We start from the raw sequence: 57,671 nt of genomic DNA, 5'->3' as shown, positions 1-57,671 counted from the left end.
TAAACCCATATCGACCAGGTTAACCAGTAATTCACGGGCAATATGCAAACCCGCTTCCATATCGAATGAGTTATCCATGTAAGGATCGTTGATTAACCCTTTCCAGCCAACGGTGGTGCGGGGTTTCTCAAAGTAGACGCGCATAACAAGATACAGGCGATCTTTTACCTGTTCAGAGAGGCTTTGCAGACGACGGGCATAATCCAGAGCAGCTTCCGTATCGTGAATTGAGCAGGGGCCACAGACCACTAACAGGCGCGGATCACGGCCTGCAATGATATCGGCAATCGTCTGGCGCGAAGCGGCGATTTGCGCCTGCTGCGCATTGCTCAAGGGGAATTTGTTTTTTAGCTCTTCCGGAGTAATCAACACTTGCTCATTGGCGATATGAACATTGTTTAACGCGTCTTTTTGCATCGTCCTGTCCTTTACTCTCATTTATACGGTCAAGGGGTCCTCATGGAGGAGGTGCTTAACTGTATCATAAGTGGTACATCTGGCAATCCTTTGTGTACACTTTATTTACCACGTTAAAAACACACCGCCAATAATATTAATTAAATTATAAATAACAGCAACTTAATTAATACCACAAAAAGCCCCAGCTATTTTTTAGTGTAAATTAAAATGTACACTCAATTTATTCCCCGGTGCAAAATCGCCTGTTAACATACAGGGGGAAACGTACAAGGATGAGAGCATGACCCCGATGATTTCGACACTTCGCCTGCGCCCTTTCGATTTACATGATATTGAGGCTTTCACGGAAGCCGTTAACGACTCTCTGGACACATTGTTGCCCTGGATGAGTTGGGCACATCAGGATTATCAGCCGCATGAAGCCGAAAGCTGGATTCGCTTTACACACTTACAACGCGCACTTAAAGAAGCGGAAGAATTTGCCATCGTGGATGCCGAGAACCGCCTGTTAGGTGGTGCAGGCTTTCGCTTTGCTAAAAAACCGGGAGAGTTTTGCGCTTTGGGGTACTGGGTTCGACGTGACGCGCAATGTCAGGGCGTTGCCACGCAGGCGGTAAAGTTGTTGCTGGATTTTGGCTTCGCGCGTCCGGATGTGCAAACCATTGAACTGCTGGCGGTTGAGAACAACTATGCCAGCAGACGCGTCGCGGAAAAAAGTGGAGGCCGCTTTATTGATTATCGCTATGGCGTGATTATCTTAGACAGCGGCCCGGTTAACGCGGCAATCTATCACTTTCAACGGCCATGATCCTGGATATCAACGTGCCGTCCCTGCTGCCAACTGGCCGCATTTACAGGCTATAAGCCTCAGCGTAGGCAATAAACCAGCTATTAACGTCCATAGTTTTTCCTACATTGCGCAGTGTGATGCTGCCGTATTCGATGCGTGCCAGTTCGAATGCGCGCATCTCTCTGTGGAAATGGCAATAGCCCTTAATAAACACGCCATCACAGGATTCAACGTCCACACGTCGGTAAGCGACCCTGCCCTCAAAATCAAAATAACTGAAGCCGATCTCTTTCAGATCTAACCAGGGCATATCAACCTCGACAACCGGAACTTGCTCCGCAACAGCTGTAGCTTTTCTGTTCTTGCGCGCCAGCTCCTTTCTGTGCTCGCGTCCTGCCCAGACAATAATCACGTTAGCCGCCACAAAGATAAGGGCCGGACCATACAATCCCAGCGCAAGAAAAAGGGGAAACAACACCAATCCCATACTTACCCAGACTGCCGTCAGGCAGCGGCAAAGCCACTTATGCTTGTTGCCTTCCAGTGCATATCGGGCTGAATAAAATGAGGCTAGCGAAAGCATTAAACCGGAAACTAAAAAAACGACGTCCTTCAAAACCTGTCCTTATGGCAATGAGAATGAATCAGGTAACGATCATATCAGTTCAGCCTCAGCCCTACGCTATGCGACTGATATGCCAGTTAATGTCGAGTGTCGTAGCAAGACGATGGCGACCTCGCAGCACCGGCACCGGCCGGGATCTTGACATACATCCACGGTAACAGCGTGACGTTTCCACTCCGCCCTATGTTATTTTCAACAAGACAGAACGTATTATCCTGGCCTGTCTCTTTTAGCCTGAAGACGACGGCAAAAAAATCGTTATAGGCACTGGCATAAAAAAAGGGGCTGGCACATTGCCAACCCCTTGTTTGCTATTAACTTTTAGATGTCGCGTTAGCGATACCTTAGTTAAGACGCTCTTTGATACGAGCAGACTTACCAGTACGCTCACGCAGGTAGTACAGTTTGGCTTTACGCACAGCGCCACGACGTTTAACAGCGATGCTGTCAATTACCGGAGAGTGAGTCTGGAAGACACGCTCAACGCCTTCGCCGTTAGAAATTTTGCGAACAGTGAATGCAGAGTGCAGACCGCGGTTACGGATAGCGATAACCACGCCCTCGAATGCCTGCAGACGTTTTTTAGAACCTTCAACGACCCATACTTTCACTTCCACGGTATCACCCGGACGGAAGGAAGGTACGTCCTGTTTCATCTGCTCTTGTTCAATTTGCTTAATAATGTTGCTCATAATTAAATCTCTTATCCTGGGTAAACTGATAGTCAGGGAAGATCACTCTCCCGCATCATCGTTTTGTCGCTGGTGTTCCTGTTGGAACGCCTTAAGCAACCTTGCTTGCTCTTCAGTCAGAGCCAGGTTTTCCAGAAGTTCAGGTCTTCTCAGCCAGGTACGGCCTAGCGACTGTTTCAGACGCCACTGGCGAATATCGGCATGGTTGCCCGACAGTAAAACTGGCGGAACCTCCATCCCGTCTAACACTTCAGGTCGGGTATAGTGCGGACAATCCAGCAATCCCTCCGAGAACGAATCCTCATCGGCTGACGCCTGCTTGCCGAGGACTCCCGGGATAAACCGGGCGACTGCGTCAATCATCGTCATCGCTGGCAGTTCCCCGCCGCTGAGAACGTAATCACCAATTGACCATTCTTCATCAATTTCGGTCTGGATTACGCGCTCATCAATCCCTTCATAGCGACCACAGACAAGGATGAGCTTGTCACGTGACGCCAGTTCGCAAACGCCCTGTTGGTCCAGTTTGCGCCCCTGAGGTGAAAGATATATCACCCTGGCACCCTCTCCCGCCGCTGCTTTCGCTGCGGAGATGGCATCCCGTAAAGGTTGTACCATCATCAGCATTCCCGGTCCGCCACCATAAGGACGTTCGTCCACAGTACGGTGCCGGTCGTGCGTGAAGTCACGAGGACTCCAGCTTTGAACGCTGAGCAGGCCATTTTTTACTGCCCGGCCAGTTACCCCGTAATCGGTAATAGCGCGAAACATCTCTGGAAACAGGCTAATTACACCAATCCACATCGTCTTCGCCGTTACGTTACCGTTTGATTCGGAGATCAAAAACCAGGATCCCAATCTACTTCAATAAGGCCAGTAGAGAGATCGACTTTCTTGATAACCTGTTCATCAAGAAACGGAATTAACCGCTCCTGTACACCAAACGCATCTTTCAGGTTTGCCTTGACGACGAGAACGTCGTTCGAACCGGTTTCCATCATATCGATGACTTTACCCAGCTCGTAGCCTTCAACGTTGACTACCTTGCAACCCATCAGGTCTTTCCAGTAATAATCACCGTTTTCCAGCGCAGGCAGTTGCGTCGAGTCGACCTGGATTTCGCAATTGGTCAACTGTGCCGCCGCATCCCGATCGTCAATGCCTTTGACTTTGATGATCAGGTCCTGATTGTGGTGCTTCCAACCATCCAGTTCTACCTGCTGCCATTTACCGGCGCGCTGGATAAACCAGGGTTGATAGTCAAAGATGCTTTCAGCGTCTTCAGTGGAGGAAAACACTTTGAGCCAGCCGCGAATGCCGTATGCCGCACCCATTTTACCCAGAACAATCGGGTTAACAGGTGCCTGTGCGGCAAGTTGTCTGCTCATGCTCACCACCGTGACAGATTAAGCTGCTTTCTTTGCTTCTTTGATCAGCGCGTTAACGCGATCAGAAAGCGTTGCGCCCTGGCCAACCCAGTGCTCGATACGATCCAGATCCAGACGCAGACCTTCTGCCTGACCAGATGCGATCGGGTTGAAGAAACCTACGCGCTCGATGAAGCGACCGTTGCGTGCATTGCGGCTGTCAGTGACGACGACCTGATAGAACGGACGCTTTTTAGCGCCGTGACGTGCCAAACGAATTGTTACCATAACATCCTCTTCAGTTAATAAAACACCCGGCCCCCATCGAGGAACGGGGTCCGGGTGCTGTATAAAAAGCCCGAAAATTTTACTCATTTTGGCGCAAAAAGCAACCTAAACCGAGCAATCCCAGGCTTTTTTGTGGAACCCATTAGCGTCCTGGGAAACCTGGCGGCATCATACCTTTCATGCCGCGCATCATTTTCGCCATTCCGCCCTTCTTCATTTTCTTCATCATGCGTTGCATGTCGTCGAACTGCTTCAATAAGCGGTTAACGTCCTGCACCTGCATTCCTGAACCTGTGGCAATGCGGCGTTTGCGCGAGCCTTTAATAATTTCAGGTTTCTCACGTTCTTTACGCGTCATCGAATTGATGATGGCTTCCATGCGCACCAGCACTTTGTCATCCATTTGCGATTTTACGTTGTCTGGCAGTTGTCCCATGCCTGGCAGCTTGCCCATCAGGCTCGCCATGCCGCCCATGTTACGCATCTGCTTTAACTGCTCAAGGAAGTCATTGAGATCAAAACCGTCGCCGGTTTTCAGTTTCTTCGCCAGTTTTTCTGCTTGTGCGCGGTCAACTTTGCTTTCGATATCTTCGATAAGCGACAGCACGTCGCCCATCCCGAGAATGCGCGAGGCAATGCGGTCTGGATAGAACGCTTCCAACGCATCGGTCTTCTCGCCCATCCCCATAAATTTGATCGGCTTGCCGGTGATATGACGAATCGACAGGGCAGCACCGCCGCGAGCGTCACCATCCACCTTTGTCAGAATAACCCCAGTCAGCGGCAGCGCTTCATTAAAGGCTTTAGCGGTATTCGCCGCATCCTGACCGGTCATGGCATCCACGACAAACAGCGTTTCAACCGGATTAATCGCGGCATGAACCTGTTTGATTTCGTCCATCATCGCTTCGTCTACGTGCAGACGACCCGCGGTATCCACCAGCAATACATCATAAAACTTGAGTTTGGCTTCACGCAGCGCGTTATTAACGATATCAACGGGCTTCTGGCTCACATCCGATGGGCAGAAATCCACACCGACCTGCTGCGCCAGCGTTTCGAGCTGTTTAATCGCCGCCGGGCGATAAACGTCCGCAGACACGACCAGCACTTTTTTCTTGTGCTTTTCACGCAGGAATTTACCCAGCTTACCTACACTGGTGGTTTTACCCGCACCCTGCAGACCGGCCATCAGCACAACGGCCGGCGGCTGTGCGGCAAGATCCAGCGCGTTGTTTTCAGCACCCATTGCCGTAACCAGTTCGTTACGGACGATTTTGATAAATTCCTGGCCCGGCGTCAGGCTTTTGTTGACGTCGTGGCCTACCGCGCTCTCTTTGACGCGATTAATGAAGTCACGCACCACCGGCAGCGCAACGTCAGCTTCCAGCAGCGCCATGCGAACTTCGCGCAGCGTGTCTTTAATGTTGTCTTCAGTCAGCCTTCCGCGGCCGCTGATATTGCGCAGGGTTTGCGACAAACGATCGGTTAAATTGTCAAACATTGTCTCTCACTTAAAAAAAATCGCGAGGCGCCATATCGGCAGAATGCGGCGGATTATAACACGAAGCAGTGGCGATCTCTTCAATTCCACCTCAGATCGTTTGGAGCCTGCTCCTGCTGGCGCTATACTGCCCTTTTCCTTTATCTGACTGATGCCTGAAAGGAACTATGTCCGTTTTCGCGATTGTGGCGCTGTTCGCCTACTCCCTGAGTCTTGCACTCATTATCCCCAGCCTGTTGAAACGTCAAAGCGGCTGGCGCAGATTAGCTGTGCTGTCGGCCTGTGTGGCGTTAGTGACACATGCTGTCGCCCTGCAGCAACGTATTTTTGCTGTCGATGGCGGACAAAATCTCAGCCTGCTCAATATTGGCTCCCTTGTCAGCCTGCTGATCTGTTCGATCATGACCATTGTTGCCTCGCGAAATCGTGGCTGGCTGCTGCTGCCGATTGTCTATAGCTTTGCGTTAATCAACCTGGCCTTTGCCACGTTTGTGCCAAATGCGTTTATTACGCATCTTGAAACCACGCCTGGCATCATGATTCACATTGGCCTGTCGCTGTTTGCCTATGCGACACTGATTATTGCGGCGTTGTACGCGTTGCAGCTCGCGTGGATCGATTACCAGTTAAAAAACAAAAAGCTGGCTTTCACCCAGGATATGCCGCCGCTGCTTACCATTGAACGTAAGATGTTCCACATTACGCAGGTTGGTGTTGTATTGCTGACGTTGGTGTTGTGCACCGGCCTGTTCTACATGCACGACCTGTTCAGCGCCGAAAACGTGGATAAGGCCGTGTTGTCAATTATTGCCTGGTTTGTCTACATCGTTTTGCTGTGGGGCCACTATCATGAAGGCTGGCGCGGTCGCCGCGTAGTGTGGTTTAACTGCAGCGGCGCACTGCTGCTCACGATGGCTTACTTTGGCAGTCGCGTACTTCAGCACCTGCTTGTTCACAGTTCTTAATAAAAAGGAAGTTTTGCGGTGGAACATGTTTCGACCACGACCCTGATTGTCACACTCATCATTATGGTGCTGGTTTCAGCCTACTTCTCCGGCTCTGAAACCGGCATGATGACACTCAATCGTTATAAATTGCGCCATCAGGCTAAGCATGGCCATCGCGCAGCCCGCCGCGTCGAAAAATTGTTAAAGCGTCCGGATCGTCTTATCAGTCTGGTCCTGATCGGTAATAACCTGGTCAACATTCTGGCGTCCGCCATTGGGACCATTGTGGGAATGCGTCTGTATGGCGATGCAGGCGTTGCCATCGCGACCGGTATCCTGACATTTGTCGTGCTGGTCTTTGCCGAAGTCCTGCCAAAAACGGTCGCCGCGCTTTATCCAGAAAAAGTCGCTTATCCCAGTAGTTTTCTGCTCGGTCCGCTGCAATACGTCATGCTGCCGCTGGTCTGGTTGCTGAATACCATTACCCGCCTGCTGATGCGCCTGGTGGGCATCCGGGCGGATGGTGCGATTAGTTCTGCCCTCAGCAAAGAAGAACTGCGTACCATTGTCTATGAGTCGCGTACACACATGTCGCGCCGTAATCAGGATATGTTGCTGTCCGTACTCGACCTGGAGAAGGTCAGTGTGGACGACATCATGGTGCCGCGTAATGAAATTGTCGGTATTAACATCAACGATGACTGGAAGTCGGTGATTCGTCAGTTAAGCCATTCACCGCACGGCCGCATTGTCCTGTTCCGTGATTCGCTGGATGACTGTGTCGGAATGCTGCGCGTGCGCGAAGCCTGGCGCATGATGACCGAGAAAAAAGAGTTTACGAAAGAGATGTTGCTACGTGCCGCTGACGAGATCTACTACATTCCCGAAGGCACGCCGCTCAACATACAACTGGTGAAGTTTCAGCGTAACAAGAAAAAAACGGGCCTGGTGGTGGATGAATACGGCGACATTAAGGGCCTGATTTCGATAGAAGATATTCTGGAAGAGATCGTCGGCGATTTCACGACGTCGATGTCCCCTTCACTGGCTGAAGAAGTGATGCCGCAAAACGATGGCTCGGTGCTGATTGAAGGCAGCGCCAATATTCGTGAGATTAATAAAGTCTTTAACTGGCAACTGCCGGAGCAGGAAGCTCGCACCATTAACGGTATGTTGCTGGAAGCGCTGGAAGAGATCCCCACCGTTAACACGCGCGTCCGGGTGAATCACTATGATGTCGATATCCTGGATGTGCAGGATAATATGATTAAGCAGGTTCGCATTACCCCGCGGACACCGCTTAAGCAATCCGTCGGTTCCTGATGCAGAAAAACCGCCTCTAAAGGCGGTTTTTCTTTTCGTCACAACCTGCGCCACTTCATGGCTGGCAACAGTCGCCGTGATGCATGACATCGTTGTTTTAGCTGCGCAATAAAAAACGCCGCTAACAGGCGGCGTTTTACTGTCAGAACAGCCGAAGCCAGACTAGATGTGCAGTTCTTTCAGTTTTTCGGCAGGCAGTTTCAGATCGTCGTTATGGTTCACGCCGATATCCTGCGCCAGCACGTTGCGGGCAATTTGCTGCGCTTCATCCAGTGAGTGCAGCTTATAGCTACCACACTGATATTCATTCAGCTCAGGGATCTGGTTCTGATCTTTCACCTTCAGAACGTCCTCCATCGCGCCTTTCCAGGCTTGTGCCACACGCTGCTCGTCTGGTGTGCCAATCAGGCTCATATAGAAACCTGTACGGCAACCCATAGGCGAAATATCGACAATCTCCACGCCGTTACCGTTGAGATGGTTACGCATAAAGCCTGCAAACAGGTGCTCCAGCGTGTGAATACCGCGTTCCGTCAGGATGTCGATATTCGGGCGACAAAAGCGCAGGTCGAAAACAGTAATCGTATCGCCATGGGGAGTCTTCATGGTTTTTGCAACACGAACCGCAGGCGCGGCCATGATGGTGTGATCAACGGTAAAACTATCCAGTAATGGCATACGTCACCTCTTGGTCTGAAAAATTTTTTTAGGAACGATGAAACTTTTCCGATCGCCCAGCGTCTGAATATATGAAAGACGCGCATTTGTTATCATCCATCCCTGACAACAGAGATGTTAATTTGGCCACATTGATGTGGCCTTTTTCTTTTCTACCCTTCCCGGCCAGCCAGATAGGTTTCAAAATCTAACGTATCATTCGCTTCAAGCTGCTGCTGCGCGGCGACTGATTCCTGCGCCTGACGCGCGAAGTCTTCCGGCTTCAGCACTTCCAGTGGCTCGTTGATAAGCAACTGCCGATACTGTTCTGCCAGGGCAATCCCCGTACCGGTTACGCCGTTTTCTTTCATCGCATGAAGAATACGCGCCGAATAGGTTAGCTCAGGATCGTCAAAGGATGCTACTAGTTCGTCACAGACTTGCTGATATTCTGTAGTCCCCTGATTACTGTCCAATGCTTCTGCAACGCGGCGCAAATCGGCAAACAGGGTTTTCCCCATCTCGACCAGCAAGTACTCTGCTTCACCACAGCCAACGGCGATCTTAAGGTCTGGTTTACGCCCTTCAAGCACCACACGGTTCCAGTTCTGCCGACTGCACTGTAATTCATCAGCGCTCATTTCTGGCGCGTCTGCCAGCGTACACCAAATCAGGAACAGATCGAGGAACCGCACCTGGTTTTCATCCACACCGATGGGTGAGAAGGGATTGATGTCCATTGAACGCACTTCTATGTACTCGATGCCGCCACGAAGCAGAGCATCAGAAGGCGCTTCTCCGGACCGTGTAACGCGCTTTGGTCGAATCGGGGCGTAGAGTTCGTTTTCAATCTGCAGAACGTTGGTGTTCAGCTGTAACCAGTTCCCCGCTGCATCCTGGGTGCCCATCTTCACGAAGTCTTCCGAGGGCGTTTTAATCGCTTTTTTCAGGGCGCTGACATAGCCCTCAAGTGAGTTAAACGTAATACCCAATGAGCTTTGCGACTTATTGGTATAACCCAGGTCGCTCAGGCGCAACGAGGTTGCATAGGGCAGCCACAGCGTACCTTTCTTATCCGTATCAAACGGTAGCGCGCTTTCTTTGCCCTGCAGGAAGCTGGAGCAAATCGCAGGCGATGCACCAAACAGATAAGGAATGATCCAGCCAAAGCGATAATAGTTTCGGATCAGCCGCAGGTAGCCGGCAGAAATGGTGTCTTTCCCGCTCTCGTAATCTTTTACGTCCGCCCATGCCTGCCAGAATGACAGTGGCAGCGAGAAATTATAATGAATCCCGGAGATGGTTTGCATCAGCGCACCATAACGGTTTTTCAGCCCCTGGCGATAAAGGGTTTTCATACGACCAATGTTGGATTTGCCATACTGCGCCAGCGTAATGTTATCCGCATCCTCAATCAGGCAAGGCATGCTGAAAGGCCACATGCGCTCTTCACCGAGCTCGCTGGCAACATGACGATGGACATCACGCAAAAATGCGAGCATATGGTCGATGCTGTGATCAACCGGGGTGATAAACTCCAGCAGCGTTTCAGCAAAGTCGGTGGTAATCCAGTCATGCTTAAGGGCCGAACCCAGCGACTCAGGATGAGCCGTCGTCGCAAGATGACCATCTGGCTGCACACGCAGCGTTTCACGCTCAATGCCACGACCAATGCCTTTCAGTGCATCAGGATGCGCTTCCAGCCAGGACAACGCTTTTGATACGTCGGGGATCACATTAACCTCCCGCTGTGTGAATAATTTATTTTTGTTCAGCATAGTGTTAACCCTAGCCCCGAATCTGTACGAATCAATGCCACCATTCCATGCCCTGTAATGTGGCGGTCGCAATAACGATGTAACGCAGCGTTTTACCGATAGCCAGAAACAGCACCGAAGGTAACCAGGCAAAGCGTAACCAGCCTGCGAGGACGCAGAGCAGATCGCCTATAACCGGTAGCCAACTCAACAACAGCGCTGCCGGCCCCAGCCGTTGCAACCACGTCATTGCTGTCTCATGCCATCGCCCCTGACGTTTTAACGGCAATAAGCGACCCAAAATTATGTTGGTCAAGCCACCCAGGGTATTCCCTAACGATGCGACTAAAATCAACCCGTAAACTGATGCGCTTTTCGCGATCAGTAATGTAACCAACAGCGCCTCAGAGCTACCTGGAAGGAGCGTTGCACTGAGAAAGCTGCTGCTAAATAAAGACACATAAGCCAGCGTTTCGCTCACAGCTGGCGAACATCAACCACGGCCATACCTGCGGCCTTTGCTGCCTGCACGCCAAAATCAGCGTCTTCGAATACCACACAACGTGTGGGTTCAACGCCCAGTAACGCCGCACAGCGCAAGAACGTTTCAGGCTCAGGTTTATGATGTTCGACGTCATCCGCCCCCACCACCGCCGAGAAAAGCGCCCTGACGCCCAGGTGATTAAGAAGTGCATCTGCCATGGCGCGCTGGCTACCGGTTCCGACAGCCATGGGTCGACGGCCATGATAAGCCTTAACGACGTCCATTAGCGGAAGCGGCTGGACGTTATCCAGCAGCATCGCTTTGACCGCTGCCGTTTTTTCCGCGGCGAGCGCATAAGGATCGTGACCTGACTGATTGGTTTCGACAATTAACTGCGCCAGCCGCCATGACGGCGCACCATTGAAATCCATCATGCGCGCTTCATCGAACGCCAGTTCATAACGCGCCAGCACCTGACGCCACGCTTTTCGATGTGTCGGTTCAGTATCAAGAATAGTACCGTCCATATCGAAAATCAGGGCGTCGTATTGATCGTAGATTGTCACAGAGGACCTCCAACAAATGAGCCACTACTTTAGCTGAATGTGCGTAGGTTGTCGCCAGGCGGGATGAACAGCAAATGCTTTGAAAGCATTAGCAATTTTAGTTTTCGGATAAAGGTGAGCGGGTTGGAAAGCCTGTAAGGTCGCGAATTCCCAGTGATTTTGTGAGGTAAGTTGAAGATCAGCGTTGCGCTAAGAAACGCATAAGAGATTAACGGAAGGACGTAGAAAACTTAACACAGCGCTAAATGTTAACCTGCCTGAAAACGGCTATCGCACGGATGAATTTGAACCGGGACAGTTCAGACGGTGTAAAACGGGTCTGTGAAGAGAAAAAGGAAGACTGGCGAAGATATGTCAGTCATGCCGCTAACCGGCGCTGAGGAGCTAAAGAGATAACGATCTGTTTGTCCTGCATGATACGAACTGGGGGAAGGTTGTTTGTTATCCGGCTGGCTGTACGCACATCCGGTCAGGACAGAGAGAGAAGGAGGAGGAGAAGGAGAAGGGTTTCGCTTTAGAAGTGCAGAATATGGTGCATCCGGGAGGATGACTCGGCTGTTGCCTCGCCCTGCGGGCCGTTGCTGAAGCAACGTTATCCTCACTGGTATTTGCTGTAAATACGTCAGGATATGGATAGAGGGATTTTGCTTTAGCTTTAGAAGTACAAACAGGGGAATTTCGCTTTAGAAATGCAGAATATGGTGCATCCGGGAGGATGACTCGGCTGTAGCCTCGCCCTGCGGGCCGTCGCTGAAGCAACGTTATCCTCCCTGGTATTTGCTGTAAATACGTCAGGACAGGACAGAAGGATTTCGCTTTAGAAGTCTAGAATATGGTGCATCCGGGAGGATTCGAACCTCCGACCGCTCGGTTCGTAGCCGAGTACTCTATCCAGCTGAGCTACGGATGCATTGGAAATCTTTTATGGACTGACAGAAATCAACCTGGGGGTAATACGAAGAATGGTGCATCCGGGAGGATTACCAGGCTTGCGCCTTGCCCTGTGGGCCGTTGCTGAAGCAACGTTATCCTCCCTGGTTCTGACTGACAAATCGATGATGTCTTACAGACCAGGAACACACCTCCATACTCTGAAGTATGGTGCATCCGGGAGGATTCGAACCTCCGACCGCTCGGTTCGTAGCCGAGTACTCTATCCAGCTGAGCTACGGATGCATTATGAAATTCTTGTACAACGCAGGGTGCTAACGGCTCACCATGAAGGAATTGCTAGTTCACTTTACAACTCTGTTCCGACGATGTTGTCTGATGGCGCGTCGCCTGACATCAACATATCCAACAATATGGTGCATCCGGGAGGATTATTCGGCTGACGCCTCACCCTATGGGCCGTTGCTAAAGCAACGTTATCTTCCCTTGTTCTGACTGACATATCGACGATGCCTTACAGAACACTCATACACGTCCATATCGAAAAACATGGTGCATCCGGGAGGATTCGAACCTCCGACCGCTCGGTTCGTAGCCGAGTACTCTATCCAGCTGAGCTACGGATGCATCGGAAATGGCGGTGAGGGAGGGATTCGAACCCTCGATACAGCTTTTGACCGTATACTCCCTTAGCAGGGGAGCGCCTTCAGCCTCTCGGCCACCTCACCTTACGCGTTCTTCCGAACTGTGCTTCTGAACTTTGTTTCTGCTCATCGGCACTGCGTGGCGCACATATTACTTTCCCGCACTTATAAGTCAAACAATTTTTCGGAAGGTTTTTTCCGTTTGCACAAATGACAGGCAATTGGGACAAAATGACGGCAAAAAGAGTGAATAATCAACAATGAAAGATGATGAAGTTAACAAAAATGGGAGATGAGGAGTAAAAAGAAAACGAAGAGGCAGAGAAACAAGGGTAGCGTCTCGCACAGGTGCGAGACGCTGAATCTGTCAAACGTTGGTTTGTTGCGTTTTTTCGGCCTGGATGCGCTGATAGATCTCTTCGCGATGCACAGACACTTCTTTTGGTGCGTTAACACCAATGCGGACCTGGTTACCTTTGACACCCAGTACCGTTACAGTCACCTCATCGCCAATCATGAGGGTTTCACCAACTCGACGAGTTAGAATAAGCATTCTTTGCTCCTTGAAAGATTAAAAGAGTCGGGCTTATGAAGCTTCCCGGCGTTATCCATCACTTAACGCTGCACACAGGCTATGAGAAATACACCATTGCACATCAACGCGCCAATACATTCTGCTGATAAATAGTTTAGCCGAAATACGCTACATCAACCCGACTTTGTCACTAGCAAATTTAACATCGTATTAAAAAGCGCCGGAACATCAGTTCTGGCGCTTGCTACGATGAATTATTTTATTTCATTACAGACGGCTCGAAACCCATCCTTCAACGCCTGCCAGCGCACCTTTCAGTGCAGTAGCATCACTGCCACCTGCCTGCGCCATGTCCGGTCGACCACCGCCCTTACCTCCTACTTTAGGTGCAAGTTCGGCAATCAGCTCCCCGGCTTTTACGCGGTCGGTTAAATCTTTCGTTACGCCAGCAATCAGTGACACTTTGCCATCCGCTACCGTAGCCAACACGATAATCGCTGAGCCCAGTTGGTTTTTAAGATCATCCACCATGGTTCTCAACATTTTCGGATCGGTATTGCTCAACTCAGTCACCAGCAGCTTAACGCCTTTGACGTCAACCGCATGATTACCCAGTTGTGCACTTTCCTGCGCTGCCTGCTGATCGCGTAACTGCTGTAACTCTTTCTCCAGCGAACGCAGATGATCAACCAGACCGCGCACTTTTTCATTCAGGTTACTGCTGTTGGCTTTCACCAGGTGGGCAATGTCCTGCAGTTGGCTACTCTGTGCGTACACCTGCGCCAGCGCCGCCTCACCTGTTATCGCCTCTATACGGCGAATCCCTGCGGCTGTACCAGACTCGGCCTGAATGCGGAACAGGCCGATATCACCCGTACGTGCAGCGTGCGTACCGCCACACAGCTCAACCGAGAAATCCCCCATGGTCAGAACGCGTACGCGCTGATCGTATTTTTCACCGAACAGGGCCATCGCGCCCTTGGCTTTTGCCGCTTCAAGATCCATCACATTGGTTTCAACGGGCAAATTGCGACGGATCTGGGCGTTAACAATGTCTTCGACCTGACGAATCTCCTGAGGTTTCATGGCCTCAAAGTGTGAGAAGTCAAAACGCAGGTATTTATCGTTTACCAGGGAGCCTTTCTGAGCAACATGTTCACCCAGAACCTGACGCAGTGCAGCATGCAGCAGGTGAGTGGCGGAGTGGTTCAGACGAATACGCGCACGACGCGCCTCATCAACCACTGCCTCAAGACGGTCACCAATACGTAATTGTCCGCTGCTCAATTTGCCAATATGACCAATAGCCTGACCATATTTTTGCGTGTCCTGTACGCTAAACAGCGCGTTGCTGCCTTTCAGCTCGCCCGTATCGCCGACCTGGCCGCCAGATTCGCCGTAAAAAGGGGTTTCATCCAGTACAACCACTGCATCCTGACCGGCAGTCACGGCGTCAACGGCTTCACCCGCGACGAACAGTGCCTTAACGGTCGCCGACAGGTCGAGTTGGTCATAGCCTTTAAACGATGAGGCGGCATCGATACGAATGACATTGCTGTAATCGGCGCCAAAGCCACTGGCTTCACGTGCGCGCTGACGCTGCTGTTCCATCGCCTGTTCAAAACCGGCTTCATCGATTTTGAGATTGCGCTCACGGCAGACATCGGCCGTCAAATCAGCAGGGAAACCAAAGGTATCGTACAAGCGGAAGACGGTTTCACCATCCAGCGTATCACCCTGCAGTTTCGCCAGTTCGTCGTCCAGAAGCGCCAGACCACGCTCAAGCGTTTTAGCAAACTGCTCTTCTTCACTTTTCAGAACGTTCTCAACCTGAGCCTGTTGCCGCTGTAGCTCTTCCCCTGCTGCTCCCATCACCTCAACCAGTGGCGCAACCAGCTTGTAGAAGAACGCGTCTTTAGCCCCCAGCATATTGCCGTGACGCACCGCGCGACGAATGATACGACGCAGGACATAGCCACGGTTTTCATTCGAAGGGATCACGCCATCAGCGATCAGGAATGCACAGGAGCGAATATGGTCGGCAATCACGCGCAGCGATTTGTTGTTCAGGTCGGTCGCTCCGGTAACCTGTGCGACCGCTTCAATCAACTTCTGGAACAGGTCGATCTCATAGTTCGAATTAACATGTTGCAGCACCGCCGTGATGCGTTCCAGCCCCATCCCGGTATCAACCGATGGCTTAGGTAATGGCAGCATGGTGCCGTCAGCCTGACGGTTAAACTGCATGAAGACGATATTCCAGATCTCAATGTAGCGATCGCCATCCTCTTCAGGGCTGCCTGGCGGTCCGCCCCAGATATGATCGCCGTGATCGTAGAAAATTTCGCTGCAGGGACCGCAAGGGCCGGTATCGCCCATCTGCCAGAAGTTATCCGACGCGTAGGCGCTGCCCTTATTGTCACCGATACGGATAATACGCTCACGGGGAACGCCAATCTCGTTGGCCCAGATATCGTAAGCTTCGTCATCGGTTTCATACACGGTGACCCACAAACGCTCTTTAGGCAGCTTAAACCACTGCTCGCCAGTCAGGAGTTCCCAGGCAAATGCGATAGCTTCCTTTTTGAAGTAGTCGCCAAAGCTGAAGTTGCCCAGCATTTCAAAGAAAGTGTGATGGCGCGCTGTGTAGCCGACGTTTTCAAGGTCATTGTGTTTCCCGCCAGCACGTACGCAACGTTGTGACGTCGTTGCTCGTGTGTAGTCGCGCTTGTCCTGACCGAGAAACACGTCTTTAAACTGGTTCATGCCGGCGTTAGTAAACAGCAACGTCGGATCGTTGTTAGGCACCAGGGAGCTGCTTGCTACAACCTGATGTCCCTTACTATTGAAAAAGTCGAGAAACGCTTGACGGATCTCAGCAGTGCTCTTGCTCATATATATCCTGGAATCACGCTAACGAAAGGTCCTTCTTTATCAGGCGTGCCGCATCGTTACGGCAGCAAGCTTGAGGAACCAAAAGGGGTAAGATAAATATTCTTCGGGGGGAAGTAAAATCACATCGGCTATTCGTCGTCAAAATTTCTGAAAACCTGCTGAATATCTTCACTCAGGAAGCCTTTAGCATGCAGGAAGCGCTGTACTTTCGCTTTTTCTTTCCATTCAGTCGGCAAAGGATGGCCAAACTTCTTTTCTGCAAGTTCAGCCGCACAGGCCGACCAGTCAATCTCGGTCTCTTCCATGGCAAGATCGATCGCCTCGCGGCCGATGCCTTTTTGCGCCAGCTCAAGCCTGATGCGTTGGGAGCCAAATCCCTTACGGCTTCGGCTCTGGATAAACCGCGCGGTAAAACGCTCATCATTTAACCAGCCGTTTTCACTGCACCAGTTCAGCACCTTTTCCAACAGCTCGGGCGTAATGATTTCGGGATCTTTTTGTTTTATCCACGCACTACGCTGAGCAGAAAGCTGGAGTTTCTGTTTAAGTTCTTCGCGGCTGTGGTCACGCTGGCCCAGCAGGCGCATCGCGCGATCCAACAGGCGTGAAAATGAGATGACTTGTGGCTGAGGTTGTTCAGACATACTGCGCACCTTTTACAAACGGAGTGAGAGTATGGCGGGAGATGGGGACAGAGGAAAGGCAAGTAAGGCTTTAATGTCAAACAGGAGCGGATTTTTCCGCTCCTGTCTCAGGCTTTAATAGTCTTCGTTGGCTTCGCTTGCCGCGTTCTCAACTTCATTGGCTGAAGCGCCGGCTGCGATATTTTGATCGCCACCGTTAAGCAGCATCTCGCGCAGTTTCACATCCAGCTCGTCGGCTATCGCCGCGTTTTCTTTCAGGAAATTGCCTGCGTTTGCCTTGCCCTGACCAATCTTATCGCCTTTGTAGCTGTACCATGCACCGGCTTTTTCAATCAGCTTGTGCTTCACGCCAAGATCCACCAGTTCACCGAAGGTGTTGATACCTTCACCGTACATAATCTGGAACTCGGCTTGCTTAAATGGCGCAGCAATTTTGTTCTTAACGACCTTAACGCGTGTTTCGCTACCCACAACGTTATCCCCCTCTTTAATCGCCCCAATGCGGCGAATATCAAGGCGAACAGACGCGTAGAATTTCAGCGCGTTACCACCAGTAGTGGTTTCAGGGTTACCAAACATCACACCGATTTTCATACGAATCTGGTTGATGAAGATCAGCAGCGTATTTGACTGTTTCAGGTTACCTGCCAGCTTACGCATTGCCTGGCTCATCATACGTGCCGCCAGGCCCATATGTGAGTCACCGATTTCACCTTCGATTTCGGCTTTTGGCGTCAGCGCTGCTACGGAGTCAACGATAATCACGTCAACGGCGCCAGAGCGGGCCAGCGCATCACAAATTTCGAGCGCCTGCTCGCCGGTATCCGGCTGCGAACACAACAGGTTGTCGATATCAACGCCCAGCTTCTTGGCATAAATCGGATCCAGTGCGTGCTCGGCATCGATAAAGGCACAGGTTTTGCCTTTACGTTGCGCAGCGGCAATAACCTGAAGCGTCAACGTGGTTTTACCTGAAGCCTCAGGTCCGTAGATCTCAACGATACGGCCCATGGGCAAGCCACCCGCACCTAACGCGATATCCAGTGACAGTGAACCCGTCGAGATGGTTTCCACATCCATTGAGCGGTCTTCACCCAAGCGCATGATGGAGCCTTTACCAAATTGCTTCTCAATCTGGCCGAGCGCGGCAGCTAAAGCCTTCTGTTTGTTTTCATCAATTGCCATTTCTACTCCTAATCATGCCGGGTAAACACGCACGCATGGTGCCTGTGCACTTTCTGTTGCGAGTAATTATACTGTATAGTCATACAGTATCAAGTTTAATTTTTCAGAAATTGACTGGATAACGTTTGTAGCGCCCAGCCAACAGACTGCCGGCGCACGGCATCACGATCGCCGTCAAACTGCTGACGAAAAGCCATGACAACACCACCCGGTGCCGCAAAGCCAAACCAGACCGTCCCTACAGGTTTATCTTCACTGCCGCCATCCGGACCGGCAATGCCGCTGACGGAAATGGCGTAATCAGCACGTGCCCGCTGCTGGGCTCCCTGCGCCATTTCACGCACCACCGCCTCGCTGACGGCACCGTATTCCGTGAGCGACGAGGTACTAACGCCAACCAGCTCCTGCTTGGCGTCATTACTGTAAGTGACAAAGCCCCGCTCAAACCAGGCCGAGCTCCCGCTCACGTCAGTAAACACTTTGGCTATCCAGCCGCCGGTGCAAGATTCTGCACAGGTTACCGTGGCGTTACGCTGCTTAAGCGCTTCACCTATCTGCGCACTCAGCGCCTGCAACTGCTGGTCATTCATTTTTTTGCTCCCTGTCGCCGTTGACTGAACATGGTGCAATCCTCACTCTTTTTCAAGCGCTCAGGGCCAGCCAGTGAAGAAATTGCGGTTTACTGTCCAGTTTTAGCCAGTACGCGTCGCCACCATAAACAGTCGTGGGAAAGCCAGCAGCACCCTGCCGTCCTGGCGCGCTGGATAGGCGGAAATCAGGCACTGGTGATAGGCCGCCAGAAACTGCTCCTGTTCAGATACGTCAAGAGGCGCAAGAAACGGACGCAACCCGGTGGCCTTCAGCCAGTGGATAATTGCCTGCGCATCGTCCATAACGTGGTAATAGGTGGTTCGCCAGATATCCACGGCACATCCCGCCTTCGCCAGCACATCATAATAGTGCTCTGTTGAGGGTAATCTTTTGCGTTCTGCAGCCTGTGCGCTGATCTTCTCGCGCCAGGGCCCGTCTGTCGCCACCTCACGCATTAACTGATGTGAAGGTTCATCCAGATTATCCGGCATCTGAATCGCTAACGCGCCCGACGGTGCCAGTTGGTTAACTAACTGCGGTAACAGTGCGGGATGATCGCCAAGCCACTGCAGAGAAGCATTGGCATAAATCACCTGCTGCGGGATGTCGGTTTTCCAACTGCCTATGTCCGCCTGAATAAACTGGCACTGGGGCAAGCGCTCACGCGCCTGCGCTAACATGGCGGTTGAACTATCAAGGCCGATAACCTGCGCCTGCGGCCAGGCATCGTAAAGCAGTTCGGTGCTGTTTCCGGGGCCACAGCCCAGATCGGTGACAAACCGGACATCTTCAACCTTAATTCTCGCCAGTAATTCATGGGCGGGCCGTGTCCTTTCCGCCTCAAATTTACGATACAACGCCGGATCCCAGTCTTGCATAGTGCGTCTCCTCTTGATGGCTGCCGATTCACAGAAGATGAGACGCGTAAATACCGATAAAGTGCCCAGCCGGACAGCAAAATGCGTGGAAAAACACGGCAGGCCGAAAGAAGAGAGTCAGCGGTTTAAAAGCAGATGAGCCCGAACAGGCTGGCGGGAATAAGATCGGGCGCAGCCTGCGCCCGGCAGAATCAGTTCTTTTTCACAAACTCAGATTTGAGCTTCATCGGGCCAAATCCATCAATCTTGCAATCAATGTTGTGATCGCCTTCGACCAGGCGGATGCTCTTGACGCGGGTACCAATCTTGAGCACAGAAGAGCTGCCTTTGACCTTCAGATCCTTAACCACCGTCACGCTATCGCCATCGGCGAGTAAATTGCCATTGGCATCACGAACGACCCTATCCTGGCCGCTGTCGTCACCGTCAGCCTGCGTCCAGATATGACCGCACGACGGGCAATTAAGATTTTCAGCATCTTGCCAGGTGTAATCAGCATGGCAAACGGGGCAAGCAGGTAACGACATAACGGCTCCAGAAAATAAAGGCGGCACGACATAAAGGGCCGCCATCATATATCCTTACAGTTGCTAAGGGTAGAATTAAAACAGCGATCCCTGGCGCGCCTTGCTGACCGCCTCACCCAGTTGCCACACCGTCATCGCGTAATGTGTGCTGTTGTTGTAACGCGTGATGGCGTAGAAGTTAGGCAGACCGTACCAGTACTGGTAGCTGGTGCCTAAATCCAGTCGGAGCAGACTGACCTCGTCATGCCCATCCAGCGATCCTTGTGGAGAAAGTCCTGATGCAGCCAGCATGCTGACGCTGTAACGGGTTTTAAAACCGTTATCAAGCATGGGCGCCTGTCCACTGGCCGGGACGGCAACATTTTCACCTGGACGCCAGCCGTTCTGCTGGAAATAGTGCGCGACACTGCCTATCGCATCGACGGGATCCCACAAGTTGATATGGCCATCACCGTTAAAATCCACCGCATAGGATTTATAGGACGACGGCATAAACTGACCGTAGCCCATCGCGCCCGCAAAGGAGCCTTTGAGATCGAGCGGATCGTCTTTCTCATCGCGCGCCATCAGCAGGAAGGTTTCCAACTCGCCGCTGAAGTAAGCAGAACGGCGTGGATAATCAAATGAAAGCGTTGCCAGCGCATCCAGAATACGGGTTTTCCCCATGATACGGCCCCAGCGCGTTTCGACGCCGATAATGCCGACAATAATCTCGGGAGGAACACCGTAAACCTGCTGAGCGCGCTGTAGCGCATCCTGATATTGGTTCCAGAAGGCCACGCCATTTTGCACGTTATCCGGCGTAATAAATTTATTGCGATAACGTATCCAGGCACCGTTAGGCCCACTTGGCGGTGTATACGAAGGCGCCTGACGATCCATCAAACGCAAGACGTAGTCCAGTCGCTTTGCCTGGCCAATAATGGCATGCAGTTGCTGGCGATTGAAGCCATGCTTCGCCACCATTTTATCAATGAACTGTTCTGCGACAGGATTACTGGCGAAATCGCCAAACATCGGTTGGACGGCATGGGACGGCTCCAGCAAAAAACCGCCTTTAGGCGCAACCAGCTCAGCGGGCGGCTGCGAAGAGTGTGGCTTACTGCTACAGGCGGCAAGCAGGACAAAAAGCGGAAGGAAAGCAAGCTTAAAACGCATCAGATATCCATATAACAGGCCAGACCAGGGATTCTAATGTTAATCGTTCAGGACGAATACATACAAACGAGATCGTAAAAAAACGCATTTTTAACGATCTGTCCGGCTGTTTTTGTGAAAGGCCTCGATGACGTTAACTCTGGTCAAAAAAAAACATTCAGTCGGCGGCCAGGCTTTGCTAAGTTCAATACCCGCTGCGGTAACCCGGATGATGCAGACGCCGTAAAATGGTAATATTTCTGCATGGTCTGTACAGCACGATAGCGGCTGTATATCTCCCTCGTTAAACCCCAGCGTCAACCGTGACGGGAAAAGGAAGCGTCAACCTTGAGTAAGAATGAGATGAACAAAGCAGCGCACATGGACTTGAGCACCCACACCCCAATGATGCATTGGTGTGTTAACACTGATTAATAACGATTATTCCCAACCAGAGTATAAAAACTATATTTTAACCTACACTTTTGTAAATATCTGATTTTACTTATATTGTTTACTGTCCCCATCCAGCGTTATAATCCCTCTGTTTTTCCATATCTCTAATAACACAGGGCATCTCCATGAGCCGATACCATGTATCCAGCAGTGAAGGCCAGTATGAGAAAGACTCTGGCGAGCAGATTTTAGCTAATAAACTGGGTATCGCAGCTTCCGATGAGATGGATGAAGCAGAACTGGTCCTGTTAGAACAACTCTACCAATCCGTTTTTGAAGACCAGTTCCCGGAAGGACAACTCAGCGTAGCCATGCTAAAAAGCTGGCATCGCCGCTGGCTAGGTAACATCTACGAGTGGGCTGGACACGAAAGAACGGTCAATATCAGTAAGGGCGGTTTTATGTTTGCGCCCTCAGCGCAGTTGCCAAAACTGCTGAACGAATTTGACAGTAAGTACCTGGCTCAATTTACGCCGTGTAGCGGCATGGACGAAGAACAACTCATCACCGCTATCGCCATCACCCATATCGAGCTAATACTTATCCATCCATTCAGAGAGGGAAACGGGCGCCTGTCTCGACTATTAGCCGACGTGATGGCCGTTCAGGGAGGATACAAACCGCTGGATTATCAAAGCTGGGAGCAAAACAAAACCCAGTATATCTCGGCTATCCATGCAGGCATATCAATGGACTACGAGCCGATGAAGCACTGGGTCAATGAGGCATTAAGAAGGGGTTAAACCGCAAGACGTAAATGAGCGAACTTTTTGCGCGTCGCTTCAAGGGAAGCTTCGATCTTCTCGGAGGACTGCCCTGTTTCAACAGCCGTAGATGTGGCTACCGAGCGAACGATGTCAGCGCGAGATGGCTTAGCGTAGCTTGCCTGAGTTGTTGGGGTTTTGCTCATAGTTACTCCCGAAAGCAGAATCTGGGCGGAAAGTCATCGTACAGGCATTATACCAAAATTTCCAAGCGAATTCTCTCACGTCTCTCAAACACCCACTTAATACCTGGTCAATGAGTATAAATGCCTTAGAAAAAGGATGCAAAGGGGTAATGCTGCGGCAAGCGAGGCGCTATTCGGATCTGGAGTGCGCCTCGCAAAACTCGGCGGGGATTATTTGACCGTAACCTGCCCGCTCATCAGTAGAGGAAGGAGCCAGTCGCGGAGTTTTTCCAATTCCGCATTCTCCTTAAGATTTTTGTGTTTTTTCTGGTATAGCGGTACCATAATGTCATGAAAGCTCTTAACGAGATCTTTTTGTGGAATACATACATGATGTTTATCAACAAAAGAATCAAAAAGTAAATTTTTTATACCACTAGTCTTACCTTCCCAACCAAATAATATTCCTTTGGTGTAAATGTCATTCCATGCGTGAGCAAAGTTATAGAAATACAAATTATCCTTGAGGGTAATTGCCTTACAAAAATTAGAACATATAAGTGGGTGAGCGAAACGGTCCAACACTTCCTTCGTAATAAAGGTCATCCGTCCAGTCGATTGTGTAGGACTTCCACCAGAAATTTCAATAACAAAATCGTAAGCGGATAACAATTTTTTTTCGTTTTTTCCAGAGATGTATCTGACTGGCATTGAAATATTACCATACCCATTAAGACCATTAATATCAGCACCTCTGATACAATTTACCTGAAGTGTATAACTTCCTTCTCTATTTTCTTTTCCCCAATCTCCAGTTTTATCATCAGCAATCCAACCCGATAAAGTATCTACACTCCAACCCGCCGGAATTTTATGTTCTAGCATGGCGTTATACTCCATTTTCCCGCCGGAGGTTTTATACGGTTTTCCATTGGCATCAGGGAAATCAAACTGTACAAACCAATAGTCGTACAGCATTTTCGCTTTCGCTTCCAGTTCAGTGTTAATGCGGTTGTTAAGTTCGAGTTTATCCTCAATTACATCCAAAAAATCAACGATCTTCTGTTGATCTTTCACTTCAGGGAGCGGTGCCTTAACATCATAGATTCTTTCTGGAGAGGTATGTTTAACCTTTGAACCAGACGATGTAAGCCTGATTTGTTCTCTAACTGTATTTGTTCTAAAAAGATAATAAACATAGTCTTTCAATAAATATTGCGGGTTTGTTTTTATTAACCCTAATCGTTGATTATGCAGATACAGTCCAGACTCTGGAACTCGGGCACAGCTACCAAGCAAACCAGCGGCTTGTTCCGTCATAGCAACAATCACATCACCTTTGCTATGTATGTACTCTTCTGGAAATTCTCCAGTATAAAACTTTTCTTTGCCCTGCTGTCTTTTGAAGCCGCCAGCATCATAAAAATTCCCCGGAGTAAGCACAATAAATTCTGTTTTTTGCTCTGAAAAGAATTCTCCCTTGAAAGGAAAACCATGTTTTATATTAATTTTCCCTTTCAACTTCTCAATAGGCCAATTACTCATATTTCAGCCCTGCCATCTGTTTTTGAATCTCCGCTTCTAACTCACGTGACTGGCTAAACATATTCTCCAAATTGTCAGTAAACCCTTTCATCATTGCGGCAAACTGTTCTGGCGTCATATCGGTGTATTCAATTTTTACGTCAAAATATTGCCCGGGACTGAAGGAGTAATTTTTCGTAGCGATATCGTCATAGCTGACCACTACCGAGAAATTCTCTTCGCTCCACTTACTGTTGAATACTTCGCAGATACGCTGCTCTTCTTCTTCGGTCAGTACCGTCTTCTTATTTTTGCCGTCTTTGACTTTTTCACCTAGATTCGAGGCGTCGATCAGCACCACTTTTTCTTTGTTGTTGGCGTCAATAAACAGGATCGAGACGTTAGTGCCGGTGGTGGCGAAGATATTCGATGGCATGGAGACTACACCTGCCAGCATCTTATTTTTCACCAGATGTTCACGAATGCCTTTATCAATGCCCGACTGCGCGGTGATAAAGCCAGTCGGTACTACGACCGCCGCCTTGCCGCCTGGCTTCAGCGAGAAAATGATGTGTTGCAGGAACAACTGGTAAATCTCCATTTTGTCCCTAGCTTTGGCTTTTATTTTGGGTATCCCGGCAAAGAAACGTTGCTGGTTTTCCTTGCTATCCAAATCGTCGCGGAAGTCGCTAAAATCCATCTTAAATGGTGGGTTGGAGACGATATAGTCAAAGTGTTTCAGCGAACTTCCGTCCTTGTGGAACGGGTGAAGAATGGTGTTACCCTGAATAACGTTGGGAATGGAATGCACCAGATTGTTGAGGATCAGGTTCAGGCGCAGCAGACTGGAGGATTTCTGCGAGATGTCTTGAGCAAAGATGCTGCAACGATCTTCTCCGATGGCGTGCGCTACATTCATCAACAGCGTACCAGAACCGGCTGACGGGTCGTAACAGCTTACGTCACGTACGATGCCCTGCTGCGCTTTCGGCACCAGAATTTCCGCCATGATGCGCGCCACGGCGTGGGGTGTGTAATATTCAGCGTATTTGCCGCCGGAGTTGCTGTTGTAGTCTTTAATCAGGTATTCAAAGATAGTGGCGTAGAAGTCGAATTTCTGTGTAAAGATACGCTCGAAACTGAAATCGGCCAGTTTGTTGATGATGGCGCGGCAGAAATCGTCACGCTTTGATTCATCGGCGATGTACTGGCTGAGGCGTTCAAATAGCACCACTTTCGCGCCACCGTCAGTTTTCACAGCGAAGACTTCGTTGTTGGCGGCAGCGATGTCCATCAGGGTGTCGTCGAAGGTGGTGGCGAAATTCGCCTCATTTTGACGATTGTATAAGTACTGAATGAAGTGATGCGGTTTCAGACGCGCGGTGTCGGCGCTCATCTTCAGTTGCAATTTATCCCGCTGTTCTTCGCTCATCTGGTTGAGCGAGACTTCCCATTTTTCAGCGCCAGCGACGCTTTTATCCACCTTTTTGGCTTCAAAAGCGAACTTGTCGTTCAGGAATTTGTATAGGAATGCCTGAGTGATGATTTTGAATTCGTTACCATCGTTGCCCAGACCATAGTTCGCACAAATGCTCTTCAGACTATCGATCAAGGTTTTGGTTTTGTCTCTAAATTCCAGTTCTACCACGTACGTGCTCCGGTATTAAATTCGTTCAGGTATTCCGCCACAATCAGGCGGTTGACATCGCCAGCAGCTTTCGCACTTAGGGTGATCTTCTGCTGATTTTCAAAGTGTTCCAGCACGCATGACACGATCTGGCGTTCAAAGTAACTTTCATTGTTTAGTATCTGACTGTTATTCAGCACTTTTCCATCCGCATCCTGCTTGACGCCGAGCAGTGCTTCGAAGATTTTACGCTCTGACTCGCTTAGGCCACCGTGCTCGCGCAGGCGTTTGTGGGTTCGCGTGTATTTCACATCGCCTCGGTATTTCTGACGCAGCAGATTGTTCTGACGGTTCAGCTCTTTAATGCGGTCATGAATTTTATTGAGTGTGCCGATATTCGCAACCATTTCTTCCTGCGAGACTTCGCTGAGTTTCTTTTTCTTGAACAGGCGCTCCAGTTCGTCTTTCAAGCTAACAAACTGCGGGTCCTGCTGGTCGAAGTTGGCAGCCAATGCTTCGCGGGTACGCCGCAGCGTCTCTTTCAGTTCATCGGCCAGTACCAGCTCTTCTTCGCCCACTTTATGGAATTCGAAAATTACTTCTTCCAGCGCCCGGTTCAACAGGCCGGATAGGTCAACACCCTGTTCCAGATCCGCTTTCAGGTTGAGTAGGTCGAGACGGTGGCAGGCTTCGCGGTAGAGGATATTGAGTTTGTTGAAATCCAACGACTGGAGAAATTCAGTGTTGCCCTGGAGGCGGATCAGATTGTAAAGGCTGCGGGCGTCGGCCAGCGCGTTTTTCAGCGCCAGCGCGGTTTCCCGATTGTGAATCTGGTTTATCTGATCAGTGAAGTTTTCCGCGTTTTCCGTATCGAAGCTGAACAAGACATCTTTAATGTGTTCGATTTCTTCGCGGATCTCTTCTGCCGATTTAAACAGTCGGGAGTAGTGCTCCATTTCGTCGCCCAGTTCGGCCTGTAATTCTTCAAAGTAGGCTTTGTTGGTGGCGTCAAATTCCTGGCGGATGTCGGCAAAGTCCACCACGTAGCCGTAGCGGAAGTGATTGTAGGTTCGGTTGACGCGAGTAAGTGCCTGGAGCAGGTTATGCTTTCGAATCACGCGACCAAGATAGAGTTTTTTCAGCCGTTTAGCGTCAAAGCCGGTAAGCAGCATGTTGTAGACGAAGAGCAGGTCAATTTCCCCCGCTTTGAATTGCTCCACCCACTCTTTGCGTTCCTGCTTACTGCCGACGTCGTGCAAGATTAAAGCGGCGCGTTTGATTTTCCGCGTTTCTCTGACGTGCATCTGGTAAGCGGTAGCGGGTTCTGCGGCCTGTAATACAGGCATTTCTTCTATTAATTCATCGGCGACGGTGGGTGATTCGGCGAAGTCAGTGTTGAATAACTCAAACATCTGTTTGGCCTGTTCAGAGCTATCGCAAATCACCATGCCTCCGATGGTGCCATCATTCAGCGCCCCCCGGCTTTTGGCAAAGTCGGTAACGATGTAGTTCAGCATCGGTTTGACGAAGCTGGGATGAGCATAAATGTATTTGCGATCCACATCGCCCATTCTGACCTCCACATCTTTTAGCGCCTGTTGCAGGATCATCCGGTAGTTGGTGGCGATTTCTTCGCGAATCAGGCGCAACGTATAGCCATCAGCAATAGAGGCGTTGTAATAGTATTTGTGGATGTAGCCGCCAAAGAGGTCGCGGGAGTTATAGTCCGTTCCCAGCAAAGGCGTACCTGTCAGGCCAATTTTGATGGCGTTGGTGTCCGACTGGCTTAAGTTTGCCAGGAAGCTCCCTTTGGGATTGTAGCTACGGTGGACCTCATCGAGGAAGTACACACGCTGAATGTTGATGTCGTAGTCTTTGGTAGTGACCACGTCCGGGTCATCGCGGAATTTCTGGATGTTGACGACGGTGATTTCCGCTTTGCCGTGGTGGTTATGCAGCGCCTGTGTGGCTTTGATGTCACGGGTGAAAGCTTCGCGTGAGTCGATAAGGTGAACGATTAAGCCACGGGCGGTAAATTCGCGCTGCGCTTGCTGGAGCAAATCCAGACGATCAACAATAAAGTAGAACTTTGGGATCACCTGCTGATTCTGGAAATAATCCTTCAGGAATCGAACATTGTAATAGGCCAGTGCGGTTTTTCCGCTGCCCTGGGTGTGCCAGATGATGCCTTTTTTCACGCCAGCGTTGAGTTTGCGCTCAATTGCTTTGGTGGCGAAGAGCTGCGGGTAGCGCATGATGTGTTTCTGGAAACCGCCCGGCTCAGCGACGTACACCAGCGCATAGCGCAGGATAAATGCCAGCCGATCCCGGCTCAACAACGCGGTGCAGAGACGGTTAGTTGGTCTGTTGTGATCTTTGTTGGTCTGAAATTCCTGGTTGGTGCGGATTACTTCAAGATTGTTATCTTTCAGAACCGCGATTTCTGTTTCTTCTGACAGCGGTTTTAGTAAATTGGTCAGGTTGAAAAGTTCTTCTTCGCGGAAGTAGTTGAATACCGGGTTACTGTAAGAACTACTAGCGTAGAATGCCCCTTGGATCGGCTCCGGATCGCTGTCGTCATACTCCATGTTGTTGGAGAAGATCATGAACTGGGTGATATTGGCGAAGCGCTTGAATTTGGGGTTCTTAAAGCGCTCGTTGATGCGGTTGCGCTCAGTAAAGATCCCTTCGCGATTGTTGGGCTTTTTCACTTCAATAAAGATTAGCGGCATGCCGTTAATCAGTAGCGTGATGTCCGGGCGGAACTCTTCATCACCGTTTTCACAGGTCAGCTCGGTGACGACATGGAAGATGTTATTGTTGAAGTTGTCGAAGTCAATCAGTTTGATGCCAGAGCGGTCGCTAAGTTTTTCGAAGAAGGCACGGCCCAAGTCGTCGTTATCGAGAAGCAGCGTAAAATCTTTTAACAGGCGTCCGATATCGTCGGGTGCGATCCCGGGGTTTATTCTGCCTATCGCTGTGGTGAAGAGGTCAGGGAAGATGTTGGTTTCTTTATCCCAACGTTGTTCTTTCAGAGACAGGTAGCCGTATCCCAACCGTATCAGGTGGAGGATGACGGGGATTTTTACCCGAGTATCTTCATTGAATTTCATCGTGTTCCCTGCTTTTTGTTTTTATCGCATCTCAGGCCATGCTGCGCTCCACAAACCCAGAACGGCTGGCAACAATGTCTGATTGATCGCGCCTATGTTACACCCTCTCTGTTAGCTGCCCGAGTAAATTTGTTGCGCTTCACTCGCAACGATAATAATCGCGCCATACTCTGATATTTTTTTGGGAGTGACACACACAATTTGTCAGAGCATGCCCGTAATTCCTGATCTTCAAAAAGCAGTCGAGTTGCTCATACATTCCCAGCGATAGCTTCAGGTCAGAATGATGCGGCATGAATCTGGCTGCTGAAAAGATGCATAAAAAGCCCCTAAAACCCTACAGAGCCGCCGGACATCCCTACACGTTTATCGCGATGGATAAAGGCGTTCGTCTGTAGGATAGTTTTGCGAAGTACGCCGCCGCTTTTTTAATATGTTCCGTTTGTCCTTAACCCGCTCAACTCCTTATTAAGCCCTAAGATCTCTTGGAGGCCGTCTAAACGGACTTTGTTAGCAGAGGAATCAGCGCCGAACTTTACACCCAGGCATAAAGACTGTGCGTTGTGATATCAAGGCGAAGGGCAACATCTAAAATGTTAGAGTCGTGGTCAACAACCAATTTAGCCGCTTCAATTTTGAACTATTCAAGATATAGGTAACCCATGAAATCCGAGACGCTAAATGTCCAGCAAATCTTTCAGGATCGCCGTCAATACTGCGTTCCCTTCTACCAACGTGCATACGTATGGACACAACGAAATCAGTGGTCCGCCTTACTGGAGGATATCACCGAAAAAGCACAGGCCCGTTTATCAGGTATAAAACCAACCCCACATTTCCTTGGTGCAGTGGTACTTGAACCACAAACTAAGAGCGGCTTGCTGGGTGTTGATACCCTGCATATCATTGATGGTCAGCAACGATTAACAACCCTTCAATACATTCTTGCGTCTATCCGACTGGCTCTTTGTGCAATTGATCTTTCCGATTTAGAAATGCTTGTATTGCCGTGTCTGAAAAACACAAACGAAGCAACAATGCGAAATAAAGAGGTTGAACGCTTTAAGTTGTGGCCGACATTTCGTGATCAATCTCATTTTATTCAAAGCCTTAACGTTGACCATGTTGATGATCTCCGCAAGGTTTTCCCTGATAGTTTCACGTTACATGGAACACTGCGTAAGCATTTTAACCATCCTCCTTCACTGGAGGCGTTATGGTTCTTTAGTCATGCCTTTATTGAATGGATTAGCGCCGAAGGTCGCTCCTTACAAGAAAATGCTATCGCGCTGATTGAAGCTGTCCTAACAGACCTGAAACTTGTCAGTATATCTCTTGAAGCCGAGGATGACGCTCAAATCATTTTTGAGACATTGAATGGCCGTGGGGCTGAGCTTCATGCGACGGATCTTATCCGTAACTATATTTTTATGCGTGCAGAGCATGATAATGTTGATGCCGCTGCATTGTATGAAAATGATTGGAAACCCTTCGAAAACCCGTACTGGACAGAAAAACAACGCCGTGGTCGCATCAACAAACCTCGTCTGGAGTGGCTAATTCACTCCACGCTACAAGCAGAAAAGCAACGTGAAGTAGACCTGTCCCGCCTTTACAATGAGTATCGGGACTATGTAGGCAAGGAATCGTCGTCACGCCGAGCTGATCAGCAGGTCGAACTTCTCAATCGGTATGCTTTGCAATATAAAGAACTGATTGGTGGAGTGGGTACAACGCCTATTGCATGCTTTGGTCGTCGCATCGCCGCCTATGACATGACCACGATTTATCCACTTGCGTTACTCATCTCAGTCGCTAGCATCCCTGATACTGAAAAAGCCGCCATGTACAACGATCTTGTCTCGTTTGTAGTGAGAAGAGCGGTGTGTGGCCTGACTCCAAAGAACTATAACAACGTGTTTATGAATGTCTTGCGTCACTTAGCTAAAACCAGCATTTCCAGTGCTGAGTTGCGCAGCACCCTTAATAGCCTTAATGGTGAAGCCGCACGTTGGCCCACTGACTCAGAGTTTCTTAATGCCTGTATTACTGCACGACTTTACCCAGGCAGGCTCGATGCACAGAAGATTCGCTCAATGCTGACCGAACTTGAGGGAGAACTTCGTCGTCAGGTGAAGACTGAGGAGCCGGTGGTTCCAAATCTCTCCAGTCTCGATATTGATCATCTAATGCCTCAAAACTGGTTTTCACATTGGCCTCTAAAAGACGGACATACCGTGACAGATTCAGACGCTACTGCAGTAAATCAGATTGTTTTGGCCGGTGCAGAGCTAACATCCGAGCAACAGCGTGTCTGGAAGCGGCAACAAGCGATCGCTACACTGGGAAATCTGACCTTGCTTAACCTCAGCGTAAATCGTTCGGTCCAACACTCTGCATTTCTTAGGAAACGGGATGGTCTCATTACCCATACTAGCCTACGCTTGAACATACCATTGATAATTCTGGATAAATGGGATGAGGATAAGATTTTTTCCCGGGGTGAGTTGTTGGGAAATGCTGCAATGAGGGTGTGGTCGAAAGTCGATTAATCATCGTTTTCTTCCTACGTAACTCTATGTCGGCTCTTAATGTCAAGAACCGACATTCAACTATGCGAGTTGAATGCCCTCATTTCAGTTTGGCAACACTGTTTTAAAGTTGGACTGGATTTAGCTCTTTGCCAGTGAATATTGACGTTTACCCCTCAATAAACGCCGACTTGCCTGATCTCCTAGCTATACACATCATTTTATAGCCAAAGTCTTACTAAGTGACTCCCCTTAATGCTTTTTCTCAATCAAAAGGTATGGGTGGGACCAGTCTGTTACTTCTTCATATGAAACAAACCCATCGTGCTCCAGTGCGCAAACGCCCTTATGGCTGGCTACGTAATCGTATACAGCCCGGCTTTCAAGCCCCTGTAACATGTGCGACAACAGCTTGCGGCGCATAACATCTGACTTCCAACGTTTACCCTTCTTCAGATCTTTATAAGTAATGTTGAAGGGTTGCCCTACCGCATTGGTAACACATTTACCGTAACGGTTGGTTTTCGCTGTACTTTCGTAATGATCTAGCAGTAAAGCCAGATCTCGCCGTAAAGGTTTCAGAAGGCGTTTCCATCGTTTCAGCACTCGTTTAGCTTCTGCCTTACCTAGCTCACGGTTCAACAGGCGTCGGGTACTGGACTTTAGCGATAATGAGACGAACCCGGCATTGAATACGCTGGAAAACCTGAATTGCTTCACCAGCTCCTCCGCAACACGTAATACCCGGCAGATATATTGAGTTTCCAGAACTTCCAGCGACTCGGCCAAAATGCCAATACTCAGCAGCTCATGTCGCAGTATCTCAAGCTGGCATCCCTTAATGTCATAATTAACACCACGCGCCAGACACGCCCACTTCATTTTAGAAGGCAGACTTTGAAAGCCAGTGCCAATCTCAAAGGATCTCCCGCCAATGTACGCAGTCTTATAAGATTGCCTGTAAGAGACCGTCAACGGTGACTCCTTCACCAGATCCACGCCCGAATCAGCCAGTCGTGACAGGAAGTTGAAGATGAATATTTTGTTCTTCTTGGTGGGGTTTTCGTTATAGTAATCCAGCAGTGCATCCAGATTGATTTCAAGCGGCTCAAGATTGTTCCACACTCCCACTACCAACTCCCTGAAGGCAGCGTTAGGGATATCGCGTTTAGACTGCTTATGTTTGGCACGCTGCCCACGATCAATGGCAACGCCGATCAGTTCATCAAATGAGTGACTTTTACGCTTTCTGAAAATGTCCGTCAGATAATGGTAGCGATCCTTACGACTAAGGTATGCCTCTCTGTCGGTGCCAAACAACTTCCGCAGAAAACGCTTAGAAATAGTATATTCCCGGCATGAACTTTTAGCATTGGAATAACCGGTTAGTTTAATGATTCCCGCCTTTTCAAGAGCCTCCATTGCACGCTCATGGGTCGGCCCACTTTTCTTAAATACGCCGGGAAGTTTCTCTCTGCCCAGTTCAAATGGTAATGGCACAGAATAAGACCATTTCTTATTCGCCTTAATCTTTGCTTTTCTCCTGTTCTTACGACTACAGGTAGCGACACAAATAACGTGCTGAAGAAATACTGCTATATTACGATAAAATGGCCGTTTTAGGCTTGGCACACCATTATAAGGAATACTGAAAACGATCGTCTTGAAGTAATCCAACGTTGAATCTGTCACAAGGATATTGTTATGCGTAATGTATGGCTTCATAATTCACCTGTATATCGAGACCAGAGCACAATGCCCTGACCCCATTTATTTACAACTGAATTACTCAAACCTTACGTGAACCCAACAAGGTTCAGATGGTTATTAGATGATAATAATATTGGAGGCTGGTGCCTCATGATAGCTGATACTGGATAATGGCTATAGTATGTAATGACATATATACAATAATATAGAGATAGAGTGTATACAGAGCATGTTACACACTGCTATATATCCTGTAGATGCAAATAACGAATAAATATCAGCTCAGCCAGAATGGGATTAGCGGATACGTAAAACGCTACCGGTTATTAAGCGATGCAACTACATCCCGGTAATATTCAATAGCGGTTGTAGACACATGTTATTTTCTGAATTTAATTCTTTTGAAACCTCAACTTTGATAAAAAACGCAGCTACTTACCAATGTCAGAATCAGGGAAAGCCATCGCCGATTTTGCCCTACCATTGTACGAGGTGCTGATTTCAGGTTAAACCGTACCTGTAGTTAGCCGGTTAGCCACAGCAAAATCCGACAACGTTGGACGGTCAAAAGACGGTCATTTCCCAGATTTAATTTTCTCCTGACCTTTTTAGGCTTGCCGTTGAACAACTCACAGATGAGGATGCAGCATCCCTGCCGCAATGCCATGGCGCTTATTTCCCGCGAGATTTAAGCCATTTTTTACGGATGTCAGGTTGCCAATACTGCGGCTGTCCCAAAATACCCAGCTTCTCGACAACCAGTGGAAGTTTATGCCAGATAGCCTCTGCATCAAACAAGTCCACCAGATACCTTTTCATCACCTTATCTACTCGTTTTTTAGCTGCCTCTTTGCTCGGACTAACAGCCCTGCCATTCAACTCACTGGCCGGACGGAACGTTTTACGAGCACGGGGGACAGTCATACGTTTCAACCGTTTGGCAAAGTCTGGATCCAGCTTGCGATCCCTGATTAGCTTACGGTCATAGAATGCCAAACGTGACACCAAATTCTCCATTTGCGACAGGTTACTCAGCATCAGTTTTTGCTTACCTGGAGACAGACGCAGCTCCAGACGTAAAAAACACTCATGCTGGCTTTCATCCAGTGTTAGCTGAGCTGTTGCCCGACGTTCTTCAAGGCTTAACTCAGGGGCGTTCACTTTTTCGTATATCGAAGCTACGACGGTGGTAGCCCCTAGCCGCATACCCTCCTGCTTGCCATAAGGATCATTGAAATCACCATCATGAACTTTGGCAAGACCAATCAGAAAGTCATGCAGCTTCATCCCCATCACATCCAGCGCGTAATGGATGGTCGTGACCCATGAGTTACGCAACCCCTGGTACAGATATTTACCAATACGGCTTTTGCGCCCCAACCAAATGAATAAGTCGCTTATCTGTTCAGCTAGATAGTGTTGGGGGCTTAATTCCATTCGCACGGCACCGCGTTTCTTGTTTGTTGGTCCAAAGTAGATCATCAGTAGAACTGGGTGATGTTTAGACTTGTTTGCTAGACGGATTTCAATTACCCAGCGGTAGAGACTATCGCACTCATCCTTGCCTGCGGGGCGAAACCTGACCTGATAAGTATCGTCTGATTCAAGCTGAAATAAGCGATCTACCATCACCTGATTTTCCTGCTTGTCGAACAGGTCAGTTACCCAGGCAATTTTGTCGAAATGTCCATAACATTGCTGTCCTACGTTACTGCATTCCAGTGATACGGCGTATCCCAGTGAATCAACACGTTCTCTATTAAATGTTTTCATCATAATCTTTTCCCGGTGGCCAGTAGCCCACCAACAAGAGGAAGTATCATTGATATTGCTATGTCCTCTATAGGGTTCGTTGGGGGCTATGTGAGGGTTACACACATGCGCTTAGAGTTGCGCGTTGATACCGCGTGACTGAATCCACTCCAGTACGTCATTGAGTCCCCAGCCCACTGCGCGTCCACCATCGCCGGTCAATTTTTTCCCTGCCTTAAAATCTCCTTTTTCGATAAGCCTATAGAGCGTGGCTGACGAAATTCCGGTTAAATGAAGAACTTCTTTTTTGCGGAGAATACGGTTGGTGTTCATGCTTTTGCTCCTTTGAGCTGTTTCAGGAGCGCTGCTATTTACAACCACAAAAACCGTATTTTTTCGTACAAACCAGACTTTTTTTCGTGATAATCACGGATGAAGGTCATTTTTGTGTATTGAAGAATCGTGATTATCATGGGATGATTCTATTTATCGTGATAATCACGATATTGCTACCCAGGAGAAGTGTTTGCAGTAATCACTTATGCAAAACACCGATTGTGATACCAGTAGACCGTGATAATCATGGAATCAGCTGGGAATATTTAGCTCGTAAGATCCTTGTTCAATTTCAGGAGATGTACTCATGCCAAATGACGATATGATTTCGCAGCAACCAGCGCAGGAGAAAAAAGAAAGGGAAAAGAACCTCGACAAAATGAGGCAGAAAAAAAGAAGGGAATTAGTAGCAAAAAAGTTTGGAAAGATTGTACCCATCCATATGCTGGAAGAGACCAAAGCGCGACTGGAGATGATTGCTAAAAAAACAGCCATAAGTCGTAAGGAACACAATGCCGCAGAGAAACGAAGCTCGGTCATAGCTGAACTGGTTAACCAGTACTACATAGATAATCTCTTGGCTTACGAACATGAAAACTCTGAGTTGGCATACAATACTTATAACAAGATATGGCAGGCTAACTTTCAAGGAAAGCCTGCTGATGTAATAGCCAGACAGCTCAACAAGGCTGGCACCCGCATACCGTATTTTGATGATAAAAGCGGTAAAATAGTTGTTGAATCAGGAAAGTGGAAAAAAGACGATATTGAAACGTTTTCCGACACAGCTCTTGTTATAAAAATGATTGAATCAAATGAGAAAAACACTAAAAGAAACGCTAAGTAGGTTCAATATATTCAGGCCCAATCACCGATAAACGCCATCATTTTACCAGCACCGCAATCGCTGCGATGCTTTGGCTTTCATGCCATCATCACGATAGTCATAGCGCGTCGTGGTGGATATGTCGCTGTGGCCTGCCAGCTGGCGGACGGTGTTGATATCCACGCCCTGCTCCAGTAAACGTGTGATGAAGGTGCGCCGCATGTCATGTGGGGTGAAACGTGCAATACCTGACGTCTGCTGTAAATCAGCCAGGATGCCCGTTAACCCGGTTGTTGTCAGCGACTGACCGACTATTTTATCGTTACGCTGAATTCGGCTAAACAGCGCATTTTCAGCTTCGTTTGCGCTGACTTTAAGCCATGCGCGGATAGCTTTATCCACTATTTCCGCCACGTGAATTTCACGGTATTTCCGCCCCTTCCCTTGCCTCACCGTCAGGATGCCGTTGCCATAGTCCAGGCGCTCAAGTTTGACCAGTTCCCCGGCCCGCAGGCCAGTTCCACAAAGCGTCAGCACAATAGCGGTATCACGACAACGCCTTACCGGTTGCGGATGCTGTTTTGCAGCCTGAATCAATGCCCGGATTTCCTGCTTGTTTAACGCCCTTCCCTTGCGTTGGACATCACCGCTAACGCGCTTAACTGACCGAATACGTGTCAGTGTTTCGGCATTCATGCAATTCAGGTTAAAAGCAGTCTGCGCTACGCCCCTCAGCGCTGATAATGCCATGTTGACCGACGACACGGCGTAACCGCCATCCAGCAGTGCTGCACGTACTTTAGCAACGGCGGCGAAGTTAAGTTGCTCCCACGGGTAGTGATCTGCATCCGCACCGCGTTTAAGTATGCTGGCGCTGCGGTTTAACAAGCTGGTGATACCCCGTCGTCCCGATGGTGCCAGACCGCTGATATACGCATCGAACACGGTGGTTTGCACCACCGGCACGATCTGACGTAACGCAGCCCCGCTCATGCGTATAACCCGTGATAACGTACATTAAACCAAGTAACTGTTCGCATCAGACCAGACCTCGTTCAGCCATCGATACTGTTTCAGCGCCAGCAACGATAAAGTGATCTAACAACCGCACGTCCAGCATCTCCAGCAGCCCCTTCAGCTTTTTAGTCAGCTGGATATCACAACGGCTGGGTTCAGGCTCGCCGCTTGGGTGGTTGTGTACAAGGATGGCTGCGGCGGCGTTATATTTCAGCACGCGCTTGATAACTTCACGAGGGTGAACGCTGACCGAGTTTAGCGTACCCCTGAACAGGATTTCGCGGTGCAGCAGCTGATTCTGATTATCGAGCAGGATGATGCCAAACTCTTCATGTTCAAGCGGTGCCAGCTCAACCATTACGCACCGTCGCACATCATCAGGGGAACAGAGTTGAACCCCACGCTGATAGTACCGGCTGATAATTTGGCACGCCTGATCAAGGATGCGGCTTTCACGAGTGGTAAACATCGTCATGTCAGAACTCCCGTTCAATAAAATAGATAGCATCTGCAAATAGCTGGCGGCGAGTCAGACCAGTGCGCAGTGAGAAGGCTTTACGTGGCATAGCGGTGCGCCCGTTACTGTCGAAGAACCAGAGAGTTTCCTCGTCCATTTTGACCAGAAGTGACCAGTGAAACTGATCGCTGAGAAGGATGAGGCGCGAATGGTCAGTGACGTCCAGAAACCGCCTCACCTCCCTGAAAAGTCGTCCGTCTGCCAGCCCCTTCTTTCCAGCAAAGGGTTTGGTTATTTCAACCGGGAACTGACGGCTGTAATGGCCTTTCTGCAAAACCTGAGCCATCAGCCAGTCGAGGCGATCTTCCTCAATTCCTTTGGCTAGCCATTCATTTAAAGGCCAACGCTGCTGATAAGCCTGAGTAAGCCGATTCATTAGTGGGCGTCGCTTAACCTTCCCGTCGTATAACCAGCTCAGCATATTAACCAAGCAATAAGCGCCGCAAAGACTGTCCAGTTCTCCCTGTTGAGACGCACGTATCCCTCTGTTTGCAGTCACAGATAATGTCTCCGTTGTATTTAATGATTAATCAGTGTGGTGGGATTAGCTTTCCCAACTGAGGGTGAGAGAGTAGACCTTCAGAAAGTGATAGTGGACAAAGTTACGCTGCCATAGCTCAAAAATGTCGCGCCCTTCTCCTGGATGTAAATCACCAACAAAAGACTGGAATACATAACGCTGGCTCCAGCTAGAATCAATATCTTTTTCAAGCTCAGGGTAGGACTCCATATATTTTAAGTCGGTGATGTAATCGAAATACCATTCATCGTTTCTGGACGTCAGTCTTATCTCTACAGGATGGTAACCACCGTTTTCAGCACTGTAATTGACATCTTTGAATAATAAAGTGACTGCCCGAGCATTGGGACTGACGGGTGGCCTCCTGGATATTTCATAAAATATAACATTAATTAACTCCTGACTTACGGGCAGAGAAAGCCCTTCCTGACGAATAATATTCATGCGTGTTTATTCCGGTAAATACATATTGGGTTAATAACTATATTGCAATCCACTACCCCCCATTTTGAACGCTTAGATGATAAGCGTCCTCCCGACAGAAGGGATATAGAATGAAGTGACACATTAGTTATTAGTTCGGTGTATCAGTGACTGAGTAATATTACACTATCCAGTAATGACATTTTACCAGGAATATACATTAAGAGCAAATAGTTTCACTTGGGAACTAATTTTACTTTGTGAATTCATCAAGGAATAAAATCAAACTTTTCTTTTTATCATGATCGAGTTTCATCCAAACTTGATCGAGTCGTTGCTTTAGTTCCATATCGTGGCCTGTCACATAATTAGGTTGCATGTCATCAAAGTTGAAATCATCCATGCAGTCAATAAAGAACCAACTTATCGGTGTCTTTAAAGCAACCGCAATTGTGATCAAATGAGCAATATTGATCTTATTTGTCCCGCGCTCATAGCGAGAAAGTTGTTGCTGCGAAATATCTATAGACTCCGCCAGCTCAGCTGCGGTTAATCCTACCTCCTTACGTCTTGCCTGGATACGCTGTCCTACCAGCTTATCCGCTGAGTCTGCTACGAGCTTAACCATTACATAATCTCCAGAACTTCCATAAAAGGAAGTCTGGGGCCTTTTTACTCTTGCATGAACATCACTAATGGACATAAAATCACTATAAATCCCATTTATAGACCTGTTACAGAAAGAAAATTGGCTAATCAGGTCTTTAACGCGGCTTGTCACCCCACGTGTTGATAGGTGGCTGGTTAGGGAGAGCATTGTGGCAACCAGCATTAGTGAAATAACAGACTGCTTTGAATACTTTTTCAGCTCCCTTTACCGGCGCGAATTTGTCAAAACATTGCGTCTGAATGAATGTAGCGAGCGTGAACTACTCCCATTAGTACGTTGCTATTTACTGGGCTGGTTTGCGGATAACGTTTCGCCGGAAGTAAAAAGTAAACTACCAGGAGCGGTATCCGGTCATGGTTTCATTGATTTTGTCATTGACAATGTGGCAGTTGAGTTTGCCGTCCGTAAGCCAACAGCAGCTCGTTCCAATGTCTCCGCAACCGTCAATAGCACTGAGGTGAAGAAATTAATGAAGCACGGTGGCAAAGCCCTGCTTGTCCTGTTCGACTTCTCTATCACACCCTACTCGGAAGCTCAGATTGAGGCTTTTCGCGACTGGCCTTCTCTCGGTCGTGGCAATCACAAAAAGTCAGCGTTTAATGTCGCCTATTTTTATGTAGAAAAACGCAGACCGCTGACATTAGGTAAAATCACCAAAAATATTCGTATTAATTGACAAGGAAAAACAATGAAAAGAGTCATTTTAGCCACCCTGCTATTGAGCACATCTACACTGGTTAACGCTGCGGAATACGTTAAAAAGAATGGATATCTTGAAATAACGAATCATAAAGCGTCAGCCGAGTTTTCAATTAACTCATCAACACCGGATGGCTCAGGTGTATGCAACATGGAAGGGAATGCAAGTGCAATTTCAGCTAGCACGGGGCAGAGAAAACGCTGGCTTTGGAACGATTCGTCAAGCCAGTGTGTAGCTGTTATCAGTGAATTATCGACAGGAGGAGCGACAGTTATGACTAAAGGGTGCGAGGATTACTGCGGGAGTTCAGCGACAGGCACTATGGATGGAGTGTATGAACCAAAATGAAAGAAAGCCAGAATATATTCCCTGATACAATTAACATTAATGAAATAATCAAGACCAAAAATGATGCCCCCAACGACCTACTGCATGAACAGACTCTTGAGTTAATTATTAATGAGGGGTTAAAAGTCGTCAAGGTAAGTACTGTACAGCATCATTTTCGAATAGGTTACAATCGGGCCGCAAACATTCTTGATAAAATCAGAAAATCAAATAAAAACTTTGATTAAAAATACAAGAGAAAACCACATGTTAAAAATCTTCATTACTTTAATTATTGCTTTTATTCTCTTTGGGTGCAACGAAGACACACCTAAGTGCAGCAGTACCGATGCAAAGAACTTAGTTATTGATATCTCCCGTAAGGAGATCGAAAAATCACTAAAACTGGATGCGGACGTATCAATTTCCGTCAATAACGTCAGAACACTGAATCACGATTCAAAGTTAGATGTGTATCAGTGTGCGGCTGATCTGACATTCACTAAGCCGTATTTAAAGCAAGATATCCCCATCACTTATCGTATTCAAAAGACTGATGAAGGGAAAGGTCAGTTCTACATTAATGTTTACGGGCTTTAAATTGTAAATCGCTGCTGGAGATATTTAAAAAACGCCCCAGTCAGCGACTCTGACTTTCACCTTAAAAAAGCTAGGTTATTTGACAGACTCCATTCATATATTGCTTTGGGGGTGCGTTATAAATTATCGTCGGTAGTATTTAGGGAAAGCCTGGCCCACAAAGGTAGAGGGAATGGTGTGTCTATAGGCCATGGAACATCCCCAGATATACCTGAATTGCGCTGAAAAATGATCCATTTGTATGTCGTCAAATCTCCCCGTTTAGCACCACTATTTAAATAATTAGGTATTTTTTTTATACGCTCCATGGCCTGCTCAAGTTGGTCAAGATCTTGCCAACTGGCCATTATCGTCATGGCCAACGGTTGTAATTCTACAAACGTATCAATGTGCTGACTGGTCTCCTTTAAACATGCTTCTACCTCACATTGGTTTTCTAGGTTTGACAAGAATGACTTCTCAATAAACCACAAAGAATTAATGTTGTGAGTAAGTGAATAGTAAAAAAGGTGCGTAGTGATGAGAGCTACGTCCTTTGCGCTGAGCTTTTGAGGCAGTCCTTTCAGTCGCTTCACCAGTAGCTGCTCACTAAACATCCCCTGTCGGTGTCTCGCATCCAGTGCAATAATTGCCCCGACATAACGTGGAAGCTGGTCAAATGCGGTAATCAACGGTGTTTTGCACTTTGTGAACCAATTTGCCAATCGATCAAAGGCAAGTGCATAGTCTTCCGCCCGAGTCTTAATTCGCCAGATGCTATGCCAATCACCCGCAGCAATATCTATGATATTGCTTCTGATTCCCTCCATTACACGATCGATTTGCCCCAGTTCAAGTAGGCTCTTTAACAACGCTGTTTCGATGTTAAGGCTGACTTTATTTCCCTTACGCTCAGGACAACATACTCTCTGCATAACGCCAGGAGGATCGATGGTAAGATTTTGTTGGGATTGAGGGATGCTGGTCATAGCAAAGCATGCTCTTACTTGGTGGGTCAGCTCTAACATGACTTCCGCTTTCAAACTCTGCTGATACTCCTGTTTATCAACAGCGTCTGGGTAATCTTCAAAAAACTTAAGAAACTCAAGCCCTGAGCCAACATTCAGACCGGCGCGATACATTAATGCTATATCGCTGCTATCGAACTGCATGAGATGTGGATGATGGTTTAAATTAAGCAAATTCTTCAGCGCTTTGATAGCACAGGCATAATAAAATTCATCATCTAGCGGTTTTATTGCTAACAGTTGTTGAAACAAACCGATGGGATTAGTAAGCGCGATATAAATCGTGAACCAGCTATAGCATGGGAGGTTTCCACCTTCAAATGAGATACCTACTCTTTCCATTATGCGTAGGAGATAGTTACAGTCAGTAGAAAGTGCACTACCATCTTCATTCTCTGCATGTGTTAGCAATTGCTTCACTACGGCCACGCTTCCTTTGCCCTTATCGAGTAGCGTAGTTACCAGTTCCGTGAGTTCCCATGGCGAATTATCTTCTCGGTTGTTAGCGCGCTGCCGGGACAACTCAGAGGCATGCGCAAGCAACGATACCCTGGCAAGTGCGCCCACGTGATGAGGATTGGCCTCCTGACTGTAACAGTGCTGACGACTGTATATGGCTAAAAGCAACACTTGTTCCCAAGCAAGCTTTTGGATGAGTTGGTAATTTTTACGTATTTTTTTGTGATCAATATCAAGTTTGTCAGTTAAAAATGAAAAAAAAATCATATTATCACTAACTATCCTACTCCCCGATTGATCCTCTCTCTTACCCATATACGAAGGCTCCTATTTTACGTTCCCTTTTTACCTACATAACCACATCATATTATAAACTTATTAAATTCACAAAACACTTAAGGGATAACATAAAAACTTATTTCAATAAACTTATCCCCAAAGAAAAGTTCAACTGCAAAATTTTAATAAAAAAATAATAGTTTACTACCTTATTTGAAATGTAATAGTCTGATTTGGCAGACAATATTGTCTGTGATTACGTGTTAGGACACTCTTAATGATCAGAAATATACTGAGCTGCAAAAATACTAAGGCATTGAAAAAGGTAGGTTCACTAGAGGAGATTAAAAAGCATCTTGCTGCCCTTTTACCACCTTCTGCCACTCTAAATGCTGAAACTTATGACGAAATTCTGCCAGACGTCCTTTGGTTTGCAAGTCAACAGGATAAAACATTTACCAACTCCCGCGCAGAGCATATTTACTACCTGCTGGGTCACAGTAACGGTAAAGAACGTAAGGAAAAGCTGCACATTGATGCAGAATTTTACGAGGATAATGGCGCAAAGGTTGCGCGGCTTTGGCGCAACAAAATTGCCCATATCCTACGGGCAGATGTTTACCTTGATGAGGATACACGCCGCGCGTACGACAAACTTAATGAAATGTATAAAGAAATGGTACAGCTAGATGTAGATGAACCTCTACCCTGTGCACCACCTTCCACATCTGGGGAAGAGGAGTAAGACCATGGCTGATAACAAACAAGAGCTCGTTGTCATGCCGTTGCAAAAGGAAGCATTACAGTTTCCTGTACCACCGGAAACCGTTGCACCAACATTCGTCGATAAAATACACCATACGATTGCCACCACTGCTGTGAAAACACCGGAAGGTAAAACCGCGTTATCGACCAAAGGACTAGCCACAATCCTTTGTACCGACAAAGTAGGCGCCAAGGAGTTTTACTCCGACCTAGATGACGCCGATAAGTTTACAGTGAATAACCAACACTATATCCGTACCCCAGCCCTCAAAAAAGAGCTTGATGAGCGCATTGAAAAGCCATACTCCGCCATTAAACGCGAACAACTCAGATATAATTCGGAGTGCCTCTCCGCAGTACGTGACAATCAGGAATCCGAGCGGTTACGAGGGGTAAATGAGGAAAAAATACGTCAACAGCAAAAAACGCTGAAGCATAAGAAAATAGCTAGGGATGGCGACACCCACTGCGCTCATACGGGTGAGCTATTGCAGGCGGACGCCCAAGCTCACCATAAAATACGGCGTGCCGATAATCCAGACAAGGCACTAGATCTCGATAATATAAATGTCGTTAACCCAATGGCCCACCAGGAACACCACAAAAAAGAACAGGAGCAAGCTAAGGATTTTGGTTCGTAAATAGCTATACTTCGCATAAGTATACAGCGCCTTGCAGAAATTTCCGGCGTGAATCTGGATAAGTACATTGCGATATTTAAGAAATAAATATGATTAATAATCATACGCATATAATCCAAACCATACTTCAACATCTGATCTTCTGTTTAACCAAAACTTGTTAAAAAAAGATTCATCTAAAAAAATACGAGTATAAATATAAACACAAAGGGAATTGAAAACGCTAACGACAAGGTATTTACCCTTGTCGTTAAAGCACCCTAAAATTATTAGACCTTCCTTGAGCCTTTATTTCTCGTGACACTTACCCCTGAATTCTTTTTACTAAATGCATCACTCCTCTCCTTTTGAGAGCTATAATAATTAACTTGGCCTTGTAGTTTGTTGGAAAGCGAGAATAATTGACTTAAGGCATCCTCCAAAGCTCTTTCACGCATACTAATTTCGTTTTTCATTTTAGCTTCTTGCTCATTAGCCTGCCCAGGTAGTCTTAAATGAAGCGTTGAACCAGGAATAATTTCAATTGATAATGTCTTTGGAAGCATTTTAGGAAGTTCGTTCAATTTCTCTGTGGATTTGAAAACTTCTAAAAGCCATGAAAATTCATGCCAGTAAATGTCAGCCTGGGAGATGCTATCTAACTCGAATTTGTTTTTTAATAATTTTTCTGCTCCTTTAACCGCACGCAACCAAGTTAAATCCCACGACTTAGGTCCTGTGAAAGAAGCAATTAATCCAAACCATACAAATGCCATTGGTACAAAACGACCTATTTTATTAAGTAAAAATAGGTGCGAAGTGCTTCTGCCGACTAAAAAAGCAGCCGCTGCAATCACAGGTGAATAAAAGTTTAATTCTGAATCAGATTCTAGGTTCATAATCTCCGCAGATAACTTATTGAAACCCATTACTCTGTCTTCAACCGAGTCACTTCTTAAAAGTAAATTTTTAGCTAATAATTCTAAGAGTGTATCATCTGACTTTCTGTTTTCTGGAGTATATTTTGAGGCATAATCTAACATTAGATTAACAGCATCCAATGCCGATTTATCGTCAGAATCATCATTTAATACAACATCCCATACAGGGGATAAATGCTCTGATAGGAGCGTGCGCCGAGAGAATCTGTTGTCATGACTTATTTTATTTAATCTATCGCGACACAGTTTAAATAAATCCAACCCCGAATGATTAATGCTGGATCGTGCAATGGGCAGAGTATAAGTGCTTAAAACCCTTGATAATGCAATGTTATGAAGCTCTATTGAACTTTCAGATTGAGCTAATGTTTCCCCTATCGAAACACATGCCCAACGAGCTAACTTTTCGGTTGCATCAAAAAAAACCAAAGATTCATTAGATAACAAAGAGTATTCACTTAGCGTTAATAACCTTGTGAATTGACTTATAGGAAATATATCATCTGAATAAACTCTCACCCATGAGAGAAAATCATTTATATAACTATCTGGAATAACAATATAGCTTATCTCATATTTGCCATTTCTTGATAATGCTGTTGAACCTACTGCAATCTTACCATTTTTGAGATCTCTTCCGGGAAAAGACCTTTTCTTTGAATAGCTTGAGACATTAGTGTCACCTAACAACATATCCACTAAGTCTTCTTTATTAATCAAAACCCAACTAACTTCCCCTGTATTTTTCATAAGTCACCTGAGAATAAGTCATCAATATGGAACACTTTTGGTTCAGACATAGCACTATCTAAATTTTTATTGGTTTCTGCACTTCTATATACATTAAGCGCTGTTCTAGCTCTAGTTACAGCAGTATAAGAAACTCGAGTTCTGTTTAAAGGATAATGATTTAAATCCTCAGCTTTAAATATATGAACAGCTCTAAACTCCGTACCTTTGGATGAATGAATGGTCATAATATGTATTCTTTTTTCAGAATGAAATCCGGCGCTATCATCAAGCCCATGAACAGCCACTAAATCAGAAAGATTAGAATCTAAAAACATTTCTCGCAATTCAATCAATGACTCTTTTTTCCCGCAGAATATACCGATATTATCGTCTTTAAATGCATCCAATTGGATTTCAATTATTTCACACATGCGTTTAAATTGATCATCGACATCAAAGCATACTATTAGTTTCGCGCTGGATTCACCTTGTGTTTTTGGATTGTAGTTTGAAGTAGCTTCAAGCCCATTGCTTTTATTATCATTTGGGCACAACCTATCAGCTACACGTGCAATCTTTTGACCTATTCTAAAATGTTGACGTAGATAATGAGGCGCTAGACCTAATTTATCTATAGCTGATAATCCGTCTCTTCTATAAATACCTTGATTTTCATCACCGCTTATACATACATTTTCACTTAAACAGAGAAGTGCATTTAATTCGTCAAAAGTTAAATCTTGAGCCTCATCTACAAAAATGGCACTGTATATCTTTTTACCTGGAAGTTTATTATTTGCTTCAATTAGCATTTCTAATAGTAACTGCCTAGCGTTATCATCAAAATCACCTCCCGGAGGAAGTGGGCGTTCTCCAAGATGCTCCAAAATATGAGAGTAAACCCACGCATGAAAAGTTTTAACTTGGTCTACAGTAATTAAACCAGACTTTCCAATTCCGGTCCTAATAAAGTCAGCCAAAGATTTTGTGTACGTTAATATTAAAACATTCTTCTCACCTGTTCCTGCGGTATAAAGAGCGCGCAACAAAAGTAGATTAGTCTTACCTGATCCTGGAGGTCCTATAAGGGCATATCGCCCCTTAGCTGGCAGTGTAATGAAATTTGCTTGGTCTTCATCCATTTCTTCCTTAGAGCGCCACCAACTACCTTTCATTTAAAATCTCCTTCAAGCCTAAATCTAAATTAATATCAGAGCCATCATCAGGTAAAGCATCAATTAAGTCTAAAGCACTTCTTATAATAAGTGCTATTTCATTTGAAAGTGTTTTAACATCATCGTCCTCACCTTCGTTTATTTTCACCTCAAGGCAGGGTTTTAGAGTTATACTATGTTCTTCTTCTTGTTTTTTTTCTCTGACCAAAATTGCTCCCAGAGATATTAAAGCAACGGTTTTATGTATGCCATCTTTCCATCTATAATTCAGTTGAAAAGTTAGAGACCAAGTTCTTAAGTAAGTAAAGGCAAAATGCACGTCAAGTACTTCATCAGATATTGTCATAACAAGAGGTAATTGATTTCCACAAACATCTATTAATTCCGACCTTATCTTTTCATTAGTCTTTCTAACATATTCATCTCGTTCAAACTTCAACCTTATAGTTTCATTGTTGTTAAATTCATTTGATTGGGATGTAAGGCTTCTTGATAACCTCCCTTTTAGTGAAGCGAGAGGATCAGAAGTTTCTTCTAATTTAAAATCTTCCCACGTTACTAAAGACAGCCTTGTATCAATATCTTTAGAAAGGCATCTTAGCGAAAGAGCTTTAGCTTTTGATAACCTATTGATATTAGTATCAGAGAAAATTGGTTTTTGTGACAGTACTGCTCTTGCAACAAGCCATCTGTTACCTAATGAAACTTCATGATGGAAAATTGGTTCTTTTTTTATTAAATCATGTAATACAGCCCCAACTTGATAAAAGTTTAGCCCTCTCCAAAGTTTCTCTGTTGGTTCATCAAGGCGAAAGAGATATTCTGGAGAACTATACTGTGCAGTCGCAAGAAATGGTCTGATGTTACCGTGATCAGTAATTCCTTGTTCATCTATATTATCAAATACTCTAACAACTCCAAGATCAAGCAGTTTCAAACGTTTAAAATCATCGGATACATGGATGTTTTCGGGCTTTATATCACGATGAACAATGTTTAACGATTCTAAATACCTTACTGCCAGAACCAACTGCCCAATCAGCGGGATTACATCGTCATCTGGTATTTTATTCAATACCTTAGCTAGTTGAGGCCATGCCAAGTATTCCATATCTATAATTGCAGTTCCTTCTGCTTCATCAGCATGATAGGTTTGCACTAAACTAGGACAATTATGATTTATTAATCGCTTCTGTACTTGAAGGCGTCTTCTTTCAGCTAAATTCCCTTCACCAGAGAAAAATTTTGGGTCGAAGACCTTTATTGCTCGGACATTCCCCTCCCGAATCACCTTAAATACAGCAGCAGACCCTCCTGCATCCAAGAATTCAATAGAATCATACCCATCTTTTTTTAATAAATATTCAGACAACCTATTTTTAACATCATCAATAACTGCTTCGTCTAGTGCTGGCATGTTCCCTCCTTGAAGTTATCTTTTAAAAAACACCATCCCATCATTAATAATCAGTGATTAATCGAATCATGAATATCACGCACAACAAAATAGCTCTCAAAAATACAAAACAAATAAAAATGCATGAATAAAATAAAACAAGAGAACACATGATAAATACATAAAACCCCAACAACTAACCAAAAATGTATTTATACTCAATATGTATTAAATAAGCTTATTTTATTTATTTCACTTTGACTCCACCCATCAGATCAAGATGAAGTTATTGACATAAAATATAGCAGCTTTTATCGCGATTACACTAAATTAACCGACATCTTTCTTAGTTGCAGGTTCCAGGCATCCTCCCACTAAAAATTTTCAAATGACCTGCTACTAGAATTAATCACTGGAGACCCACCGATTTTCAGGCCATCATGTCGTTAAGTGATTTTTTTTATAAAAAATTAAACCCTAAATATTTTAAGGAATTGATGAGCTACCATGAGATTTTTAATGAGCCATAGCGCAATATTCTTTAAAAAAATACATTATAAATTATCCATATAATCAGCCCAAGACTGCAACCATTTTTGACATTCTGAATCATACTTATATAGGTTGTAAATCCCTTCAATACCCCCACGCGTATGTCCTAGCACTGCTTCTGCAATCTCATTGGGGCACTGCAAACGCGAAAGCCCTGTACGTACTGTACGTCGCAAGTCATGAGGTGTCCAGTGAGGTATATCAAGCATTTGTTCACTTTTCCTCAATCGCCATGAGTTCTCAGTAAGATACTTTTGCTGTATTGGTTTTTTGGTAGCTTGAGAGGGGAATAAATATCTATCGGACGTCATACGAAGAACTTTAAGAAAATCGATAGCCTGCTTAGATAATTGAACATATCGCTCAACACCCGTCTTTGTTTCCCTTAGATGAATGGTACCTTTGTCAAGATCGACATCTTTCCACTCCATATTGCATACCTCACCTGTACGACATCCAGTCCAGAGCGTAAGCCGTAGAACATTTTTAATAGTTGGCGAATAGGCTGAACCGGGCAACCATTTAAGGAATTTTGCCAACTCTGATTCACTCAGTACGCGAGTTCCACGTCCGTTGGTCAGCTTAATGCGAGTCTGTTTGAGACTAGATTTGGCAAGCAAAGCTGGGTTAGCAAAATCATCAGAAAAGTGCCCTAATCCTATTGCAAACTCATAGGCAAGCGATAGTTCCCGCAACACATTACCAGCTTGAACATTGGCTCCTCGGGCAACGATACTACTAACCAAATCTATCACGTCTTTTCGCGTAATCTCATTGGCGTTCCGAGTGCCCAAGTGTTTAACTGCGTCACCATATAGTGTGCGACGCACTTCACTCTGCCCTTTTTTCTTTCTAGCTCCTGCAACGATTTTTCCATCAGCTGTTTTCCGATCTTCAATCCTTTGAGTGAGGTATAGCTCAACTAATCCTTCAACGGTTAGCTCAGGGATGATGACCTTGCTAGATTCTTCTGTTAGCTTTGCCTTTGCCGCTTTACCTTCAGTCGCAGGGCATCGTCCTTCTTGACGCATCAACTTTAATTCGTGCAACTTGGTGCGAGCAACAGCAAGACTGACTTGAGGGAAGTTACCTATTTTGACTTGAACCAGCTTGCCAGTAACAGGACTCGTGTAACGATAGAAAAAGGACTTAACGCCGGTTTTTCCACACGATACGCGAAGGCCCCGATTTTCTCCGACATCAGCTTTATCACTGTCGCCAGATTTCATTGTTTCGAGCGCCCTCGAAGAAAGTGGCTTGCCCGCTGGTTTTCCTGTCATTCAGACTCCGTTATCATATTCACCACGTACTCGTGAAAGTAAATGTAGGTTGTGGCTTTCAAAGCTACATTTTACCAATCTACAGTTTGGCAAGCTACACTTTAACCTACACTTAAATGTAGGATTTCATGAGATCCAGTGAGACAACGTGAGAACAAATGAAAATCATAAAATCACTTAACTCTCTATTTTTTATGATAATGGATATCTCAACACAATGAGTACATTAGAAAATATCAATTCCCACACACCCATGATGCAGCAATACTTACGCCTCAAGGCTGAGCACCCTGACATTCTGCTGTTTTATCGCATGGGTGATTTCTATGAGCTGTTTTATGACGATGCTAAACGCGCCTCTCAGCTGTTAGACATTTCCTTGACCAAACGCGGTGCCTCGGCGGGTGAACCGATCCCCATGGCCGGTGTGCCGCATCACGCCGTTGAAAACTATTTGGCCCGACTGGTGCAGTTAGGTGAATCGGTCGCCATTTGTGAGCAAATCGGCGACCCTGCGCTGAGTAAAGGTCCGGTTGAGCGCAAAGTTGTGCGTATTGTTACCCCCGGCACCATCAGTGATGAAGCCCTGTTGCAGGAACGGCAAGACAACCTGCTGGCCGCAATTGTCCAGGGTGCGCGCGGCTATGGTTATGCCACGCTGGATATCAGTTCAGGGCGCTTTCGCCTGAGTGAACCCGCCGATCTGGAAACCATGGCAGCAGAACTGCAGCGCACCAATCCTGCCGAGCTGCTTTATCCGGAAGATTTTTCTGAGATGTCGCTTATCGATCAGCGTCGTGGTTTGCGTCGCCGTCCACTGTGGGAATTTGAAATCGATACGGCGCGCCAGCAGCTCAACATGCAGTTTGGCACGCGGGATTTAAACGGTTTTGGCGTTGAGCAGGCCCATTTGGGGCTGCGCGCGGCGGGTTGCCTGCTGCAGTACGTTAAAGATACCCAGCGCACCAGCCTGCCCCATATCCGCTCCCTCAGCATGGAGCGTCAGCAGGACAGCATCATTATGGATGCGGCCACGCGCCGTAATCTTGAAATTACGCAAAACCTTGCGGGCGGTACAGAAAACACCCTGGCTGCCGTGCTGGATAAAACCGTCACGCCGATGGGCAGCCGGATGTTAAAACGCTGGCTGCATATGCCCTTACGTGACAGCAGCACCATCGCGAAGCGGCAGGAATCGATTGCTGAACTGCAGCCTCTGAGCGAATCTCTACAGCCTGTATTACGTCAGGTAGGTGACTTAGAGCGTATCCTGGCACGCCTGGCGCTGCGCACCGCACGTCCGCGCGATCTGGCGCGCATGCGTCATGCTTTTCAACAGCTACCGGCCCTGAATGACCTGCTGGCCAACGTCGACGCGGCGCAGCTTAAAAACCTGCGCGCGCAGATGGGCGATTTTAGCGAACTCCGCACCCTGCTGGAGCAGTCCGTCGTCGAATCCCCGCCGGTTCTGATAAGAGACGGTGGCGTGATTGCGCCGGGTTATAACGCCGAGCTTGATGAGTGGCGGGCGCTGGCCGATGGCGCGACGGATTACCTGGATCGGCTGGAGGTGCGCGAGCGTGAAAAACTCGGTCTGGACAGTTTAAAAGTGGGCTTTAATGGCGTGCATGGCTATTACATTCAAGTCAGTCGTGGTCAAAGTCATCAGGTACCTATCCACTATGTGCGCCGTCAGACCTTAAAAAACGCCGAACGCTACATCATTCCTGAGCTGAAAGAGTACGAAGATAAAGTCCTCACCTCAAAAGGCAAAGCGCTGGCGCTGGAGAAAAGCCTGTATGAAGGCCTGTTTGATCAGTTGCTGCCGCACCTTGAAGCACTGCAGTTAAGTGCCGCTGCGCTGGCGGAACTGGATGTCTTAAGTAATCTGGCCGAACGCGCCTGGACGCTTAACTACTGTCGCCCAACGCTGCAGGATAAACCCGGCATTAAAATCACCGCTGGTCGTCATCCGGTGGTAGAGCAGGTGCTTAAAGAGCCCTTTATTGCCAACCCGCTCTCCCTGGCACCCCAGCGCCGAATGCTGATCATTACTGGCCCGAACATGGGCGGTAAAAGTACTTATATGCGTCAGGCGGCATTGATTGCCCTGATGGCGTGGATCGGCAGCTTTGTACCGGCTGAAGATGTTGTCATCGGCCCGCTGGATCGCATCTTTACCCGCGTTGGCGCAGCAGATGACCTGGCATCCGGACGATCCACCTTCATGGTGGAAATGACAGAAACGGCCAATATCCTGCATAACGCGACTGAAAACAGCCTGGTACTGATGGATGAAATCGGCCGCGGCACCTCGACATACGATGGGTTATCTCTGGCCTGGGCTTGTGCAGAGAGTCTGGCTAATCGCATTAAAGCCATGACGTTATTTGCAACCCATTACTTTGAGCTGACCACCTTGCCTGAAAAGCTTGAAGGCGTCGTGAATGTCCATCTGGATGCGGTTGAACACGGGGAAACTATCGCATTCATGCACAGCGTGCAGGATGGCGCGGCCAGCAAAAGCTACGGATTGGCGGTTGCAGCGCTGGCCGGTGTACCTAAAGACGTCATCAAACGTGCACGTAATAAGCTGAAAGAGCTGGAAACGGTATCGAATCAGTCAGCCACCTCAAATATCGACGGTTCGCAACTGCCTCTGCTGGTGGAAGAAACCTCCCCTGCCATGGAAGCGCTTGAAGCCCTGGACCCGGATACGCTGACGCCACGTCAGGCTCTGGACTGGATTTATCGCCTTAAGTCGCTGGTCTGATCCCCTCCGCCCTTTCACCGGGGCGGATAAAACTATCCCGTAGTGAATGATGTTTTCGCCAGCATGTGGCCTGCATGCTGGTTCATGGTTTAGCCTGTTGTTACCGGCGAAAGCGGTGTCATAATGCTGTCGTGTCCCTGTCGTGCGGCGGTCGTGTTCCTGACTGCACGTCCCGGCGATGCTTCTTACCGATTGTTCACTCTTTCGGAGACTGCACTATGCCTAACCTGAATAAAGTCAGAGAGTATCGTCTTGCCCGCGCCTGGTCACAGGAACAACTGGCCGAAATGGCCGGACTCAGCACCCGAACCGTGCAGCGTATTGAAAACGGTGAGCAACCCAGCCTGGAAACGCTAAGCGCGTTGGCCGCCGTCTTTGAAATCAAAGTTACCGACCTGACAACAGAAGCGCCGCTGAAAAGCGGGCAAGCTCTGGATGACCATATTTCTGATGCCCGCCTGCAGCTGGCACTCGAAACCCAGTTCTTTCGCTCACTGCTCACCGCGGTCGTGGTGTGCACCATGCTGTATTGCCTCAACCGCGTCACCGAACCTGGTAGTAACTGGTCGCTCTGGGTCGCCGTCATCTGGGGAAGCGTGCTCGTGATAAGAGCGCTGCGCCTGTTTGTTTTCAAACAGTGGATCAACCGCTGGCAGCAAAAGCGCCTGCAAAAAATATTACGTAAACAGGACTAGCCCGACCGGTCAGCCCCGTTCTGACAACCTGGAGGAACACCCATGCACTGGTACAGTCAGCAGGCATATAACATCCGTCTGGAATGGGGCATTCCCGCCGTTGAGCATCTCGCCGGAGAAGTGGATGCCGTGGTGATTATTGATGTGATGTCCTTTTCTACCTGCGTCAGCCTGGCGGTTGAAAATGGCGCTCGCGTTTATCCCTATCCCTGGAAAGATCACTCAGTTACCCACTATGCGCTGTCGGTGGGGGCAATCGCGGCAAACAGTGACCGACGATTTAGTGGAGAAGGCTTCAGCCTGTCGCCCCATACCTTGCTGCATGTCCGCAAAGGTGAAAAGCTGGTGCTTCCCTCCCCTAATGGCTCCGCAGCCTGCTTCAGGGCAAGAGAATGGGGCGTGCCGATCTTTACAGGCTGCTTCAGGAATCTGTCCGCAACGGCGGCTGCCTGCCGCCTGTTCGAACGTCTTCTGATTGTGCCTTGTGGTGAACGCTGGCCGGATGGCAGCCTTCGTCCCTGCATTGAAGATTATGTTGCAGCTGGCGGCATCATTGCCGCGCTGGGCCGTAGCGGACTGTCACCTGAGGCGGAAACCGCCGTCGCGGCATGGCAATATCATCAGGCAACTAACGTTGCATCGCTGCACGACTGTTCATCGGCGAAGGAGTTGATTCAGAGAGGTTTTGTGGACGATGTGACACTTTGCCTGGCGCTGGATACCGCCACACAGGCATGTTATCTCACGGGCGATTTTTTTGAGAGCAGACCGTTCTCATCTTGATGGAACGGAGAGAACAGGTAAAAAAAAAGCGATGGGGTTAGCCATCGCTTTCTGTTGACGTGTAAAGTTCTGTTTACTCACGGAACAATGCTTCAATGCTGAGGCCCTGACCTTGCAGGATTTCACGCAGACGGCGTAAACCTTCAACCTGAATCTGGCGCACACGCTCGCGAGTTAAACCGATTTCACGGCCAACATCTTCAAGCGTTGCCGCTTCATAGCCTAACAGGCCGAAACGACGAGCCAACACTTCGCGCTGCTTGGCATTCAGTTCGAACAGCCATTTAACGATACTTTGCTTCATATCGTCGTCCTGAGTGGTATCTTCTGGTCCGTTGTCTTTTTCATCGGCCAGGATATCCAACAGCGCTTTCTCGGAATCACCACCTAATGGTGTATCAACCGAGGTAATACGTTCATTGAGACGCAACATACGGCTGACGTCATCAACGGGCTTATCCAGTTGCTCTGCAATCTCTTCCGCACTCGGCTCATGGTCGAGCTTATGAGAAAGTTCACGCGCAGTGCGCAGATAAACGTTCAATTCTTTAACAATGTGAATTGGCAGACGAATTGTACGGGTCTGGTTCATGATTGCCCGTTCAATGGTCTGACGAATCCACCAGGTGGCATACGTTGAGAAGCGGAATCCGCGTTCCGGATCAAACTTCTCAACGGCGCGAATCAGGCCGAGGTTACCTTCTTCAATCAGGTCCAGCAGAGCCAGACCGCGATTGCTGTAACGTCGGGCAATCTTCACCACCAGGCGTAAGTTACTTTCGATCATGCGGCGACGAGAAGGAATATCACCTCGTAATGCGCGGCGAGCAAAGAGAACTTCTTCCTCAGCCGTCAGCAATGGAGAATAGCCAATCTCCCCAAGATAGAGTTGAGTAGCATCGAGTACACGTTGTGTCGCACCCTGCGCCAGCAACTCTTCTTCAGCTACATCATTGTCGCCAGATTCATTTTCGACGAGAGCCTTCTCATCAAAAATTTCTGCTCCATTCTCTTCGAATTCCGCGTTCTCATGTAACTCGTTTACTTTCAGCGTATTCTGGCTCATTAAGTGGCTCCTACCCGTGATTCCAGGGCAGATTCCTGAGGACTCTGCCGGATTATCGCTGCGGCAAATAACGCAACGGGTTTACGGATTTCCCCTTGTAACGAATTTCAAAGTGTAATCTAACTGAACTGGTTCCGGTGCTACCCATGGTAGCGATTTTTTGCCCAGCCTTAACTTCCTGTTGTTCCCGGACCAGCATTGTATCGTTATGGGCGTAGGCACTCAGGTAATCATCATTATGTTTGATGATGATTAAATTACCGTAACCGCGAAGCGCGTTGCCTGCGTACACCACCCTTCCTGAAGCAGTGGCCACGATTGGCTGTCCGCGCGAACCTGAGATATCGATCCCTTTATTGCCACCTTCTGCGGCAGAGAAGTTATCGATGATCTTTCCTTCGGTCGGCCAACGCCAGCTTCCTACAGGTGTAGAGCTGTCAGTTGTGCTGCTAACCGTCGGCGGTGCGGTAACGGCTGGAGCTGTCGTCGATGCAACATTTGCTCCCTTCGATGGCAACAATTTACTGCCATTCGAGTTACCCGAATCATCAGAATACGTAATAACAGGCTGCTGTGCAACAGGGGCCTGTTTTATTTGTGGTGCGCTGACGACACCGCTCTGCGTTGCATCTGCCGCGGTGATGGCATTGCCGCCGGTAATCGGCTGGCCTGAGCCATTGTCAACCTGCAACGTCTGCCCAACATTCAGGCTGTAAGGCGCCTGGACGTTGTTACGCTGCGCCAAATCGCGGAAGTCGTTTCCGGTAATCCAGGCAATATAGAACAGCGTATCGCCACGTTTTACGGTGTAGGTCTGACCAGAATAGCTACCTTTAGGAATATTCTGATAACTCCTGTTGTACACAATTCGGCCGTTTTCGGTTTGCACATTACTGTTACTGGCGCCCACATTACTATTACTGGTACTAATGATTCCGGAATTGTTCTGTGGCAACGGCGTGCTTCGACTTAACATTCCGCCCTGCGGTGGCACTGAGGGCACACCGCCAGCCGCTGGCGCAGTGCCAGAACTCGCCATATTACTATTATCATTAACGCTGTTACTGTCCCCGATATTGCTTATCGGAGCCTGGGTATTATCGCCTGAACTACAGCCTGCCAGCCAAAAACTCACCAGTGAAAGCGCCGCCAAACGGCGTAACTGAAAAATTGTGCTTCCCGTGCTCATTAATCCCCCGTGGTGGCAACCTTTAAAAAACTGACTTATTCGTCTCACCAGCACAATACACTGTGCGGCACGTTATACGCTGGATTTTCGTTGAATGAACCGGATAGTAGCAATATCAACTACCTGATTCCATGAAACAGTTATGAAGAAATGCTAACAGGACAATCAGGCCAGATCGCCCTGAACTAATGGGACGAAACGAACCGGCTCAATGGTTTCTTCTGTAATCTCACGACCACGGCGGCGCAGACGCTTTAAGACCTGCTGCTCCTCGCCGACGGGCAGCACCATAATGCCGCCCTCAGCGAGCTGTGCTATCAGCGCAATCGGAATCTCAGGCGGCGCAGCAGTGACAATAATCGCATCAAAAGGCCCACGAGCCGGCCAGCCCTGCCAGCCATCACCGTGTCGGGTGGACACATTATGCAAATCAAGCTGTTTCAGACGACGTTTGGCCTGCCACTGAAGGCCTTTGATGCGTTCTACCGAGTAAACATGTTCGACCAGATGAGCGAGAATGGCGGTCTGATAACCGGAGCCGGTGCCAATCTCCAGCACGCGTGAGCGCTCGTTGAGTTCCAGCAACGCGGTCATACGCGCGACCATATAGGGCTGAGAGATGGTTTGCCCGGACCCAATCGGCAGCGCCATATTGTCCCAGGCTTTATGTTCGAAGGCTTCATCAATAAAGCGTTCTCGCGGCACATCGGCAATCGCCTTTAACAGGTGTTCATCTTCAATGCCCTGTTGACGCAGCTGTGACAGCAATGTCTCGATACGCCGACTCACCATGCCAGATTTACCTCAGCTTTATCGAGCCAACTGCTGAGAACGTCCTGCGCATTGTGAGCAGTAAGATCAACATGGAGAGCGGTCACTGACACATAGCCTTCATCCACTGCGGCAAAGTCCGTGTCGGGGCCGGCATCCAGTTTTTCACCGGGCGGGCCAATCCAGTAGAGGGGATTACCGCGTGGATCGGTCTGTGCAATCACCTGATCGGCCGGATGACGGCTGCCGCAGCGCGTCACGCGAATCCCTTTTATTTCCGCCAACGGCAGGTCAGGCACGTTG

The 57,671-nt window shown here is 47.8% G+C and carries 56 protein-coding genes and 4 tRNA genes (2 of these 60 cut by a window edge); 15 read left to right on the top strand and 45 right to left on the bottom strand.

Annotation, left to right across the window (positions count from 1 at the left end):
- Positions 1-417, bottom strand: the start of a protein-coding gene (locus tag NR177_RS17710; RefSeq protein WP_063880707.1) for a 3-deoxy-7-phosphoheptulonate synthase. Its footprint begins 663 nt before the window's first position; only the first 417 of its 1,080 coding nucleotides appear in the window; the start codon lies at positions 415-417; its stop codon lies beyond the left edge, outside the window.
- A gap of 283 nt (positions 418-700) precedes the next feature.
- Between NR177_RS17710 and NR177_RS17705 the strand changes: the two genes are divergently transcribed.
- Positions 701-1,228: a GNAT family N-acetyltransferase gene (locus NR177_RS17705; RefSeq protein WP_256853330.1), complete on the top strand. Its 528-nt coding sequence runs from the start codon at positions 701-703 to the stop codon at positions 1,226-1,228.
- 43 nt (positions 1,229-1,271) lie between these two features.
- On the opposite strand, the gene NR177_RS17700 is transcribed toward NR177_RS17705, so the two are convergent.
- The 6 genes from NR177_RS17700 to ffh all read right to left on the bottom strand — a co-directional run bounded on the left by NR177_RS17700 (position 1,272) and on the right by ffh (position 5,686).
- Positions 1,272-1,826 carry a hypothetical protein gene (locus NR177_RS17700; RefSeq protein ID WP_256853329.1) on the bottom strand — a complete coding sequence of 185 codons (555 nt, stop codon included), beginning with the start codon at positions 1,824-1,826 and terminating at the stop codon, positions 1,272-1,274.
- 353 nt (positions 1,827-2,179) lie between these two features.
- The gene (rplS, locus tag NR177_RS17695) at positions 2,180-2,527 is read right to left on the bottom strand and encodes a 50S ribosomal protein L19 (RefSeq protein WP_013026892.1); all 348 of its coding nucleotides are present in this window, start codon (positions 2,525-2,527) and stop codon (positions 2,180-2,182) included.
- A gap of 42 nt (positions 2,528-2,569) precedes the next feature.
- A complete protein-coding gene (gene trmD, locus NR177_RS17690) occupies positions 2,570-3,331 on the bottom strand; it encodes a tRNA (guanosine(37)-N1)-methyltransferase TrmD (protein WP_063880710.1) in 762 nt (253 codons plus the stop codon).
- A 35-nt stretch (positions 3,332-3,366) separates the two neighbouring features.
- Positions 3,367-3,915 (bottom strand): ribosome maturation factor RimM, encoded by a 549-nt coding sequence (gene rimM, locus NR177_RS17685; RefSeq protein WP_063880711.1) that lies wholly within the window; start codon positions 3,913-3,915, stop codon positions 3,367-3,369.
- Positions 3,916-3,933: 18 nt separating this feature from the next.
- Positions 3,934-4,182, bottom strand: a complete 249-nt coding sequence (gene rpsP / locus NR177_RS17680) for a 30S ribosomal protein S16 (RefSeq protein WP_007893313.1) — start codon at positions 4,180-4,182, stop codon at positions 3,934-3,936.
- A gap of 142 nt (positions 4,183-4,324) precedes the next feature.
- The gene (ffh, locus tag NR177_RS17675; RefSeq protein WP_063880712.1) at positions 4,325-5,686 is read right to left on the bottom strand and encodes a signal recognition particle protein; all 1,362 of its coding nucleotides are present in this window, start codon (positions 5,684-5,686) and stop codon (positions 4,325-4,327) included.
- 167 nt (positions 5,687-5,853) lie between these two features.
- Here ffh and NR177_RS17670 point away from each other — a divergent pair, with 167 nt between their 5' ends.
- Positions 5,854-6,651, top strand: coding sequence for an inner membrane protein YpjD (locus NR177_RS17670; RefSeq protein WP_063880713.1), 798 nt, complete (start codon positions 5,854-5,856; stop codon positions 6,649-6,651).
- Between the two features lie 18 nt (positions 6,652-6,669).
- Positions 6,670-7,956 carry an HlyC/CorC family transporter gene (locus NR177_RS17665; RefSeq protein WP_063880714.1) on the top strand — a complete coding sequence of 429 codons (1,287 nt, stop codon included), beginning with the start codon at positions 6,670-6,672 and terminating at the stop codon, positions 7,954-7,956.
- A 162-nt stretch (positions 7,957-8,118) separates the two neighbouring features.
- Here the strand turns inward: NR177_RS17665 and luxS are convergent, their stop codons facing one another.
- The 16 genes from luxS to mltB all read right to left on the bottom strand — a co-directional run bounded on the left by luxS (position 8,119) and on the right by mltB (position 21,368).
- Positions 8,119-8,634 carry an S-ribosylhomocysteine lyase gene (gene luxS / locus NR177_RS17660; RefSeq protein ID WP_063880715.1) on the bottom strand — a complete coding sequence of 172 codons (516 nt, stop codon included), beginning with the start codon at positions 8,632-8,634 and terminating at the stop codon, positions 8,119-8,121.
- Between the two features lie 152 nt (positions 8,635-8,786).
- Entirely contained in the window at positions 8,787-10,391 is a 1,605-nt protein-coding gene (gshA, locus tag NR177_RS17655; protein WP_256853328.1) for a glutamate--cysteine ligase, read from the bottom strand.
- Between the two features lie 31 nt (positions 10,392-10,422).
- On the bottom strand, positions 10,423-10,851 hold the full coding sequence (locus NR177_RS17650; RefSeq protein ID WP_096011724.1) for a YqaA family protein: 429 nt from the start codon (positions 10,849-10,851) through the stop codon (positions 10,423-10,425).
- The gene (yqaB, locus tag NR177_RS17645) at positions 10,848-11,414 is read right to left on the bottom strand and encodes a fructose-1-phosphate/6-phosphogluconate phosphatase (RefSeq protein ID WP_096011829.1); all 567 of its coding nucleotides are present in this window, start codon (positions 11,412-11,414) and stop codon (positions 10,848-10,850) included. Before yqaB ends, NR177_RS17650 begins: the two co-directional genes overlap by 4 nt.
- Positions 11,415-12,253: 839 nt before the next feature.
- A tRNA-Arg gene (locus NR177_RS17640) sits at positions 12,254-12,330 on the bottom strand.
- Positions 12,331-12,519: 189 nt separating this feature from the next.
- Positions 12,520-12,596: transfer RNA gene (locus NR177_RS17635), tRNA-Arg, on the bottom strand.
- Positions 12,597-12,861: 265 nt separating this feature from the next.
- Positions 12,862-12,938: transfer RNA gene (locus NR177_RS17630), tRNA-Arg, on the bottom strand.
- A gap of 8 nt (positions 12,939-12,946) precedes the next feature.
- Positions 12,947-13,039: transfer RNA gene (locus tag NR177_RS17625), tRNA-Ser, on the bottom strand.
- A gap of 283 nt (positions 13,040-13,322) precedes the next feature.
- A complete protein-coding gene (csrA, locus tag NR177_RS17620) occupies positions 13,323-13,508 on the bottom strand; it encodes a carbon storage regulator CsrA (protein ID WP_006120718.1) in 186 nt (61 codons plus the stop codon).
- Between the two features lie 249 nt (positions 13,509-13,757).
- Positions 13,758-16,385 carry an alanine--tRNA ligase gene (gene alaS, locus NR177_RS17615; RefSeq protein ID WP_063880718.1) on the bottom strand — a complete coding sequence of 876 codons (2,628 nt, stop codon included), beginning with the start codon at positions 16,383-16,385 and terminating at the stop codon, positions 13,758-13,760.
- 128 nt (positions 16,386-16,513) lie between these two features.
- Positions 16,514-17,029: a regulatory protein RecX gene (locus NR177_RS17610; RefSeq protein ID WP_082875219.1), complete on the bottom strand. Its 516-nt coding sequence runs from the start codon at positions 17,027-17,029 to the stop codon at positions 16,514-16,516.
- Positions 17,030-17,143: 114 nt separating this feature from the next.
- Entirely contained in the window at positions 17,144-18,214 is a 1,071-nt protein-coding gene (gene recA, locus NR177_RS17605) for a recombinase RecA (RefSeq protein ID WP_063880719.1), read from the bottom strand.
- Between the two features lie 95 nt (positions 18,215-18,309).
- Entirely contained in the window at positions 18,310-18,804 is a 495-nt protein-coding gene (gene pncC, locus NR177_RS17600; RefSeq protein WP_109717045.1) for a nicotinamide-nucleotide amidase, read from the bottom strand.
- A gap of 102 nt (positions 18,805-18,906) precedes the next feature.
- A complete protein-coding gene (tam, locus tag NR177_RS17595) occupies positions 18,907-19,683 on the bottom strand; it encodes a trans-aconitate 2-methyltransferase (protein WP_256853327.1) in 777 nt (258 codons plus the stop codon).
- A gap of 191 nt (positions 19,684-19,874) precedes the next feature.
- Positions 19,875-20,210: a zinc ribbon domain-containing protein YjdM gene (locus NR177_RS17590; RefSeq protein ID WP_063881238.1), complete on the bottom strand. Its 336-nt coding sequence runs from the start codon at positions 20,208-20,210 to the stop codon at positions 19,875-19,877.
- A gap of 75 nt (positions 20,211-20,285) precedes the next feature.
- Complete coding sequence (mltB, locus tag NR177_RS17585) at positions 20,286-21,368, bottom strand: lytic murein transglycosylase B (protein WP_063880722.1); 1,083 nt, start codon at positions 21,366-21,368, stop codon at positions 20,286-20,288.
- A 560-nt stretch (positions 21,369-21,928) separates the two neighbouring features.
- On the opposite strand from mltB, the gene NR177_RS17580 reads away from it, so the two are divergent.
- Positions 21,929-22,546 carry a Fic family protein gene (locus NR177_RS17580; protein WP_256853326.1) on the top strand — a complete coding sequence of 206 codons (618 nt, stop codon included), beginning with the start codon at positions 21,929-21,931 and terminating at the stop codon, positions 22,544-22,546.
- Here NR177_RS17580 and NR177_RS17575 read toward each other — a convergent pair.
- The 5 genes from NR177_RS17575 to NR177_RS24045 form a co-directional block, all read right to left on the bottom strand.
- The gene (locus NR177_RS17575) at positions 22,543-22,713 is read right to left on the bottom strand and encodes a hypothetical protein (RefSeq protein WP_256853325.1); all 171 of its coding nucleotides are present in this window, start codon (positions 22,711-22,713) and stop codon (positions 22,543-22,545) included. The genes NR177_RS17580 and NR177_RS17575 overlap by 4 nt on opposite strands.
- 210 nt (positions 22,714-22,923) lie before the next feature.
- Entirely contained in the window at positions 22,924-24,237 is a 1,314-nt protein-coding gene (locus NR177_RS17570; protein ID WP_256853324.1) for a restriction endonuclease subunit S, read from the bottom strand.
- Entirely contained in the window at positions 24,230-25,864 is a 1,635-nt protein-coding gene (locus NR177_RS17565; RefSeq protein ID WP_256853323.1) for a class I SAM-dependent DNA methyltransferase, read from the bottom strand. The genes NR177_RS17570 and NR177_RS17565 overlap by 8 nt, the downstream gene beginning before the upstream one ends.
- Complete coding sequence (locus NR177_RS17560; protein WP_256853322.1) at positions 25,858-28,956, bottom strand: type I restriction endonuclease subunit R; 3,099 nt, start codon at positions 28,954-28,956, stop codon at positions 25,858-25,860. The genes NR177_RS17565 and NR177_RS17560 overlap by 7 nt, the downstream gene beginning before the upstream one ends.
- Positions 28,957-29,491: 535 nt before the next feature.
- A complete protein-coding gene (locus NR177_RS24045; RefSeq protein WP_372340344.1) occupies positions 29,492-29,590 on the bottom strand; it encodes a hypothetical protein in 99 nt (32 codons plus the stop codon).
- Positions 29,591-29,618: 28 nt separating this feature from the next.
- Between NR177_RS24045 and NR177_RS17555 the strand changes: the two genes are divergently transcribed.
- On the top strand, positions 29,619-31,508 hold the full coding sequence (locus NR177_RS17555) for a DUF262 domain-containing protein (RefSeq protein WP_256853321.1): 1,890 nt from the start codon (positions 29,619-29,621) through the stop codon (positions 31,506-31,508).
- A 231-nt stretch (positions 31,509-31,739) separates the two neighbouring features.
- On the opposite strand, the gene NR177_RS17550 is transcribed toward NR177_RS17555, so the two are convergent.
- From NR177_RS17550 to NR177_RS17540, 3 genes are all read right to left on the bottom strand, one after another.
- Positions 31,740-33,212, bottom strand: a complete 1,473-nt coding sequence (locus NR177_RS17550) for a hypothetical protein (RefSeq protein WP_256853320.1) — start codon at positions 33,210-33,212, stop codon at positions 31,740-31,742.
- 657 nt (positions 33,213-33,869) lie between these two features.
- Positions 33,870-34,973 carry a hypothetical protein gene (locus NR177_RS17545; RefSeq protein ID WP_256853319.1) on the bottom strand — a complete coding sequence of 368 codons (1,104 nt, stop codon included), beginning with the start codon at positions 34,971-34,973 and terminating at the stop codon, positions 33,870-33,872.
- A 108-nt stretch (positions 34,974-35,081) separates the two neighbouring features.
- Positions 35,082-35,282, bottom strand: a complete 201-nt coding sequence (locus NR177_RS17540) for an AlpA family transcriptional regulator (RefSeq protein ID WP_033770002.1) — start codon at positions 35,280-35,282, stop codon at positions 35,082-35,084.
- A gap of 310 nt (positions 35,283-35,592) precedes the next feature.
- On the opposite strand from NR177_RS17540, the gene NR177_RS17535 reads away from it, so the two are divergent.
- A complete protein-coding gene (locus NR177_RS17535) occupies positions 35,593-36,132 on the top strand; it encodes a hypothetical protein (protein ID WP_105099850.1) in 540 nt (179 codons plus the stop codon).
- A gap of 42 nt (positions 36,133-36,174) precedes the next feature.
- Here NR177_RS17535 and NR177_RS17530 read toward each other — a convergent pair whose 3' ends face one another.
- The 5 genes from NR177_RS17530 to NR177_RS17510 form a co-directional block, all read right to left on the bottom strand.
- The gene (locus NR177_RS17530) at positions 36,175-37,104 is read right to left on the bottom strand and encodes a site-specific integrase (protein WP_105099851.1); all 930 of its coding nucleotides are present in this window, start codon (positions 37,102-37,104) and stop codon (positions 36,175-36,177) included.
- Positions 37,105-37,150: 46 nt separating this feature from the next.
- Entirely contained in the window at positions 37,151-37,603 is a 453-nt protein-coding gene (radC, locus tag NR177_RS17525; RefSeq protein ID WP_256853318.1) for a DNA repair protein RadC, read from the bottom strand.
- Position 37,604: 1 nt separating this feature from the next.
- Entirely contained in the window at positions 37,605-38,066 is a 462-nt protein-coding gene (locus tag NR177_RS17520) for a hypothetical protein (RefSeq protein ID WP_306278043.1), read from the bottom strand.
- Between the two features lie 123 nt (positions 38,067-38,189).
- Positions 38,190-38,609, bottom strand: a complete 420-nt coding sequence (locus NR177_RS17515; protein ID WP_256853316.1) for a DUF2787 family protein — start codon at positions 38,607-38,609, stop codon at positions 38,190-38,192.
- Positions 38,610-38,841: 232 nt separating this feature from the next.
- Positions 38,842-39,216, bottom strand: a complete 375-nt coding sequence (locus NR177_RS17510; protein WP_256853315.1) for a helix-turn-helix domain-containing protein — start codon at positions 39,214-39,216, stop codon at positions 38,842-38,844.
- A 190-nt stretch (positions 39,217-39,406) separates the two neighbouring features.
- Between NR177_RS17510 and NR177_RS17505 the strand changes: the two genes are divergently transcribed.
- The 4 genes from NR177_RS17505 to NR177_RS17495 are packed head-to-tail and all read left to right on the top strand — an operon-like array spanning position 39,407 to position 40,885.
- A complete protein-coding gene (locus NR177_RS17505; protein WP_256853314.1) occupies positions 39,407-39,934 on the top strand; it encodes a hypothetical protein in 528 nt (175 codons plus the stop codon).
- Between the two features lie 12 nt (positions 39,935-39,946).
- Positions 39,947-40,306 carry an acyl-CoA dehydrogenase gene (locus tag NR177_RS17500; protein ID WP_256853313.1) on the top strand — a complete coding sequence of 120 codons (360 nt, stop codon included), beginning with the start codon at positions 39,947-39,949 and terminating at the stop codon, positions 40,304-40,306.
- Positions 40,303-40,533, top strand: a complete 231-nt coding sequence (locus NR177_RS24040) for a DNA translocase FtsK (RefSeq protein WP_372340343.1) — start codon at positions 40,303-40,305, stop codon at positions 40,531-40,533. The genes NR177_RS17500 and NR177_RS24040 overlap by 4 nt, the downstream gene beginning before the upstream one ends.
- Positions 40,534-40,552: 19 nt before the next feature.
- Complete coding sequence (locus NR177_RS17495) at positions 40,553-40,885, top strand: hypothetical protein (RefSeq protein ID WP_256853312.1); 333 nt, start codon at positions 40,553-40,555, stop codon at positions 40,883-40,885.
- A 116-nt stretch (positions 40,886-41,001) separates the two neighbouring features.
- On the opposite strand, the gene NR177_RS17490 is transcribed toward NR177_RS17495, so the two are convergent.
- Positions 41,002-42,666 (bottom strand): hypothetical protein, encoded by a 1,665-nt coding sequence (locus NR177_RS17490; RefSeq protein ID WP_256853311.1) that lies wholly within the window; start codon positions 42,664-42,666, stop codon positions 41,002-41,004.
- 241 nt (positions 42,667-42,907) lie between these two features.
- Here NR177_RS17490 and NR177_RS17485 point away from each other — a divergent pair, with 241 nt between their 5' ends.
- Together NR177_RS17485 and NR177_RS17480 are read left to right on the top strand one after the other, a co-directional pair.
- Positions 42,908-43,375 carry a hypothetical protein gene (locus tag NR177_RS17485; RefSeq protein ID WP_256853310.1) on the top strand — a complete coding sequence of 156 codons (468 nt, stop codon included), beginning with the start codon at positions 42,908-42,910 and terminating at the stop codon, positions 43,373-43,375.
- Positions 43,376-43,379: 4 nt separating this feature from the next.
- Positions 43,380-44,036: a hypothetical protein gene (locus NR177_RS17480; protein WP_256853309.1), complete on the top strand. Its 657-nt coding sequence runs from the start codon at positions 43,380-43,382 to the stop codon at positions 44,034-44,036.
- Positions 44,037-44,305: 269 nt separating this feature from the next.
- Here NR177_RS17480 and NR177_RS17475 read toward each other — a convergent pair whose 3' ends face one another.
- The 4 genes from NR177_RS17475 to NR177_RS17460 form a co-directional block, all read right to left on the bottom strand.
- A complete protein-coding gene (locus NR177_RS17475; protein WP_256853308.1) occupies positions 44,306-45,706 on the bottom strand; it encodes a hypothetical protein in 1,401 nt (466 codons plus the stop codon).
- Positions 45,703-46,863, bottom strand: a complete 1,161-nt coding sequence (locus NR177_RS17470) for an ATP-binding domain-containing protein (RefSeq protein WP_256853307.1) — start codon at positions 46,861-46,863, stop codon at positions 45,703-45,705. Before NR177_RS17470 ends, NR177_RS17475 begins: the two co-directional genes overlap by 4 nt.
- Positions 46,853-48,280 carry a protein kinase gene (locus tag NR177_RS17465; protein ID WP_256853306.1) on the bottom strand — a complete coding sequence of 476 codons (1,428 nt, stop codon included), beginning with the start codon at positions 48,278-48,280 and terminating at the stop codon, positions 46,853-46,855. The genes NR177_RS17470 and NR177_RS17465 overlap by 11 nt, the downstream gene beginning before the upstream one ends.
- Before the next feature lie 533 nt (positions 48,281-48,813).
- On the bottom strand, positions 48,814-50,091 hold the full coding sequence (locus NR177_RS17460; RefSeq protein WP_256853305.1) for a site-specific integrase: 1,278 nt from the start codon (positions 50,089-50,091) through the stop codon (positions 48,814-48,816).
- A 217-nt stretch (positions 50,092-50,308) separates the two neighbouring features.
- Between NR177_RS17460 and mutS the strand changes: the two genes are divergently transcribed.
- From mutS to NR177_RS17445, 3 genes are all read left to right on the top strand, one after another.
- On the top strand, positions 50,309-52,864 hold the full coding sequence (gene mutS / locus NR177_RS17455) for a DNA mismatch repair protein MutS (protein ID WP_256853304.1): 2,556 nt from the start codon (positions 50,309-50,311) through the stop codon (positions 52,862-52,864).
- A 218-nt stretch (positions 52,865-53,082) separates the two neighbouring features.
- On the top strand, positions 53,083-53,559 hold the full coding sequence (locus NR177_RS17450) for a helix-turn-helix domain-containing protein (RefSeq protein ID WP_256853303.1): 477 nt from the start codon (positions 53,083-53,085) through the stop codon (positions 53,557-53,559).
- A gap of 42 nt (positions 53,560-53,601) precedes the next feature.
- Positions 53,602-54,342, top strand: a complete 741-nt coding sequence (locus NR177_RS17445; RefSeq protein ID WP_256853302.1) for a 2-phosphosulfolactate phosphatase — start codon at positions 53,602-53,604, stop codon at positions 54,340-54,342.
- 73 nt (positions 54,343-54,415) lie between these two features.
- Here NR177_RS17445 and rpoS read toward each other — a convergent pair whose 3' ends face one another.
- From rpoS to surE, 4 genes are all read right to left on the bottom strand, one after another.
- The gene (gene rpoS, locus NR177_RS17440; protein WP_013026913.1) at positions 54,416-55,408 is read right to left on the bottom strand and encodes an RNA polymerase sigma factor RpoS; all 993 of its coding nucleotides are present in this window, start codon (positions 55,406-55,408) and stop codon (positions 54,416-54,418) included.
- A gap of 52 nt (positions 55,409-55,460) precedes the next feature.
- A complete protein-coding gene (nlpD, locus tag NR177_RS17435; protein WP_063880727.1) occupies positions 55,461-56,597 on the bottom strand; it encodes a murein hydrolase activator NlpD in 1,137 nt (378 codons plus the stop codon).
- A 165-nt stretch (positions 56,598-56,762) separates the two neighbouring features.
- The gene (locus NR177_RS17430) at positions 56,763-57,389 is read right to left on the bottom strand and encodes a protein-L-isoaspartate(D-aspartate) O-methyltransferase (protein WP_256853301.1); all 627 of its coding nucleotides are present in this window, start codon (positions 57,387-57,389) and stop codon (positions 56,763-56,765) included.
- Positions 57,383-57,671 carry the 3' end of a 5'/3'-nucleotidase SurE gene (surE, locus tag NR177_RS17425; RefSeq protein ID WP_063880729.1) on the bottom strand. It continues 473 nt past the right edge of the window, so only the last 289 of its 762 coding nucleotides appear in the window; its start codon lies beyond the right edge, outside the window; it ends in the stop codon at positions 57,383-57,385. The genes NR177_RS17430 and surE overlap by 7 nt, the downstream gene beginning before the upstream one ends.

It is taken from the genome of Pantoea sp. Fr+CA_20 (assembly GCF_024520835.1).
Classification (GTDB): Bacteria; Pseudomonadota; Gammaproteobacteria; order Enterobacterales; family Enterobacteriaceae; genus Pantoea; species Pantoea allii.
This window is presented reverse-complemented; position numbering and strand designations above follow the sequence as displayed.

What these genes read in the sequence shown, in the direction of transcription:
- NR177_RS17705 (WP_256853330.1), top strand. Translation starts at nt 701, where the DNA reads ATGACCCCGATGATTTCGACACTTCGCCTGCGCCCTTTCGATTTACAT.
- rplS (WP_013026892.1), bottom strand. Translation starts at nt 2,527, where the DNA reads ATGAGCAACATTATTAAGCAAATTGAACAAGAGCAGATGAAACAGGAC.
- trmD (WP_063880710.1), bottom strand. Translation starts at nt 3,331, where the DNA reads ATGTGGATTGGTGTAATTAGCCTGTTTCCAGAGATGTTTCGCGCTATT.
- rimM (WP_063880711.1), bottom strand. Translation starts at nt 3,915, where the DNA reads ATGAGCAGACAACTTGCCGCACAGGCACCTGTTAACCCGATTGTTCTG.
- rpsP (WP_007893313.1), bottom strand. Translation starts at nt 4,182, where the DNA reads ATGGTAACAATTCGTTTGGCACGTCACGGCGCTAAAAAGCGTCCGTTC.
- ffh (WP_063880712.1), bottom strand. Translation starts at nt 5,686, where the DNA reads ATGTTTGACAATTTAACCGATCGTTTGTCGCAAACCCTGCGCAATATC.
- NR177_RS17670 (WP_063880713.1), top strand. Translation starts at nt 5,854, where the DNA reads ATGTCCGTTTTCGCGATTGTGGCGCTGTTCGCCTACTCCCTGAGTCTT.
- luxS (WP_063880715.1), bottom strand. Translation starts at nt 8,634, where the DNA reads ATGCCATTACTGGATAGTTTTACCGTTGATCACACCATCATGGCCGCG.
- gshA (WP_256853328.1), bottom strand. Translation starts at nt 10,391, where the DNA reads ATGCTGAACAAAAATAAATTATTCACACAGCGGGAGGTTAATGTGATC.
- csrA (WP_006120718.1), bottom strand. Translation starts at nt 13,508, where the DNA reads ATGCTTATTCTAACTCGTCGAGTTGGTGAAACCCTCATGATTGGCGAT.
- alaS (WP_063880718.1), bottom strand. Translation starts at nt 16,385, where the DNA reads ATGAGCAAGAGCACTGCTGAGATCCGTCAAGCGTTTCTCGACTTTTTC.
- NR177_RS17610 (WP_082875219.1), bottom strand. Translation starts at nt 17,029, where the DNA reads ATGTCTGAACAACCTCAGCCACAAGTCATCTCATTTTCACGCCTGTTG.
- recA (WP_063880719.1), bottom strand. Translation starts at nt 18,214, where the DNA reads ATGGCAATTGATGAAAACAAACAGAAGGCTTTAGCTGCCGCGCTCGGC.
- pncC (WP_109717045.1), bottom strand. Translation starts at nt 18,804, where the DNA reads ATGAATGACCAGCAGTTGCAGGCGCTGAGTGCGCAGATAGGTGAAGCG.
- tam (WP_256853327.1), bottom strand. Translation starts at nt 19,683, where the DNA reads ATGCAAGACTGGGATCCGGCGTTGTATCGTAAATTTGAGGCGGAAAGG.
- NR177_RS17590 (WP_063881238.1), bottom strand. Translation starts at nt 20,210, where the DNA reads ATGTCGTTACCTGCTTGCCCCGTTTGCCATGCTGATTACACCTGGCAA.
- mltB (WP_063880722.1), bottom strand. Translation starts at nt 21,368, where the DNA reads ATGCGTTTTAAGCTTGCTTTCCTTCCGCTTTTTGTCCTGCTTGCCGCC.
- NR177_RS17580 (WP_256853326.1), top strand. Translation starts at nt 21,929, where the DNA reads ATGAGCCGATACCATGTATCCAGCAGTGAAGGCCAGTATGAGAAAGAC.
- NR177_RS17575 (WP_256853325.1), bottom strand. Translation starts at nt 22,713, where the DNA reads ATGAGCAAAACCCCAACAACTCAGGCAAGCTACGCTAAGCCATCTCGC.
- NR177_RS17570 (WP_256853324.1), bottom strand. Translation starts at nt 24,237, where the DNA reads ATGAGTAATTGGCCTATTGAGAAGTTGAAAGGGAAAATTAATATAAAA.
- NR177_RS17560 (WP_256853322.1), bottom strand. Translation starts at nt 28,956, where the DNA reads ATGAAATTCAATGAAGATACTCGGGTAAAAATCCCCGTCATCCTCCAC.
- NR177_RS17555 (WP_256853321.1), top strand. Translation starts at nt 29,619, where the DNA reads ATGAAATCCGAGACGCTAAATGTCCAGCAAATCTTTCAGGATCGCCGT.
- NR177_RS17550 (WP_256853320.1), bottom strand. Translation starts at nt 33,212, where the DNA reads ATGAAGCCATACATTACGCATAACAATATCCTTGTGACAGATTCAACG.
- NR177_RS17545 (WP_256853319.1), bottom strand. Translation starts at nt 34,973, where the DNA reads ATGATGAAAACATTTAATAGAGAACGTGTTGATTCACTGGGATACGCC.
- NR177_RS17540 (WP_033770002.1), bottom strand. Translation starts at nt 35,282, where the DNA reads ATGAACACCAACCGTATTCTCCGCAAAAAAGAAGTTCTTCATTTAACC.
- NR177_RS17535 (WP_105099850.1), top strand. Translation starts at nt 35,593, where the DNA reads ATGCCAAATGACGATATGATTTCGCAGCAACCAGCGCAGGAGAAAAAA.
- NR177_RS17530 (WP_105099851.1), bottom strand. Translation starts at nt 37,104, where the DNA reads ATGAGCGGGGCTGCGTTACGTCAGATCGTGCCGGTGGTGCAAACCACC.
- radC (WP_256853318.1), bottom strand. Translation starts at nt 37,603, where the DNA reads ATGACGATGTTTACCACTCGTGAAAGCCGCATCCTTGATCAGGCGTGC.
- NR177_RS17520 (WP_306278043.1), bottom strand. Translation starts at nt 38,066, where the DNA reads ATGCTGAGCTGGTTATACGACGGGAAGGTTAAGCGACGCCCACTAATG.
- NR177_RS17515 (WP_256853316.1), bottom strand. Translation starts at nt 38,609, where the DNA reads ATGAATATTATTCGTCAGGAAGGGCTTTCTCTGCCCGTAAGTCAGGAG.
- NR177_RS17510 (WP_256853315.1), bottom strand. Translation starts at nt 39,216, where the DNA reads ATGGTTAAGCTCGTAGCAGACTCAGCGGATAAGCTGGTAGGACAGCGT.
- NR177_RS17500 (WP_256853313.1), top strand. Translation starts at nt 39,947, where the DNA reads ATGAAAAGAGTCATTTTAGCCACCCTGCTATTGAGCACATCTACACTG.
- NR177_RS24040 (WP_372340343.1), top strand. Translation starts at nt 40,303, where the DNA reads ATGAAAGAAAGCCAGAATATATTCCCTGATACAATTAACATTAATGAA.
- NR177_RS17495 (WP_256853312.1), top strand. Translation starts at nt 40,553, where the DNA reads ATGTTAAAAATCTTCATTACTTTAATTATTGCTTTTATTCTCTTTGGG.
- NR177_RS17490 (WP_256853311.1), bottom strand. Translation starts at nt 42,666, where the DNA reads ATGGGTAAGAGAGAGGATCAATCGGGGAGTAGGATAGTTAGTGATAAT.
- NR177_RS17485 (WP_256853310.1), top strand. Translation starts at nt 42,908, where the DNA reads ATGATCAGAAATATACTGAGCTGCAAAAATACTAAGGCATTGAAAAAG.
- NR177_RS17480 (WP_256853309.1), top strand. Translation starts at nt 43,380, where the DNA reads ATGGCTGATAACAAACAAGAGCTCGTTGTCATGCCGTTGCAAAAGGAA.
- NR177_RS17475 (WP_256853308.1), bottom strand. Translation starts at nt 45,706, where the DNA reads ATGAAAAATACAGGGGAAGTTAGTTGGGTTTTGATTAATAAAGAAGAC.
- NR177_RS17470 (WP_256853307.1), bottom strand. Translation starts at nt 46,863, where the DNA reads ATGAAAGGTAGTTGGTGGCGCTCTAAGGAAGAAATGGATGAAGACCAA.
- NR177_RS17465 (WP_256853306.1), bottom strand. Translation starts at nt 48,280, where the DNA reads ATGCCAGCACTAGACGAAGCAGTTATTGATGATGTTAAAAATAGGTTG.
- NR177_RS17460 (WP_256853305.1), bottom strand. Translation starts at nt 50,091, where the DNA reads ATGACAGGAAAACCAGCGGGCAAGCCACTTTCTTCGAGGGCGCTCGAA.
- mutS (WP_256853304.1), top strand. Translation starts at nt 50,309, where the DNA reads ATGAGTACATTAGAAAATATCAATTCCCACACACCCATGATGCAGCAA.
- NR177_RS17450 (WP_256853303.1), top strand. Translation starts at nt 53,083, where the DNA reads ATGCCTAACCTGAATAAAGTCAGAGAGTATCGTCTTGCCCGCGCCTGG.
- NR177_RS17445 (WP_256853302.1), top strand. Translation starts at nt 53,602, where the DNA reads ATGCACTGGTACAGTCAGCAGGCATATAACATCCGTCTGGAATGGGGC.
- rpoS (WP_013026913.1), bottom strand. Translation starts at nt 55,408, where the DNA reads ATGAGCCAGAATACGCTGAAAGTAAACGAGTTACATGAGAACGCGGAA.
- nlpD (WP_063880727.1), bottom strand. Translation starts at nt 56,597, where the DNA reads ATGAGCACGGGAAGCACAATTTTTCAGTTACGCCGTTTGGCGGCGCTT.
- NR177_RS17430 (WP_256853301.1), bottom strand. Translation starts at nt 57,389, where the DNA reads ATGGTGAGTCGGCGTATCGAGACATTGCTGTCACAGCTGCGTCAACAG.